We start from the raw sequence: 57671 nt of genomic DNA on the forward strand, positions 1-57671 counted from the left end.
CACAACAACTAAAAACAACGCAAAAACTGAGAACAACACAACAACTAAAAACAACGCAAAAACTGAGAACAACACAACAACTAAAAACAACGCAAAAACTGAGAACAACACAAAACCTGAAGCAGAATCTAAAAACACACAAAAAGAGCAACAACCAGCTAAGCAACCAAATAAACAAACTGATACTATTACATTTACAAGTGAAGATGCTATAAAAGTTCTAGAAAAAAGAATGGGAGCTCGCTCAAATGAAATTCGTTACGGCTCCAGCGAAGACAAACTAATTGGCACAATAAACGGCATTAAGCTATACGACGTATTATACGGACGCGAATCTGCTGAGAACTCTCGTGCGCTAAATTTTGCAGTGGGATCTGATGGAAACCTATATGATTGGTCAAAAGCTCAAGATGGTATTCTTCAACCACTTAACAGCAATTAATAAATGATTCTAAGAACATAGTAAAAGCCAATCGATACGTATCGATTGGCTTTTACTAATACTCACTCCAAATTTTCTCCCCGGTATGCGCATCAATATAACGAATTTCTCGACTAAACTCGAAAGGTTCTTTACAATTTTTATCTGTCGTTTGTTTATACAGTAGTTCGTAGTTCGTTTCCTCTACGTCATTTTCTAAAAACCATTCTAAATGAACTCGCATGGCCCCTCTGTATATTGCTAACGCTTTTTCCTTCTTTACTTTTGGTGTTGTTTCGTATGTAAGTAATTCTTTTATAAGGCTGCTTGACTCTCCGGAATAATGCACCACAGCACCATTCTCGGTATTAATGTTGATCATAATATATTTTCCCTCTACTTGAATGTCATTTACATATATTGAGAAGGAAAATCTCTCTATCCCCTCTTCCTCTTCATAATTATCCCAAAGCTGAACATATTTTGCTGCATTCGGGATAATATGCTCCAAAAATTGAAGTGCTTTGTCTAAACATTGGTCTCTTGATAAGAGTGTTTTCCTTTCTTGCTCATCCATCCACATTAAACAGGAAAGTAATTGATTTGTTTCTTTATCTAAAGTAATTACAACGAAGTTATCATGTTTCAATATCGGGGAATACTTTTTATAGAATTCCTCCATTGAATATGCATCTTTCTCTTTTCTTTCTTTTTGTAATTCTTCCTTCAGTACAAATTTCATCTGAATTTCATACTGATCCTCTTTTTCATCTACTTTTATAAATTTTTCTTTATCCCAATCTAATAAATCGAACACATCTTTTCTTTCAATGTTTTTTATCGCTTTAACAACTGGTGCTGTAGAAGCTATTCTATAATGATCGGGCCCAAATAAATCTTTACCTGTACTTGCTTTAATAAACGCATGGCTAGGTTCTGGTTCATATACAAGATGGTACCCTTTTACTTCCTCTCCATTTTCATACTCGCATGAAGAGTGTGTTAAATCCACAAATACAAGTCTCATATCTTGTCTAACTTTCAAATTTTCTAAGACGACGTTCTCCTCAACAATTTCACTTGGCCATAGCGGTTTTTCTTGTATAGCTTTTTGTCCATTATAATAAAAGTGGACAACTTCCCCTGAGGAATGAACGTGCACAATACAGCCTGTATTCGGCAATGGATGACCATTCACTTCTTGCATATAATTTACTTCTTTCCGACCACGCCTGTCGTCCTTAACCGTTACATATGTATAAAATTCATATCCTTCTTTTGTATATTTTTTTAAGAATACATTTGCAATCTCTCTTGCTTTATTCTCCTCTATCGCTTCCTTGCCGCTCGAAATAGAATTTCCCTCCTCTATCCTAAAGTCAATTAAATTACCGGTATGTCTATTCAGTGTAATCTGTATTGTTCTCTCCTCATCCGCTTTATGTTCCCACCATAATAGATGATATGGGTCATCCACACCTTCTTGATCATCTACAACAAGACTATAATCATCTGAAATGTTAATAATATGAGCCACTTGCTCTTTTCTTTCTTTATCTTTTTGATTCATCATACCGCTCCCTTTATTACAATTTAAGGTAATTATAACAAACAAAACCAAAGAAATATAAACAAAAAAAGACTAGAGATATCTCTAGTCTTCTACTTCGTTTCACGATGTAACGTTACTCGCTTTAATCGTGGACAATATTTTTTTAGTTCGATGCGCTCTGGATTGTTTCGTTTATTTTTTTTAGAAATATAATTACGATCACCACACTCGGTACAAGCTAATGTAATATTTACACGCATTTGTAATTCTCCTTTCTTTTAAAGATCGCAAACTAAAACGTAATGATTACGATTTATATATTATATAACTTCATTCTATTTGTCAATTGCAAAACAAAAGGGATCTAAATAGAACCCTTTTGTTTAAGTAATCTATACCTTGTATTAAAATGTTTCGTATGTAACAAACTCACTAATCGGTTTTCGATATCCTCGTGGGCGAGTTTTAGTAGTATCACTTTTTCCTATCGTAATCATTAAAACAGGTACTACATGCTCCGGCATATTTAATTCACTTTGTACTGCTTTTTCATCAAAACCGATCATTGGACACGTATCATAGCCATAATATTTAGCTGCGTACATAAAAGTCATCGCACTTAACGAAGCATTTCTAATCGCTTCCTCTTCCATGAAGCGTTCTCCTTTTCCTTCATATAACCCTTTCGTTTGCCTAATTGCATCTTCATACTCACATTCATCAATCATCTTTAAAACCTTCATACCGAAATAAATATTTTCGACATTTTGATATGCTCTCTTATCACCACAAACAAGCATTACTGCAGATGCACTTGATACTTTATACTGCCTAAAAGCTAACTCTTTTAATCTTTCTTTGCGCTCTTGTTACAATTACAACATAATGTGTATGTTGCAAATTGTAACAAGATGGAGAAAGCTTTGTTAGCTCAAATATTTTTTAAAATCCTCATCAAGGATTTCTTCTATTTCTTGTACAAATTTCATTGCAGAACGTCTAGCAATTGCTAATTCTTCAAAGTTCACCTTATAGCCCCTTAATAACCATAAATTCAAATATACATTAATTTATACAATCAAATGAATCAAATGAATCAAATGAAAACAATTTAAGTTATGGATAATAATGATGCTTCACAAAAAAAGACAAAAAGCTGAAACAATTAGTTCATACGAAATTCACACGAATCTATTACTATAAGAATTATACATAGTGAACTTATTAACAATCACGTTTATTTATATAGAATCTTACTCGAAAGGAGTTGAAAGTATGAAAACTAAATATCGTTTTATGATCTCATCATTTGCTGCTTGCGCTTATATGCTTTGGTATTTAGTATAATAACAACCTCGCTTGTAAATTGGAAAAGGTGTGTATATAAATGGAATATAATCAATCAACAGTTAACTATTGGAAAGCTTTTGTACTACCATATACATTTGCTTTAGAAGAGTTAAAAACTAAATTTGAAATTATGAACCGGGAAGCTCAATTTTTAGAGGATTACAACCCGTTTGAACATATAAAAACAAGACTAAAACAACCTGAAAGTATTATTAAAAAGCTTGAGCGTAAAAATTTATTACCAACAGTTGAAAATGCCCAAACTCATTTACAAGATATCATCGGCATTCGTATTACATGTTGCTTCGTAGAAGATATCTATCATTTAAAAAATGTTATTCAAAAGCGTGAAGATATGGAAATCATTGAAGTAAAAGATTATATCGCTAATCCAAAGGGAAACGGATATAAAAGTTTACACATGATTATTAAATATCCTTTATCACTGAATTCTGGTACAAAAGATGTATTTGCAGAAATTCAGTTACGTACACTTGCTATGGATTTTTGGGCAAGTTTAGAACATAAACTTTACTATAAATATGAAGGGAAAATACCTGAGTATTTAAAAGATGAACTACACGATGCAGCAATGAAAGCTGAAGATCTTGATAATAAAATGGCAACCATTCGCCAAGATATTGATGATATTGAAGCATGTTCAAATCAAATTCTGTTACCACTATAAAAAAGGTTCTCTCCAATGAGAACCTTTTTTATTTCGCTATTTACGGGTAGTAAGACTTCCTAATTAAAGTTTCACTTTATTTCTTCCCTATCATGCGAACCTCTTCAATTTTCCATCCATCCTCTTCTTTTCCAAGCGCATACTGTACGTTCTTCTGAAGAGTGACCTCCCCCTCTATTTCTTTTTCCTTCGTTTCAACAACAACATACCCTGCTTTACTAGCTTTCATATCTATATGTTCCAATTCAATTTTCTTATTTCCCTTTTGAAAAGCTGCTTCTTTTTGTGTTTTTAAGTCTTCAGCACTAGGCATCTTCTTTGAAAATAACTCCATATGTTCAGCAAGATTTTTTTCATTTGTCGTCCGTACAAACTTCTCCATAACATCTTGAATCGATTTCTCTTCTTCTTTCGTTATTTGTACCTTTTCCTCAGCTTTTGTAGTAGTAGATTTTTTTTCTATCTGATTCTCTTTGGATTGACATCCAACTAGCAATACTAGACCTATTAGAAGGGATCCTATCCCTCTGAAAAAAGCCCCCATCTTCCCATCTCCTAAAAAGAAAAGTGAGGCATTTCGCCTCACTTTCATTTATAATTAGCGTCTTCCTTTATTCGGATCGCCACCGCCAACAATATCAAAGACACGTTTAGCGATATTTGTATTCTCTTGAACGCCAGAGAACAAGTATTTACCAGGGCCAAATGCATATACGTTTACATCTTCCCCTGTATGCCCACCTGTAGTCCATCCTGTAACCGAACGCTTATTGAAAATATCCTCAATCGCATTATCAATCTTTGTTACATCTTTTGAAGGAGCAATATCATTTACCGCTTTAATTTCTTCTGGTGTTAATTGTAAATCAATATATTTTTTCAATGTCTCTTCTACATTTGCACCTTTTGCAATCTCATTTGCCATGAAGTCTGGTGTGCGTTTTGCAGCTTTAATTGGATCTACTTTAAAGTTATACTCACCATTCGCACCTAAAGATAATCCGCCAGTAGCGTGGTCTGCCGTTGCAACGACTAACGTATTTTTATCTTTTTTCGCAAACTCAATCGCTGCTTTAAATGCTTTTTCAAAGTCTTCCATTTCACTCATTGCACCTACGATATCATTATCGTGTCCAGCCCAGTCGATTTGACTTCCTTCAACCATTAAGAAGAAACCATTTTTATTTTTGTTCAAACGCTCAATTGCTGCATTTGTCATTTCTTCTAATGAAGGTGTCTTCTCATTACGGTCAATCATTTTATCTAAACCGCCTGGTGCAAATAAACCTAAAATTTGATCGTTTTTATCATTTAACAATTGATCTCGATCTGTTACGTAGCTATAACCAGATTTCTTAAACTCTTCTGTAAGATTACGATCCTCTCTAACAAAGTTTTTTACGCCGCCGCCAAGCATAACATCTACTTTATGCTTCCCTTTAATTTTTTCATCAAAATAATCATTTGCAATTGCATCCATATTTTTACGACTAATGTCATGCGCACCGAAAGCAGCTGGTGTTGCATGTGTAATTTCAGAAGTAGCAACTAATCCTGTTGATTTCCCTTTTTCTTTCGCTTGTTCAAGAACAGTTTTCACTTCTGCTTTATCATTATCAACTGCAATTGCCGCATTATATGTTTTAATTCCCGCTGACATAGCTGTTGCTGCTGATGCAGAGTCTGTGATATTTTCATGTTCATCTTCCGGATATGTTTTTTGTGTTCCTACAAGATGCTTATCAAACTCTGTAGATTCCATCTCAAAAGTTTTTGGATTATCTTTCATATAACGATGAGCCGTCATGTATGAAGGTCCCATACCATCCCCAATTAATACAATGACATTTTTAATCTTTGCATTGCTTCCGCTCTCATCTGCATTAACCTCACTAGAACGAGTAAAATTCCATGTTGCTACCGAAGTAACAGCTAACGACGCCACAACTGCAAATGGCCATGCTTTTTTTACAAACTTTTTCACTATATTGTCCCCCTAATTAGGTTATTCATTTCCCACTATCAAATTTAATAGAAGACTATTAAGAGAAAATTAGTTATATGTAAATTTTTTGTTAACTTATGTAAATATCAGTTATAATTTGTATAAGTTTGTCTGTTCGTATCAACATTCTTCACCTTTACAATCCAAATATAAACAAGTTGGATTTCATTTAACGTAAATCTCTTATTTAACATTTTCAATCTACTTTTATGAAAATTAATAGAAATGTGGGGAGTATTTATGAAAACAATAAAGCTAGATGAATCTTTTATTTTTGATTTACTCGACCTTTGCAAAGCTATTGGATGGTTACAAGATAAAGCATTTATGAAAAAGCAATTCGAAATGTATCTTTCTCTCGGCACACTTATTGGTTATATGCATGAAAATAAACTGATTGCAGCTGGAGGAGTATTTCCTTTTAAAGATAGTTTTTCTACTATTGGCATGTTAATCGTTCATCCTAATTTTCAAGGCCGAGGCATCGGGCGTATTTTGCTAAATCGTTGCTTAGAACACACTCTCCCAAAACAACCAATTGCACTTCTTGCAACAAAAGCTGGCGAGCCTCTTTATACATCATGCGGATTTAAAACAGTAACAACGATTCATCGTTTTGAGAAACAAACTACTAAAACACATATTACTCATACGCAACAAGTGAAAGAACAAGATCTTGTCTCACTTATTTCTCTCGATCAAATTACAACTGGCGCTAATCGTTCTTTACTTTATTCATTACTCTTACCAAGAACAAGCCACTCTTTTAAAATTGAGAGAAATAACTGTATAGAAGCTTTTTCCTTATGTATACAAAAAGGAAATATATTATGCGTCAATCCACTTATCGCAAAGCAAGAGCAGGACGCTATTCAATTATTCAAGAGAATCTGTGAATGTTGGAATGGCACAGTAAGGATTGATGTCCCACATTCACAATTTTCATTTCGTCAATTTCTTCAAACAGAAAGTTTCCAAGAAACGCTCCTTTCACCTCTTATGATAAAAAGTGGTAGCCAACTTCCTGGAAATCGTAATATGCTATTTGCTATGATAGATACAGCGTTATGTTAGAAAGGGGACACCTCATTGAAGCGATTTAGCTATTTTATGGTAGGTTGTCTTACTCTTACACTATTAGTAGGATGTAGTGCAGCAGAAAAGCCAGTAGAACAAGTAAAACAAGTTAAAAATACACTTACAGCGAAACTAGCTACCGAGGAAAAAATGGTAGAAATAGATGGGCAAACCATTTACTTTAAAAAGATTGGTAATGAAAAGCCACCTTTACTTATGATCCATGGATTTGGAGGATCGTCAGATGGTTTTCAAAAGATTTACTCAGATTTAGCAAAAGATCATACAATTATTTCTGTAGATGCTTTAGGCTTCGGGCGCTCATCTAAGCCGATGGATTTTTATTATTCTTTCCCAACTCATGCAAATTTGTATTATAAATTAATGAAAAAACTAGGTTATGATTCGTTTGCAATACTGGGACACTCAATGGGCGGAGAAATTTCTCTTAATTTAACATATTTATATCCTGAAGCCGTTACCCACCTTATTTTAACTGATGCTACAGGTGGTCCTCATACATTCGTTAATAAACAAGGCTCACCAAAACCACAGTTGTCGACTGATTTAAATACCGTTTCTGCTGTTGCAGATTATGATGAAAGTAAAGTGAAATTTAAACGTAATGACGAAGAGCATTACAATAAAATGAAATTATGGCCTAGACGTCTTCAAATCAATGCAAATGAACTGAAACAACCAACCTTAATTATATGGGGAAGAAATGATAGTAGCGTTTCTTGGAAAGAAGGAGAAACGTATCATCAATTCTTAAAAAATAGTACTTTCCATATTATCGAAAAAGGTTATCATGCACCATTTCGTCAAGAGCCACAAGAATTTGTAGGTTATGTAAAAGAATTCTTTAAAAACAATCCAATAAAAGTTGAAAAATAACATAAGCGGGTATCTCATTTTGAGATACCCGCTTTCATATATTAAGCAGCTTGCTTTTGGCGTTTTTGAGTTTTTGATCCTAGTACTTTCGGAATAACGAAACCATCTATTCCAAATTTACCAGCATTCATACCAGAAACTAGAACGAACATTGATAGAATAACCATTTCAGGATTGACACCAATTGACCCACTAAACATATAGGAAAAGTTCATTACAAGACCGAAAAAGACCGCTGTTTTTGTTAAACAGCCTATAATTAAACCAATTCCAACTAAAATTTCTCCCCACGTTACAAGTGTATTAAATAGATCAACGTTTGGAATTGCGAAATCTTGTAAAAATGATGCCCACCAAGATTGAACAGCCGGTTGTGCTCCTTTAGATTTTTCAATTGCACCTTGTAGATAACCTGTTGCATCGAATCCTTTTCCTTGTAGTTTACCGATTCCAGCCATTAACCATGTGTAACCAAGATATACTCGAATTACTGCTAACACAAAAGAAACTGCTTTGTTTTCTCTTAAAAATTGAATAACCATATCTTCCTCCTAAAGTTGTAATTAAGTTAGTTACAGATAATATAATAACATTAGTTACTTATTTATAAAACGTTAATTACGAATAATTTGTGACATGTGTATGAAACATTAAAAACTAACGTTTATATAGTAACTTTTTTTACCTGTAAAAACTTGAACATATCATACCATAGGTGATAATCATTTTCATTGAAGAAAATGTAAAAAAAATGTGAGTTAAATGTGAAACACCTTTATTCGAATATAGAATAAAGGCGTTTTTTACTATTTATAGAATTGAAATGTACGTGTCTCCTCATCAATTAATTTTGCCTCTTGAAAAGCATCTTCTAACGTTTTTGCATGGTTAATAAGCCCATAAAATAAGCGTATTGTAAACATAAGTGCTACATTCCCATCTACATAATCTATCGATGCAATATACGATTTCGCCCCACTACGTAAAAAAGATTCTGCTAGTTTTCTCTCCCCTAACGTACACCCGCTATTTACAATATGTGTATTATGCAATTTTGCATATTTATAAATTTCTGCTGCACCAAAGTATCCCCTCGGTTCATCTTGTTCATATATATCTTCACCTAACTCTTCCATGACAAACTTTCCTTCCTCACCATGAAAGCAAAAGACAACATAATTAATATCATTATATAAACTCTTTCCAGAAAGAATATCGATGAACTCTTTCGGTCTACCAATCCAGTATGTTATAACTTTTGCCCCAAAATATTCAAGCGATGCTCGAATTGATTGCGCCTCTAAATCGGAATTAAAGCCAACTACTAGTGCAACATTCAACATATACCCTCAACCCTATCATTAGATTTCATCAATCAGACTTTTATGGGTTACCTCCATTTCATATATACCCGTTTCTTGCAAAAAATCATATCTAGTTAACACGACTTTCTGCAAATATTGCCTATACGCAGTAATTGTCCCGTCGTGAGATACAATACAAATTCTTTCCGTACCTAGCTCATAACACCAAAGAAGAAATTCATCTACTATTTGCTGAAAGCTATTCTCTGAAATAGTATTTATACCTTCCGTCCATAACTGCTTATTTGTACTTTTCTCTATCGAAAAATGTGGAAATAAATTTGTTATTATCCCCTGATCTACTATGTCATCACATGGTAATGTTTTCGCTCCTTCTCGATAAGGAAAAATACGTGGGGATACATATGGGTGGACGATTTTTTGACAAGTTACTTTCTCACTCCATATTGCCGCTGTTTGTAAAGTTCTACGTGTAGGACTAACAATTAATATATCCGTTTCTTGTAATGGCACATTGCATTGAAGTAATTTAGCCTGATTCTTTCCCTCATCCGTTAATGGCGGATGAAGCACTTGTAAACTTGACGGCAAATCCTTTGTATGTTCACCTTCTCCGTGCCGAACAAAGACAAGCTTCATATCCAGCCTCCTCTCTCTATGAAATCCTCTTACATATTTCTTCCCTATCTCATTCTTTATTCCTGCTATATGAAAAACTGGTATGTAAAAAACATTTGACACAATTAATTGAAAAACATTACAATTATAATATGTACAATACTTTTTACAAGAGAGAGGGGAATCACAAATATGAAATGGATTATCGCCTTTATCGGAATGATCATATGGGGATACATAAATGGATTTTTTAATAGTGATAAAACCGCTAATCCTTGGATTACAGATGATGAACGTGAAACAAAAATTAAACAGAAAGCAATTATTGCAAGCTGGTCTGGTGTTTTCATGTTTTGTATCATTAACCTCTTAAACAAATGGTTAGGTTTAGGAACGAGTAATACATCACCTTACTTACCATCTTCTGTCGCAACTATTTTAAAAGAAAATGTAGAGTTACAAGTTTTACTTATACTATTTATTACGTATGGCATATTTTACGTATACTATCGAAGAAAATTAAGCGCTTAACTTTTATCTCATGATTATCCTCCTAAATGGTTATAGTAATTAGGACGAAATGAAAGGAGCGATATAAAAATGAGTAACTCGAATGACTTTTTAGATACACTACATGAAAAACAAGCAAAAGATGAACAAAATAGAAAGCGTCAGGGAAACGGAAACCCCGCGAAAAAAAAGCCAAATAAAACACATAAATAACAATAAAAAACCTGCCTAAAATTATCTTTTAGGCAGGTTTTTTATTCTTCTTTTACCGAGATGACATTTTCCCAGTTCCATTTCTCATAATACCATTCTGGTACATCTATATTTTCAATCCACTTCTTTTCCTGTTTTCCATCACTACTGGAAAGCCATACATTGGCTTTCTTACGGTCTGAACGTATCCAAATTAATTGATTGTTCTTCTTCATAAAGATGGGATGATAGTCACCTTGCTTATGGGGTGGCTTTGTGATTTGATGTTGTTCGTCGCTTGTACTATCGATCTCATATAAGGATGGCAGTGACCTTTTTTCTGGCGGAGTTTCTATCCCTGCCTCTTTTGCTCGTGAAACGATCATTACTTTATCGTTCTTCCATACAAAATCCCAATCAACATATCCTTTCGGCGTAAAGGTGTTCTGCTGAAGTGCCGGCAGCTCTTTTACTTTTAAATGTTTATTCTCTAACGCAACTCTTCCGCTTCCTTCAATATAAGCTAAAATATTCTTAGATGGCGCCCATTTGAACCATTGTGTGTTTAATAACATTTGATCTACCTTTTCAAAGCGACTGCCATCTGCTCGAACTAAGCAAAGCGTATTACTATCAGCTGACCACGAAGCTGTCGGTACCGCTAAAAATGAAATCCACCTTTGATCCGATGACCACTCAAACCCACTTGCAACTAGCGCTAGAAAATCATCATGTTCATTTGGTAATGCATACAAATGCTTCATTTTGTGAGGATTCATATGTGCATCTATTTGCACTTCATATAGCTGAGCTCCTGTCCATCCTGTTGGAAGTAAGTGTGCTTCAGAAGATACAAGAAGCTTCTTTCCATCAGGGTACCATGCATAATCACCTACACCAGCTGACACATTTTCAAAATCTGTATTCTTATTTTTGACATCAAACGTATTTAATATATTTGCAAATAGAAATGCAATTATATTCTCTTTCGGTGACCATTGATAATTCGATACCTCAGATTGCAATGGCCTAACTTTTTTTCCATCTTCCAGTCGGTACAACTCCAAGGTGTTTTGCTTCTTTCCTTTAGCATAAGAAATCCATTCTCCATCATGAGACCATTTCGGCCCTGTTATGTACTCGCCTTTTGTTATTTGTTTTTCTTTTCCATCAATTTTAACCCAAAGATCATGATGACGAATAAAAGCAACCTTCACCCCATTATGTTCCGCACGAGTACTAAACATTGAGGATAAAAAAATAAACAAAACCACACTACTACTCACGATAATTTTTTTCATACGTCCCTCCATTTTCTTATAGCATTCCTCATATTCCACTTACTATATGCGAATTTCACTCCGCATTGATTGGCAGTTACTGCACAATTGTTGTGGATTTATGCACAGTGGAGGATGGGCTTCCCCCACTGTGCATGAGCCATTCGACATAATCCCAAAAAATTTCCCGAATTTTTTTAATTCAAAGAGGATTGGTATGAATTATGTCGAAAGTATAGTTTAGCCAACATTCGATTTTATATTTCAGAACAAAAATGTAAGATAACTTTTTTTGGAATATTAGCACTTTTTATTAGGGGGAGTTTCAATGAAAAAAACTACATCTGCACTATTAAGTATGGCGCTTGTCTTTTCTAGTTTTGGAGCTTTAAGCGCGCATGCTGAATCGCTGCAAAAGGAGAAGCAATTTAGTCCACAGTTAAAAGCGAATATTGAGCAATGGGGAGAAAACAAAATCGCGCAAAATGTTGAAACAAAAACATCAAAAGAAATTTCAGTCATTGTAGAATTGCATCATGCTCCGCTCGCTTCACAAAGTAACATTCAGCATGCTCCAGATTTAAAAAATGGAAATGTGCAATCATACCATGCACAACTAAAAAAGGCGCAAGAGGATACAACAAAGAAAATTAAAGAAAAAGCACCAAAAGCAAAGATAAAAGAAACGTATAGCACGTTATTTTCTGGATTCTCTATTTCTATCCCAGGAGATCAAGTTGCTGCTTTAGCTTCTTTACCCGAAGTAAAAGCTGTTTATCCGAACTTAACATATAAATTGCATGAAACAGCAAAAAGCGCTACTAAAGAAGAAGCGCCAAATATTGGCGGACCGACAATCGGTGCACCTGAAGCATGGAATTTAAAAGATCCATCTGGCAAACCGCTTGATGGAAAAGGTATGAAAGTCGCTATTATTGATTCTGGCGTAGACTATACACACCCCGACTTACAAGCAAACTATATCGGTGGATACGATACAGTCGATGAGGATAACGATCCGATGGATGGTAACGTACACGGTACTCATGTAGCTGGTATTATTGCTGGTAACGGAAAAATTAAAGGCGTTGCTCCGAATGCTTCTATACTCGCTTACCGTGTCATGAACGATGGTGGAACTGGTACGACCGATGATATTATTCAAGGTATTGAGCGCGCTATTCAAGATGGTGCTGACGTTTTAAATTTATCTCTCGGTCAAGATTTGAATGTCCCTGATCAACCTGTAACAATGACGTTAGAACGCGCCGCAAAACTTGGTGTTACTGCAGTTGTTTCAAATGGAAATGATGGACCAAAACCTTGGTCTGTTGATGCTCCTGGTAACGCAAGTAGTGTCATCTCTGTTGGCGCATCGACTGTTTCTATTCCATTCCCAACATTCCAAGTAGCTGGTTCTAATAAACCTTACCAAGGATTACCGTTATCAAAAGCAGATTTCCAAGTAGGAAACGATGCTCAGCTTGTCTATGTTGGCTACGGTAATTCAAGTGATTACGCTAAACAAGATGTGAAAGGGAAGTTCGCCCTTGTTTTACAAGGAACTTCGAGTACGTTAGTAAAGGCAGAACAAGCGAAACAAGCTGGAGCTATCGGGGTGCTACTAATTTCTAATGAAAAAGAAATTAATATTATGCCTGAATATTTTGGCCGTGAAGAGATAGCTCTTCCAGTTATGCAACTATCAAATAAAAATGGTGAAGAGTTGAAAAATTTAATTACAAAAAGAAAGAAAAATATAAAAATTGGACAACCGAACAAAACAGAACTTATTGGTAACTTTAGTTCCAGAGGACCATCACAAGGAAGTTGGCTCATAAAACCTGATGTTGTTGCACCTGGCGTACAAATTACTAGTACGGTACCAAGGGGTGGCTATGAATCTCACAACGGAACAAGTATGGCTGCGCCACAAGTAGCAGGAGCCGTTGCCTTACTACGTCAAATGCATCCTGATTGGACGACAGAACAATTGAAATCTGCTCTTGCCAACACTGCAAAAACATTAAAGGATGTCAATGAAAATACATATCCTGTTATGGCACAAGGATCAGGTTTAATTGACATTCCGAAAGCAGCTCAAACGGATGCGTTAGTGAAACCGAACAATGTAAGTTTCGGTCTTATTAAACCGAATAGCGGCAAAGTGAAACTAACACAAAATATTACGTTACAAAATCTTTCTAACAAAAAGAAAAACTTTTCAACTCGTATTGAATTACTAGATACAAAAACAAAAATCCAAACTTCTTTCCCTTCTTCTATTAGTTTGAAACCGAATAGTAATATTGAAAAACCATTTACTATTACTGTAGATAGCTCCTTACCGCAAGGCGTATATACAGGAAATCTGTATGTAAAAGAACAAGGAAAAACTGAAGAAATGCGTATTCCATTTACATTTAGCATTGATCCGAAAGAATACAAGCGTATTGATGGCCTTGAAATCGTTAATTCTACTTTCAGTCCAAATAATGACAAAATACTAGATGACAACCTAATCAATTACTATTTAGTTACACCAGTTGAAGACATAGCCTTTCATGCTAATTTAATTACGAAAGACCGCGTGACATATCAAGGCATGGTATATCAAGGTAAAAATGAAACACCTGGTTATAAATCTTTCAAATGGAATGGTACAAAAATTAATGGATCCCCTCTACCTGATGGCTTATACCAAATCGAAGCTGTTGCTTCTAACTCTGGTGGAGAAACAAAACAAACAGGAGCTGTATTTATCGACCGAACAGCACCTAAGTTAACACACGAAATTGATCAAGAAAATCTCATAATTAGAGGAAAAGTTGATGATATTCTACTAGATTGGATGACAGAATCTGGTTGGATTGCACCTGGTATTCCAGTAAGAATGCAATATGAAATTAACGGAAATGGTGTATGGGAGAGTGCATTCCTAAACACTTGGGAGAAAAACTACGAAATTTATTTCGATCGTAATCAATTACAGGAAGGAAAAAATACTATTCATATTGTAGCAACCGATGCAGCTGGAAATACGACTAATTTAAATGTTGATTTAGAAGTGAAATAAAGTGAAACTTTAATCAGCACTCACCAATCGGACGTTTACGGGCAGTAAGGCTTCCATCTAACTTCTTTGCTCCGGCCAAATTTTGAGGTAGGAGTTTTACTGCCCACAAATAGCGGGATAAAATTATTGTTGACAACCTTTTAAAAATAGTTTTATAATACAAAACATAGTTTAGTTGAACGAATTATATATCGGCTTTGAAGGAATACTAGTAGCGACTTATATCCCTGTCTCAGAGAACTGATGGTTGGTGCGAATCAGTACATATACAAGCGTGAATTACAATTCTGGAGCTTCTTTCCCGTAGTGCACATAATGCATGAAGAGAAAGACGGATCTTTCCGTTATCTTAAAATGAGTGGTAAACAATTTTTCTGTTTACAATTAGGGTGGTACCGCGATTTTTATCGTCCCTATCGGATTTTCCGATAGGGGCTTTTTTGCGTCCTTCCCTTTTGCACAATTTCATATATACGCGTTGAAAGAATCGCAGTAATATCTTATATCCCTGTTACAGAGAGCTAATGGTCGGTGGAAATTAGCACATATATAAGTATGAATTACAATTCTGGAGCTTCTTTTTCGTAGTGCTTGTACGCATGAAGGAAAAGACGGAGTTTTTCCGTTATCATGAATTGAGATGTAAGTATGTTTTCACTTACAAATAGGGTGGTACCGCGATTCTTTCGCCCCTATCGGATTTTCCGATAGGGGCTTTTTCTATTTCTCACAGAAACAAATGTTAAATAATTCCGAATCTTATGATAAAATTTTATAAACGCTTACATTTTTGAAAGGTGGTGGTTCCAGCTATACCCAACCAATATTCAATTTTATAGAAAACAAGGAGGATGTCTAAATGACAAAGAAAACAGAAATTCCATCGCATTTAAAACCATTCGTATCCACACAGCATTATGATCAATACACGCCGGTGAATCACGCTGTGTGGCGTTACATTATGAGACAAAATCATAGTTTCTTAAAAGACGTTGCTCATCCAGCCTATGTGAACGGATTACAATCATCTGGTATTAATATAGATGCAATTCCAAAGGTAGAAGAAATGAATGACTGTTTAGCACCAAGCGGCTGGGGAGCAGTAACAATTGATGGACTTATTCCCGGTGTAGCATTCTTTGATTTCCAAGGACACGGCTTACTACCAATCGCAACAGATATTCGCAAAGTAGAAAATATCGAGTACACACCAGCTCCAGATATCGTACACGAAGCAGCAGGACACGCACCTATTTTACTGGATCCTACATATGCGAATTATGTGAAACGCTTTGGACAAATTGGTGCGAAAGCTTTCTCTACAAAAGAAGAACATGATGCTTTTGAAGCTGTTCGTACATTAACAATCGTAAAAGAAAGCCCTACTTCTACTCCTGACGAAGTTGCCGCTGCTGAAAATAATGTAATTGAAAAACAAAACTTAGTTTCTGGTTTATCAGAAGCTGAACAAATTTCACGTCTTTTCTGGTGGACAGTAGAATACGGCTTAATTGGAAATATAGACGATCCAAAAATCTACGGTGCTGGGCTCCTTTCTTCTGTTGGTGAAAGTAAACATTGCTTAACAGACGCTGTAGAAAAAGTTCCTTTTTCCATTGAAGCTTGTACAAGAACAACTTATGACGTAACAAAAATGCAACCACAACTATTTGTTTGTGAATCATTTGAAGAATTAACAGAAGCACTTGAGAAATTCGCTGAAACGATGGCCTTTAAAACAGGTGGTAAAGAAGGCTTAGAAAAAGCAATTCGCTCTGAAAATCATGCAACTGCTGAGCTAAATAGTGGATTACAAATTACAGGTACATTCACCGAGACAATTGAAAACGATGCAGGTGAATTGATTTACATGCGAACAAGTTCGCCAACAGCATTAGCAATTCACAATAAACAACTAGCGAATCATTCTACTGCTGTACACAGTGACGGCTTTGGAACACCAATTGGATTACTCACTGAAAATGTTGCATTAGAAAATTGTACAGATGAAGAATTACAATCATTAGGAATTACGATTGGAAATATTGCTGAGTTTACTTTTGCAAGTGGTATTCATGTAAAAGGAACAGTAACAGATATTATAAAAAATGATAAGAAAATTGCTCTTATTTCCTTTATCGATTGCACAGTTACTTATAACGCCCGCGTATTATTTGATGCTTCATGGGGCGCATTTGATATGGCTGTTGGTTCAGAGATCACTTCTGTATTCCCAGGAGCAGCAGATGCAGCATCGTTTTTCCCAGTTGATGAAGAAATAGAAGAAACTCCAGCACCTCTCACATTAACTGAGCTAGATCGTATGTATCAAACAGTTCGTGACATTCGAAATAAAGGTATTTTACACGACGCGCATGTCGAACAATTAGTAGCGATTCAAGAGTTATTAAATAAATTGTATCCGAAAGAATGGCTACTTCGCCTTGAAATATTAGAATTACTTCTAGAACATAACAAAGGGCACGAAACATCAGCAGCATTATTACAACAACTTTCTACTTTCACAACTGACGAAGCTGTAACACGCCTTATTAACAATGGTCTTGCACTACTGCATGTAAAGGATGTGAAAAATGATGCTGCGATTAACTGAAGAAGAAGTTCAAGGGGAATTATTCAAGGTGGATAAATGGATAGTAAAAGATGAAAAATGGATTGAACGAAAATATATGTTTTCCGACTACTTAAAAGGAGTCGAATTTGTCTCTGAAGCCGCCAAACTATCAGAAGAACGTAATCACCATCCATTTATCCTTATCCAGTATAAAGCAGTCATTATTACTTTGTCATCTTGGAATGCAAAAGGTTTAACGAAACTAGATTTTGAGCTTGCAAAGCAGTTTGATGAACTATTTTTACAAAACGAAAAAGCAATTATAAGAAAGTAAAAAAAAGAGAAGCCTTTTTTAGGCTTCTCCTTTTATTTTGAAATGAATACAATGTCCAAATGGGTCCTGGGCTTGTAATATTCCATCTTTGTACGTAGCGACTTTGCCAATATTTTTTAAGCTTTCACATACTTGCTCTTTTTGTTTTTCATCCGCTAGTACAATTGTGAAATATTTCAAGCCGACGGAATTTGGCATTTGCGGCGGTATTTCTTCACCTTGCCACGTATTTAAACCGATATGGTGATGATAGCCACCTGCCGATACGAACAACGCTCCATTACGAGCTGGGATTGTTACTTCAAAACCAAGACCATCCACATAGAAACGTTTCGCTTCTTCCAAATCAGCTACATGGAGATGAATATGTCCCATCACAGTACCCGCCGGAAATCCATTCCATGTACTTCCTTGCTGTAATAGTTCTTCGCCAGCTAACGGGTTACTAACAAATGGTAGTTCTCCATTCTCATCACGCCAAACTTCTTTTTGGCGATCATGATAAATTTCAATCCCGTTTCCATCTGGATCAGCTAAATAAAGGGCCTCACTAAAGTAATGGTCGGCTCCGCCGTGCAGTGGATATACCATTTCTACAAGATGACGAAGAATATTCGCTAAATCCTGTCTGCTTGGTAATAAGATTGCGTAATGATATAACCCCGTTCTCCCTCTTTGCTTTGGTAGAGCTTCTTTCTTTTCTTCAATGATAAGGAGTGGTTCGTTATTTTCATTCCCAAATGTAACAACCATTTCATCTTCTTTTAGTACTTTCATACTTAGTACTTCTGTATAAAACTCTAGTGATTTCTTTATATTTGATACATATAAATGAACAACATCAAGTGTTGTGTCGGGATGAAGTTGAAAACTCATCTTGTTAGCCCCCCATTTAATTTAGTTCTTCTTTAACATTCTCTCTTTTAAGAAATTATCTACAAAACCGTCTGCTTTCGCAACAAATAAGTACGCACCCATTGCTAACAATGCAAGTTCTAATTCGAAGCCAGGATTTTTTCCATCTCCTAATAAACCAGCTGACCATTTTACTTTTACAATTGCTCCAACCATTACAAGTGCAAATAATAATCCAATATATCTTACACCTAAACCTAGAATTAACAATATACCACCAACTACTTCCGCTGTTGCTACACCGTATGCAAGACCTCCTGGTAAACCAATGCTTGTAAACCACCCTGCAATATTGTCAATCCCCGATTGGAATTTTGTTAAACCGTGCATAAAGAATGTTACCCCTAACACGATACGAATAATTAAGTTACCGATATGTTGATTCATTTCATTCTCTCCTTTATAGTTTTCTCATACAAAACTTTTATTCACAATACAAAACATACACTAATTTTTTTTATTCGTCAATTCATTTTCACTGGGAAAAAATATATTTTTTTTGCTATGATACAAATAGTTGTTTACAAAAAGGAGCTTGATTTTATGAATATTGGTTCTGCAATACGTGAAATTCGTCAACGTAGAGGCATAACAATTGCACAAATTTGTGAGGGAACAGGTCTTTCTAAAGGATTTATGAGTCAGGTTGAAAATAATAAAACATCACCATCTATCTCAACTTTAGAAACAATCTCCAATTTTTTAAACGTTCCCCTTCCCTATTTATTATTAGAACAAAAAGATCGGCTGAAAGTTGTCAAAAAGGTAGAGCGTAAATACAGTGTATACGGAAAAGATGAACAAAGAATTGAACATGTTGCAGAGCAAGGTGGCCTTCGCCTAAATCTTGTGGAAATTCCTGCTGGGTTTCCGAAAGAGAATATACCAAATGCCCATGAAGGGGAAGAATGTCACCTTGTATTACGCGGAAAACTAGAAGTTCAACATGGAGAAGATATTGCAATTGTAGAAGAAGGTGATTCTTTCTCTTGGAATGCATGTGTTCCTCATATTGTTCGTAATATAGGAGAAGAAACTGCATTATTACTCATCTCTAGTCATGCAGAAAATCGAAAACGTGTTTATTAAATAAAAAAAGAAGCCTGTAAATCAGGCTTCTTTTTTATCCCCTTATAACTCCATAACTTGTCCCAACTAGTACAGTCTTTTCATGTTGATTGCGATAAACTGACTCGATTGAAACCTTTTTATATCCTTCCATCTGTTCAATATTTGTTAAAGTTAATTCACAAGTGATCGTATCTCCTGTAAAAACCGGTCTAATAAACTCACTTACTAATTCTCTTGCTATGTAATGTAATTCTTCTCCTACTTTCGTTCCAATACTAGCAGTTAATAAACCATGAACCATTAAACGTCCATTTTCATCATATTCCATATGATGCCTACCTTTATCTCCTGTAATATTTGCAAATTCAAAAACCTCTTCCTCAGTAAATCTTCTTTCGTATTTAAATACATCCCCAACTTTTACATTCATTTTTATCCCCCGTTTAATAAACAGAATTTTCTTTTATTTTATCATAAAATGAGTCTCAGTTCAGTTTATATTATTAAAATAGCGATCCTTTTTCTACACTATCTTACTTTTATCGGTGCCCATCTTTTTTTGCTACTTGATACCCGTAGTACGCACATGTTCCATTTCTCGATAACTCTCTCACCTCAAAACCACAACTTCTATAAAAATCAAAATTACTCGCAGATGTATGTGCAAACCAGTCTCCATGTGGCAACTTTTGCAAACAAAGAGCGACAAGTTTCTTACCTAATCCCTTCCCTCTATATTCACATTTCACAACTAAATTTACTATGTTCGCGATCATGATTCCATCAGAAATGACTCTAACCATCGCAATCATCTCTTCTTCATCCCAAATTGTGAATGCCCATGTTGAATTTTCAAATGCTATCGTGAATTTTTCAATTTGCCAAGAAGGGATATTATCATTACTCCAACCAGCATCTTCGAATAAAGTTTTAATTGCATATGCTGGCACACCATTCGTTCCCTCACGAATAATAAGGCCATTATGATAAATATACATGTAATCTCCCCTTTATTTTTATATACCATTCTTCAAAAGATGCAATTTACCTTTTTTCATCCAACGCGTTTAATGGAATAAACAAGAACGTCCATCCCATGAAATGAAGTTGTTTTCTCATAACTAAGCCCTGTTTTTCTAGCAACAAAGATTGAAGCGGGATGATCCGGATTAATAAGAGAAATTAATTTATTCATTCGTAACGCTTGGAAACCATAGTCTCGAAATGCCGCCGCTGCTTCTTTCGCATACCCTTTTCCCCAATACTGAGGTAATAACCAATAACCAATTTCAATTTCTTCTTTTCCATCTATCTGCTGCTTTACTAACCCTGCATGACCAATTCGTATTCCCGTTTCCTTTTCAATCAATACAAATAAACCAAGACCGTTTTTATAGCTAGGAATCACCCACTCCTCCAAACTTTTTTTACATTGCATATATGTTTTTAACGTCCCATTTCCAATATAGCGCATTACCTTCTCATTTCCCCATAGCGAAGCATAGAACTGCAAATCATCCATTGTATATTTGCGAATTTGTAAACGATCTGTATGAAACATCTCTGCACTCCTTCCCTCGAATTTGTACTTAACTACACGATCATGTTTTGTATGTATATGAATTGTTACTATCTATTATAAAGTGAAACTTTAATCAGTGGGGCGGTTTTGTTCATCCTCACTCATTATTAGCCTTCACCAATCAAATATTTACGGACAGTGGACCTCCCGCCTAACTTCTTTTCTCTAGCTGAATTTTGAGGGGGGAGTCTTACTGCCCACAAATAGTGGGATAAATGAACTAACAAACAAATGCAGAATATTCATTCTCTAAAGAATTAAAAAAGACAGTAGACAAATATTGTCTACTGCATCCATATCATAACTAGCATAAAGAAAACTACAATTGAGGGGGGTGTAGGATTTTCAAATATACTAGATACTTATCCCGTTCTAACGGGCGGTAAACTTTTCAATTATATGAAAGTGAAAAGTTTACCGCACATAAGAACCTTTGCGGTCATTAAGAGAGCACCGTTAAGTACTCAAATACACGCTGTGCTTTTTCTCCACCCATTCGTGCATGTTGAAGAAGGGAAATACCATGTGGACCCGATGCACGCAATGCTTCTGGTTGTGCTACTAAAATAGCTTGTACAACTTCTAATTCTCCAAGCATCGCGGCCGCGAAAATGTCCATTCGAGCACCCTTTTCTAGTAAATAGAGAGCAATATCTTTACGACCTACATGTGCCGCTGCTCCTAACGCACTTTCCCAATCTGATCCGCCCCAATTGTAAGAGGCATGAAGTAAGCTTGGCGATTCAGCCAACAGTTCTTGTACTTTTTCTAAATCTCCGTGAGCTGCCATAACAAATTCTCTTACTAACTCAGTGGTAATACATTCTTCTGTTCGCATCTTGCTCCTCCTTTTTTAGAAATTCGTTTTGGTGTGAAAAATGGCTTGTCACTTCCTTGAAAAATATCTACCTCTATGCCGAACACACGTTGAAACATTTCATGACATAACACTTCTTCTGGTATACCGTCATACTGAAGCTGCCCTCGCTTTAATACGAGTAAACGATCACTGTATTGAGCCGCTTGGTTAATATCATGTAAAACCATTACAATTGTCATGCCAAACTCCTCGTTTAACCGTTTCACAAGTTCCATTACTTCCAACTGATGAACGATATCTAAAAAGGTTGTTGGCTCATCTAATAATAAGACATTTGTACGTTGTGCTAGCGTCATTGCAATCCAGGCACGTTGTCTTTCTCCTCCTGATAAAGATTGTAAAAGACGATATTCATACCCTTCAAGATTTGTAACAGACAATGCCCAATCAACAATTTCTTCATCGTCTTTATTTAAGCCACCTCTCCATGATTTATGAGGTCCCCTTCCAAATTCGATTAATTCTTTCACTGTTAAATCTAATTGATGATCATGCATTTGTGGTAACATCGCTAATTGCTTCGCTACATCGGCACTTTTCATCGTATGAATACTTTTTCCATCTAAAATGATATCCCCTTCGCTTTGTTTAAGTAGTCTTGCCATTAAACGAAGCAAAGTAGATTTCCCTGATCCATTCGGTCCAATTAAACTAACGACCTCTCCAGCTTTAATATGTACATTCATATTTTGCATTTGAAATCTTTCAGAATGTGCGTAAAACACTTTATTAACGGAAATCACGTTGTCTTCCTCCTCTATGAATTAAATATAAGAAGAACGGACCGCCTAAGAAGGATAATAAAATACCAACAGGCAATTCAATTGGATCGAACCAACTTCGAGCTATCGCATCCGCGAAAACAAGTAATATCCCTCCGCCAAGGCATGATAATGGCAGTAAATATTTATAGTCATTTCCAACTAATAAACGTAACATATGTGGTACAACAAGACCGACAAATCCAATAAGACCAGAAACACTAACTGCAATTCCAGCTAATAGTGTACTTACTACTATTAAATAAAACCGGCTTCTCTCCACGTTATGACCTAATAATTTCGCCATTTCATCTCCAAGCATTAATACTCGAATATGCTTTATACCAAAGAAGGCTAATATAATAGCGAATATTGCATAATAAATAATCATGTTTAAATGTGCCCAACTTACACCACCAATGCCACCTGCTAACCAAGGTAACACCGATTGTACTTTGTCACTATGTAATAACATTAACGCTGACGTCGCTGCACCAATTAATGCATTGATTGATACACCTACTAAGACAATCCTTGAAGGCGGCGCCCCTTTTTGCCATGATAAAGCATAAATGACCATCGCCGTTATGAAAGCTCCTATAAACGCTCCGAGCGGTAAAAATGCCATATGCTGAGGGAATAAAATCATAATTACAATTGCTACAAGGCCTGCTCCAGATGAAACCCCGATAATACCAGGGTCTGCAAGAGGATTTCTCATAACCCCTTGCAGCAGTGCACCAGATGCTGCTAAACATGTTCCTACTATAAATCCAACGAGCACTCTCGGTATACGAAGGTCCCATACAATTCGATGAACCGTCGAACCTTCATCTTGTATCCCTGTTAGAATTTCTCGTAAAGAAAAGGATAGGCTTCCTGCGAAAAGACCGTAAAAAAGACCTAGAATCGTTAATACAACTAAAGTAACTGCTATTATCCATCTTTTTTTCGCAAAAGGATGTTCCTTTTCCCTTACTACTTCACTACTTTCCATACGTATCATTTCCTTACATCTTGTATACTTTTATACATAAAGTCCATTGCTTCTGTAACTTTTGTTCCAGGATTTGATCCAAATAAGTCTGGTGGCAAAATAACTACACGATTTTGTTTTACTGCATCTAAATTTTTCCACGCTTCATTTTTCATCATTTCGCCTTCAAATGCTTTTTTAACGCTATTTGGATCTCCATGTGTAATTAAATAAATCACATCTGGATTTGCCTCAATAATACGTTCTACACTTAGCTGCGCATATTGCGGATATTCCTTCATTTCCGGAAAATCAGCTGCAATATTTTTCCCGCCTGTTTTTTCTAAAATATCACCTGATAAAGATGTTGGTAATGCTGCTAAATAAGTACCTGGTGCTCCATACACTAACAATGCTTTCATATCGCTTTTTTTCTCATATGTCTTCATTTGATCATTGATTTTTTGGTTAAGTTCTTTTGCTTTATCTTCTTTCTTCATAATCGTTCCATATAGTTCAATATTCTTTTGAATATCTTGTACAGAATTCGCAGAAGAAATCATTACTTTCGTTCCTTGTCCTTCAACCGTTGGAACATTCTTTTGAAACCCATTGTTAGCAATAAGTACATCCGGTTTTAAACTAGCGATTTGCTCAAAATTCGGTTGATGTGCATTCCCGATTACTTGTACTTTCTTTAAATCCTCTGGAAGAGTTATTTTTGCATCCGGACGACCTACTATTTTTCCGCCTAAAGCATGAATAATATTCATGTCCCCCATACTTAATGTTGCAAAACTCTCTGGCACTTTATCGAATGTTACCTTTCTTCCTGACAGGTCGGTAACTTCGATTTTCTCTTTTCCTTTTTCTGTTTTTGTTGCAGATGCTTTTTCGTCTCCCTTTGCATTGCAACCTATTAACAAGAAAAAAATAGATAAAATTGCTGTGAATAGCGTAATAGATTTTTTCATTCTTCCACCTCTAACTGATAATGATAATCATTAACTATTATTCTACTTTAATTGATAAGGATTATCATTGTCAATATAAACCGCATACATTTTTTACAAAAACAAAAAGCACTACAAAAAGATTCGTTCTTTTCGTAGTGCTCTATTTCATAATATTACTCACATTCATTTCCCTCTAACTGATCTCGCATCACTTTCACACGCTGAAAGAAAAAGAATGATAAACTTAAAAATATAATGGTGCTCCCCATCATAACAAAAGATTGTATTGTTTCTTTTGCTCCATTCGGAATCAATAAGCCAACCATTAACAATGTACTTACAGCGAGAAGGATTTGTCCGAACCGAGTATAATCTTCTATTTTCCCTTGTAATTCTTTCATTATATTCTCACTCCTCCATTTCACTGTATCATATTCTATTAAACTTAAAGACAAGTAAATACAGCCATTCTGGGAGATGTTTTCCAAAAGAAAAAGAGCCGCTTTATTGCGACCCTTTCACATAACCATTACTCACCTTTATATGCTTCCATATAAATTTCTTTCAGCTCTGAAATGAGAGGTAATTTTGGATTAGCTGTTGTACATTGATCTTCAAAAGCTCTTTCTGCTAATAATCCAACAACCTCTTCAAATTGGTCTTTAGCAACTCCTTGTCCTGCAATACTCATGTTTATATTTAAGCTTTTTCCAAGCTCAATAATTGCTTGGACGAGTGATTCCACACCTTCTGCTGTTGAGCCCGCTGGAAGCCCGAGCATTCTCGCGATATGTGCATAGCGTTCATCAGCTACAAAGTGCTCATATTTTGGGAACAATGCGTGTTTTCTTGGCTTAATAGCATTATAGCGAACTACGTGCGGCATAAGAATTGCATTCGCACGCCCATGCGGAATGTGAAATTCCGGTCCAATTTTATGTGCTAAGCTGTGATTAATGCCTAGGAAAGCATTTGCAAATGCCATCCCTGCGATTGCAGAAGCATTATGCATTTTTTCTCGTGCTTCTTCGTCATTTCCATCTTTAAATGCTCTTGGTAAATATTTAAATACGAGATCAATGGCCTTTAATGCTAATCCATCTGTATAGTCATTTGCTAGAACAGACACATACGCCTCGATTGCATGCGTTAATACGTCCATACCAGTGTCTGCTGTTACATGTGGTGGTACTGTCATTACAAACTGTGGATCAACAATTGCTACATCTGGTGTTAATTCATAATCCGCGAGCGGATACTTTATATTATTTTTCTTATCTGTAATAACCGCGAATGGTGTCACTTCTGATCCTGTTCCTGATGTTGTTGGAATGGCAACAAACTGCGCCTTACTTCCTAATTCCGGATATTTACATGTACGTTTTCTTATATCTAAAAACTTCTGTTTAATTCCATAGAATGTTGTTTCTGGGTGCTCATAGAAAAGCCACATTCCTTTCGCTGCATCCATAGCTGAACCACCACCAAGTGCGATAATTACATCTGGCTTAAAACTTCTCATCATTTCCGCACCTTTAAACACAGTTTCATCTGATGGATCTGGCTCGACCTCAAAGAAAACTTCGACTTTTACATCATTTGCATGTTTACGTAAATAATGCGTAACCGTATCTACATATCCGTGCTCAACCATTCCTGGATCCGTTACAATAAATGCACGTGAAATGTTAGGCATATTTGCTAAATATGCGGTCGCATGTTTTTCAAAATAAATTTTTGGTGGTAATTTGAACCACTGCATATTCTTTTTTCTATTTGCCAACCTTTTTATATTTAATAAATGCGTCGCTGTTACGTTTTGAGAAACTGAGTTTTTCCCATACGAGCCGCAACCAAGCGTAAGTGATGGAATAAATCCATTATATATGTCACCGATTCCACCTTGTGAGGAAGGGGCGTTTACAATAAGACGGCAAGCTTTCATACGTAATCCAAATTGTTTTTGTACTTCTTTATTTGTAGAATGAATGACTGCTGAATGTCCTAAACCACCGAGGTCTAACATGTCTTCGCAATATGTAAGTCCCTCTTCTAGTGAATTTGCTTTTACACAAGCTAATACTGGACTCAGTTTCTCACGAGATAGTGGATATGCTGCTCCGATACCTTGTATTTCAGCTACAAGCATTTTTGTATTTTCAGGCACAGTAATTCCAACTAATGCGGCAATGTACTGTGCTGATTTCCCTACAATATCACTATTTACTGCACATGTATTTTCATTAATAACAAGCTTTTCTAATTTTCTTCTCTCTTCTTCTGTTACAAAGTAACAATTGTTTGCAATCATTTCTTTTTTCACATCATCATAAATTTCCTTATCTACAATGATTGCTTGTTCTGATGCGCAAATCATACCGTTATCAAATGTTTTTGATAAAATTAAATCATTAACAGCTCGTTTTATATGCGCTGATTTCTCTATATAGCATGGTACATTACCAGGACCTACACCTAGCGCTGGTTTTCCAGTAGAATAAGCTGATTTCACCATACCTGCTCCTCCAGTTGCCAAAACAAGTGCAACACCTTCATGGTTCATTAATTGTTTCGTTGCTTCGACAGAAGGTCTTTCAATCCACTGAATACAATGTTTTGGTGCCCCTGCCTTCACCGCTGCATCATATACTGTTTTCGCCGCTGCAATGGAACAGTTTTGTGCTGAAGGATGAAATGCGAAAATAATTGGATTTCTCGTTTTTATCGCAATCAATGCTTTAAACATCGTTGTCGACGTTGGGTTCGTTACTGGCGTTACCCCAGCTACTACACCGACAGGTTCCGCAATTTCTATTATTTCTTCATGAGGATCTTCGTGAATAATCCCCACTGTTTTATCTTTCTTTATGCTATGCCAAATATATTCAGTAGCAAAAATATTTTTAATACATTTATCTTCATATACACCACGACCTGTTTCTTCAACAGCCAACTTTGCAAGTGGCATATGTTGATCAACACCTGCTAATGCCATTTCATGAACAATGTTGTCAATTTGCTCTTGTGTAAAACTTTCTAATGCTTGTAAAGCCTTTCGACCGTTATTCACTAACGTATCAATCATCTCTTTTACTTCCTGCATTTCATTTACAACTTTCTCTTTGACTACCATGTAAATTCCTCCTATTCTGCTATCGTGGACTAAATAAGACCCTATAGGTCATAACAAGTCCCGATTAGCGCAAAAAAAATAGAGTTGCTTTCCTACATGAACCTCATCGTTTGTGAAACATTTCACAAGTTTGTTCGTGATTAACATTTCATGAATTTAATATACATGAAATAATTTCATTTGTGTATGTCTATTTTGTGAAAAATTTCACAAAATGATGTAATAAAAATGCACTGCCTATATGAGCAGTGCATTTTTACTATGCTAACGCTTGTGCTAGATCTTCAATTAAATCTTCACCATCTTCAATACCGACAGAAATTCGAATTAATGTATCTGTAATTCCTAGCTCTTTACGACGATCTGCTGGGATTGATGCATGTGTCATTTGAGATGGAATAGAAATTAAACTTTCTACTGCTCCTAAACTTTCAGCAAGTGTAAAGTATTGTAATTTCTCAAGTACTTTATTTAATGTTTCTTCGCTATCTACATCAAATGAGATAATAGCACCAAATCCATTTGCTTGTTCTGTTGCAAGTTCATGGTTTTGATGTGACTCAAGACCTGGGTAATATACTTTATTTACTTTTGGATGGTTATTTAAAAACTCGGCAATTGCGCGTGAATTCGTTTCATGCTCTTCCATTCGAATTCCTAATGTTTTTAAACCACGAAGTAGTAAGAAGCTATCTTGTGGGCCAAGAATGCCTCCTGTTGAGTTTTGTACAAAGTGAAGGTCTTCTGCTAATTGCGGGCTATTTACAACTACTAGGCCTGCAACTACGTCACTATGACCTCCTAAATATTTCGTTGCACTATGAAGTACAATGTCTGCTCCTAAAGTAATCGGCGACTGCCAATATGGCGTCATGAATGTGTTATCGATAATTGTTAATAAATCTTTCTCTTTAGCAAGAGTAGATATTTTCTTAATATCAGTAATTTTCAGTAATGGGTTCGTTGGTGTTTCCACATAAATCGCTTTCGTATTCGGACGAATTGCTTCTACAACTTCCTCTAAGTTGGTTGTATCTACAAATGTATGCTCAATACCGAAGCGATTTAATACTTTCGTGATAACGCGGTACGTTCCACCATACACATCATCTGTTAAAATAACGTGGTCACCTTTTGAGAACAACATAATTGTAGCTGTAATAGCAGCCATTCCTGAACCAAATGCAAAACCAGCATGACCGTTTTCTAATACTGCAATCATTTCTTCTAAAGCTGCACGTGTTGGGTTGCCTGTACGTGAATATTCATATCCTTGATGCTTACCAACTGCTTCTTGTTTGTACGTACTTGTTTGATAAATCGGTACATTTACAGATCCAGTTGAAGGTTCTCCTATGCGAATACCATGAATTAACTTTGTCTTTGCTCTCATTTTTTATTCCCATCCTTTGTATATGTCTTTACTTAAATAACGCTCACTACTATCAGGAAAAATCGTTACAATATTTGTACCTGGTGCCGCTTGCTCTGCTTCAAGTAAACTTGCATGAAATGCTGCTCCTGAAGAGCTCCCAACAAGCAGTCCTTCTTTTTGCGCTAATTCCTTTACTCGTAAAAATGCATTTCGATCAGAAATTGTATGAATTTCATCAAAATAAGATGTTTTCAAAAATGGCGGGATGAATTCAAGGCCGATCCCTTCTGTTTCATGCGAACCAGCTTTACCACCATTTAAAATGGATCCTTCTGGTTCCACAATAACCGTTTTTATATCTACATTTTTTTCTTTCAAATAAGATGCAGTCCCCATGAATGTACCACCAGTTCCTGCTCCTGCAACAAATATGTTAATCTCTCCGTTAAGTGCCGACCAAAGTTCAGGACCTAGTGTTTTGAAATAAGCACGCGGGTTTGCTTCATTCGCAAACTGACTTGGAGAGTATGAATTCGGTATTTCATTTACTAATTCTTTTGCTTTTGCAATTGCGCCGGTCATTCCTTGCTCAGTCGGTGTATGCACGACCGTTGCGCCTAGTGCTTTCATTAATTCTTGTTTTTCAATACTAAATTTCTCTGGTACACAAACAATAACGCGTAAATCATGTTGTAACGCTGCAAGTGCCAGTCCAATACCAGTATTTCCAGCAGTCGGTTCAATAATTGTTCCACCCTGGGTAACAAGCCCTTTTTCTAGCGCATCTTCGATTAATTCTCTTCCTAAGCGATCCTTAACGCTTCCACCTGGGTTATAAAATTCAAGCTTCGCAAATAAACGGACCCCTTCTGGAAGTGAAAAACGAGTAATTTCTACAATTGGTGTATGACCAATTAACTCATGAACTCCACGATATACATTCATCGTGTTCTCCCCCTTATTTGCCAATAAAGAAAAGGCAACTGTATGTATTTTCTTTATATGAGACAGTTGCCTTTTTGTTACATTACTTTAACTCTTCTAGTACTTTTACGATAAAGTTTGTAGAATGAAGAGCTGCTTGATCTAAAAATTGATCAAATGAAACATTAGACTCTTTACCAGCAATATCAGAAAGTGCACGAATAATAACAAACGGAACTTCATATTGGTGGCATACTTGTGCAACAGCTGCTGCTTCCATTTCTACTGCATAAAGGTCTTCAAATTTATCACGAATTGCTGCAACGCGGTTTGGATCACTCATAAATGAATCACCTGTTGCAATCATACCTTTTACAACTTGAATATTTTCTTCTGCCTGCATACATTTCTCAGCTAATGCAACTAATGCTTCATCAGCCTTGAATCCAGGCGGCATTCCTGGTACTTGACCATACTCATAGTTAAATGCTGTAACATCTACGTCATGATGACGAACTTCTGTTGAAATAACTACATCTCCAACATTTAAAGAATGATGGAATCCACCAGCTGAACCAGTATTAATTACTTTTTCAGGCTTATATCTTTCTAATAAAATTGTCGTTGACATCGCTGCATTTACTTTACCAATACCAGACTTTAACAAGATTACTTCATGTCCTGCTAATTGCCCTTTTGTAAATTCACAACCCGCAACCGTTTCTGTTTCTGCTTGTTCTAATTTGTCACGTAAAATACGTACTTCTTCTTCCATTGCTCCAATTACAGCAATTCTCAATCTAATCCCTCTTTCTATTGCTTAGTTGCCTCCATTACCCAAACGAAATGATTTAATCTCGTAAAGGTTACATGGAAACCATTGTTTTCAAAAATAGACTGCATGACCGGAATACGTGTATAGTATTCCGTTTGCAAATCGTTTGCTAACTGATGAAAACCTCTTTGTTTTGCTGTTTCAACAGTTTTATCATATGCATCTTGATCTGCAAATATCGTATCAGCAAACACTATTTTACCACCTTTGTTTAGCAATTGACTATACTTCGCAATCGCTACATTTTTTTCATCATCTGTTAAATGATGAAATGCATAGGTGCTTACTATGGTATCAATTGAATTTGGGACTTCAAACGAAAGAAAATCACCTTCTGTAATGGAAAACTCTTTTGGCAATTTCTCTTTTGCAATCATGCGCATTTCACGTGACGGCTCTATACCGTAAACTGTGCGGCCAGCAAATAATAATTTATTTGTTAAATTACCAGTACCAACACCAAATTCTAAAACATTACCAAATGACTTGTTAACTACATCCTCTAGAATGTCCTCATAACGGGCGAAAACTTCTTTATATTGTATATCTTCGCCTTGTACAAATGAGTCGTACGTATGAGCCCACTCATCAAATAAACCATTAAATTCTGTACCCATAAAAATTCCCCTTTTTCTTATCGGTTTTATCAGTATGATATTCCCTCTTTCGAAAAATGTCAATTGAAATGTACGTGGTATTTCCTTCTTTTCTTTGTTACACTATAGTTGATTACATAGGAGAGGGGCCGTCTTCATGTCATTTACCTTTGAAATGTTAGAAGATAAAGTAGAATTTTTTGAAGCGGGAGACTTAGCTTCTTTAGAACGAAAAATTAGTGAACAAATCGATAATAATAAAGCACTTATGCTTGAAGTTCATCACATCTCGCATCAAATGGTTATGGATCCCGAAAGCAAAAGACCATATTATAGCGCGGTTGTTCATTTTAAATTAAAGAAATTATACTAACTAAAAAAGAGAAGCTCCTAAGGAGCCTCTCTTTTTTAGTTTAGAGTTTGAACAAGTACTGGTTTCCAGCCCTCATTTTCTACCCAATCAATATTCACATAATATTTTTTACCTGATTGTTTATCTTGTACGTTACCGTAAGCTTTATTCTTACCGTTATTTCCAATTCTATGGATAACTAATTGATTTACTGGAACGTCAATTGCAGCTGAAATCGCTTGATTCATCTCATTCCAATCTGCTGTACCTTTTTTAAACGTCATCGCAGGTGTTGCACCTTGCTCTGTACCTACTGGCTTCCAAGAAGATTTCGTATAAGCATCTGTTGCCTGTGACTGTGTTTTTTCAGCCGGTGCTTTCTCGTTAGCTTTCGCTTCTTCTTCAGCTTTTTTCTGTTCTTCCTCAGCCTTTTGCTTCTCTTCTTCTTCCTGCTTCTTAGCCTCTGTCTTATCTTGCTCGTTCTTCTTCGTCTCTTCTTTGCCTTTAGCTTTCTCAGCTTTATTCTCTTTCGTTGTTTGCTGAGCTACTTTTTTATCACTAGAAGACGCTTGCTCTTTTCTTTCAGGAACAAACAATTGATATGATACAATAGCTACTAATATTAATACAATTGCAATTGCAATATTTAAAACACCGTTTTGACGACGTTTTTGTTGTTTCTGTTGGAATCTAGATCCTCCTGCCATTCTTCAAACCTCCATGCAGTTTTTCATACTTGCTATTGTAACATTAAATCTAGAAAGGTTGAACATTTACAATAATATTTTCACGAAATGAAAACATTTCACTATGAATTGCAAGATTACTTTTCATTCTCTAATCGATAGATTGATTCTACGATAGCTTTGAAAATAGGTGTAACTTTATTTACATTGCTATTCGTTTCTATATCCACGACAACTAAAGCATATCTTGGATTTTCATATGGAAAATAACCTGCAAACCAACGATTCACTTTCGTCCCTTTTCCTGTTTGCGCTGTCCCAGATTTTCCAGCGACACTTAGTGGTAACGACCTGAATGCGGCTCCTGTTCCTTTCTCCGTTGTTACAACGCCCCTTAATAACTCTTGTAATGTTTTCACCGTTTCATACGAAAGCTGTTTTCCACCTAATGTATGGTCTTCAAACGTATAAAAGTCCGTTCCATTTTTATACATTATCTTTTCAACAGCTTTCACTTCCATCTTTTCTCCATCTCTAGCAATCGTCGCCATCATATTTGCAATCGCTAGAGGTGACATGCGTACATCTTTCTGTCCAATTGCTGTTTGCGCTACCGCCTTTTTACTACTCTTATTTCCTTCACTTTCCCAAATGGTAACACTCTTCTCCTCTGGCATCTGCTCAAAATGAGTTGTATGAAATACAGAACCTTTCCATCCAACCTTACCAGCGCCTCCTAAAGCTGCTACGTAAGTTTCTAACACCATCTTATCCTTTTGCATTAGCTCGTTACCTAACTCTGAAAATGTCCTGTTACAGCTTCTAGCAAAGCTCTCTTTAAAACTAAGTGTACCCATCATAACTTGTGGGTGTTCTTCACCATATAAATCTTTATTACAATTAAATGTACGATTAAACATATTTTCATTTTGATCAATCACTGCCGCTGCAACTATTGTTTTAAAAACAGAACCGGGAAAATGTGGTGTTAACATTTGATTTTCAAGTGTAGTTTTATATAAACGCTCATCTTTCACCTGTACAGATGGTTTACTGACCATCGCTAAAATTTCATTTTTCTTTACATCAAGTAACACTAATCCCCCCTTCTTTATTTCGCTTGCTTCAACCACTTCTTCTGCTTTTTGCTGTAACCCTTTATGTAAAGTAGTTTGAATCGTCACTGGATAAAATGGATTTCCAGGCGACGTATATTTCGCTTGTTTTCCAAAAATCGGTTCTCCTTGTCGGTCAACCTGATACAATACTTTTGCCTCTCCATCGGTCAAAAGAAATTCATCAAACGATTGCTGCAATCCTGAAATGCCAATTGGCGTTTGCTTTGAAATTTTTCTTACTTCTCCGTATCGTTTTTGAAATTCTCGTTCATTCTCACCCACATCGCCAATTAAATGATTCATCACGCCTGTTTGCCGTAAACGAACTTCAGCTGCTACAATACCTAATACATTTAATTGATTGACCTTCTCCATCTGCTCTCGTGCCAAGCGAAATGGTCCATTTCCTCTTCGCATGATAAATGCACTTTTCTTATCTTTCATTTGACTTTCAATCTCTTGTCTCGACACACCAATGATATGCGCAATTTTCTCTAACATGTCATTTTTTATTTGTAGAAATGGAAAAACAATTAAAACAGGATACTTTTTCTCACCTATTTCCTTACCGTTCCGATCTATAAAATGGCCTCGTCCATCATCTACCGTAATGGATTGCGTCCGTTGTGTAACACTTTTTTCGATTAAATTTATCTTGCGACTAGTAAATGATTCCGTACCTATAATTTGTATTTGAATTAAACGACAAAGTAATATAAACATGACACATATAAAACAAATTAAAACAATTGTAATTCTCCGCTTTATTTTCATAAAAAAACACCTCGTCTATTGTAGTTTAGACGAGGTACTATTTTATTTATACAAGCCCTAAATTAAAATAGGTATTATATATGCTATTATTGCTTCTTTGGCTTCTCTAGAAATTTCAGAAGAAGCGATCTAAATTCTGTTTCATTCACTCCATTATTTTTGGCAACTTCGATTACAGTAGTTGTTACGTTAGCCGCTACTTTTAAATATTCCTTACTTAAATTATTCATTTCATTTCTTTTTTCTTTTGCATTCTCGACTGTTACAGACTCAATACAAACAATCATCTTATCTACAATTTGTAAGTAATTATTTTGTGCATCTATTATTTTTTGAATATCATCTTTATTACTTACTTTCGATTGTTTTAAATATGTATATGCTTGATTCACTTCATCCTTTAAAATTTTATCATTATTCTTCGCCTGTTCTTGCAACATATTCTTCATGTCATCTATTGTTTTTTGATCCATCGAATCTCGCAATAAATAATCTGGATTCCCAATCGCATAATCGTACTTAATTGTTACATCTTGAAATATTTTCATGACAATAGCTAATTGATATGCTAAATCAAATTCATCAAATTCCTTTTTTTCTCGTGGATTTTCTACGCTTTTTGAACTCTCAGTTGCTCTAGTATCCTTTTTTTCTTCTTGCTTTACTTTTTCGCCCTTTGATGATGTAGTTTCCTCATTCGTTCCGCACGCAGCAAGCGCTAATATAGATATACTACAAACCAGTCCTGTAAAAATTTTATGTTTCATAATTAGCCCCTTTTCCCCTTTAAAACCTATAGTTCCTAATTATGATATCAAAGCTTCAGGTGATTTTTTGACATTTTTTGTCGAACCATTCGAATGTTTATACAATTTTTTCGTTCTACAAATAAAATAAAAAAGATTCTCCCATCGGGAGAATCTTTTTATTTTACAGAGATAATCTCTACTTGCATTTCTCCACCTGGAGTTTGGATTGCTACCTTCTCACCAATTTGCTTACCTAATAAGCTTTTTGCAATTGGAGAATCGTTAGAAATTCTTCCTTCAAATGGATCTGCTTCTGCGCTACCTACGATTGTGTAAGATTCTTCATCTCCACCTGGTAACTCTTTAAATGTTACTGTTTTACCTAATGTAACAACTGTAGATTCTTCACCGTTATCTGTGATGATAACTGCGTTACGAATCATGTTTTCTAATTGTGTAATACGTCCTTCTACGAACGCTTGCTCATCTTTTGCTGCATCGTACTCAGAGTTCTCAGAAAGATCTCCGAAGCTACGTGCAATCTTAATTCGCTCTACAACCTCTTTACGTTTTACCGTTTTTAAATCTTCAAGTTCGTTCTCTAGCTTTTGCTTACCCTCTTGCGTCATAGGGTATGTTTTTTCTGTTGCCATATTTTCCACTCCTTTTATATACCAATCCCCCGAAAAAAAGAGGAGTTCCATATGAAAACTCCCCCACTTATATGCATAGCGGAGGTTTCTAGCACGCCTGTACTAGCGGAGTTGTCACATACAACCCCGTATTCCCAATTCTTCTTTATATAAAGAAGATATGTATGGAAAGTTGATATAAATATGCCCTCACCTATATATAGATGAGGTTGCATGTTTCATTGTATTCGATAGGACGGGAAAAAATCCCTTCCTATCGTATATCTTTTACTATGCTATTACAAATTTACTTTTTGTTCAAGAATTGTTGCAATTTTTGTCACCATAATATCAATTGCAACATGGTTTTGTCCACCTTCAGGGATAATAATATCCGCAAATTTCTTAGAAGGCTCAATAAATTGATTGTGCATTGGACGTACAACACTTACGTATTGATCAATAACTGAATCCATCGTACGACCGCGCTCTTTAATATCACGCTGCATGCGGCGTAAAATACGAAGATCTGCATCTGTATCAACGAATAGCTTAATGTCCATTAACTCACAAAGACGTGGGTCTTCTAAAATAAGAATTCCTTCTAAAATGATTACATCTTTCGGCTCAACTGGAATAACTTCTTCTGAACGCGTATGCAATGTATAGTCATATACAGGCTTATCAATTTGCTCATATGCAAGTAACTGCTGCAAATGTTCAATTAACAGATCATTATCAAACGCAAGCGGATGATCATAATTTGTTTTTAAACGCTCTTCCATTGGTAAATGGCTTTGATCTTTGTAATAATAATCTTGCTCTAAGATTAAAATAGAATGACCTTTAAAATGGTCAAAAATCGCTTTCGTTACACTCGTTTTACCTGATCCCGAACCACCAGCAATTCCAATTACAACAGGCTTATTCGTCCCCATTCGACTATCAACTCTTTCTTATTGAAGTATGCTTTTGCGCATCATATTATTCACATACACTGGTTGATCCACTTTGAATTTCACGATTTGCAACGGATGTCTCGCTGCATCTAATTCGTTTCCATCCTCATCCCAAATTTTCTCCACCGTCTGCGTAAAGTTTTCTATTTCTGGCCCAAAGAACTCCACTTCATGTCCTGGTTTGAAATGATTACGTTGCTCAATCGTTACGATGCCCGTTTCTTCATTATAATCTAACACTAAACCAGCGAAATCATACGTTGTTTTCTTACTATGATTTCCAAACATTTGCTCTTGATGTCCTGGAACCCCTTCAAAGAATGCAGGAGCTGTATCACGATTTGCACATTTATCCAGCTCATCTAACCATTCTTGTTTAAACTCAAAGTTATCCGGATCCGCACAATATGCATCAATTACTTTACGGTATACAGTCGCTACAGTCGCTACGTAATGGATTGATTTCATACGTCCTTCAACCTTTAAACTATCAATTCCAATTTCAATCATTTTCGGAATTGATAAAATTAAATTTAAGTCTTTTGGACTCATTGCAAAGTGAGCATCTTCTTCTTGGAATAGAGGCAGCTCTTTTGCATCTTTATGTTGTGATACTGTTTGAACTAAATCATAGTCCCAGCGGCAAGATTGACAACAACCACCACGGTTAGAGTCACGTGCCGTCATATGGTTACTTAACGTACATCTGCCTGAATATGCGATACACATTGCACCATGGACGAATGCTTCAATTTCAATATCCACTTTTTCTTTAATTTCTTTCATTTCTTCATAGCTTGCTTCACGAGCTAATACAAGACGATGTAAACCTTCTTCTTTCCAATACTGTGCTGCTTTCCAGTTGGATAGTGATTGTTGTGTACTTAAATGTACTTCAACAGAAGGCGCTACACGTTTACAAGTCTCAATAATAAGCGGATCAGCAACGATAATTCCCGTTACGCCAGCTTTTTCAATCCCTTTTAAATATTCCTCTAGCCCGTCCATATTTTCATTATGTGCAAAGATATTTGTTGTTACATATATTTTTGCTCCATATTTCTTCGCAAATTTCACACCTTCTGCCATTTCTTCCAGTGTAAAGTTACCTGCATTCGAACGAAGACCAAATTCTTGTCCACCTAAATATACAGCATCTGCCCCATAATGGATAGCTACTTTTAATTTTTCTAAGTTACCCGCAGGGATTAACAGTTCAGGTTTCTTCACAATAACGCGTTTGCCATCGATTACTCGTGAAATTTCTTGTACAGTCATTTCCTACACCCTCCTCGTTTAGTAAACCGTCTCTTTAAAGAAGAATCCTGTATCTAACGGACGATTTACCGGTTGCATTTCTTCTATCTCTTTATATAAATCGTCTTTCACGTCATAATACGCATCACGATCTTCTACACATAAATCAATTGCTTTACGATATTTCTTCGTTACCTCAATAATGTATGCAGAGCTTTTTAGTACACCATCAATTTTTAAGCTATCTACTTCACCATCAATTAGTTCCTCTAATTCATCGATGAAACAAATATCGTTTGGACTCATAATATGAGTACCATTTTCATCTTCATAAATTGGATATTTATTGTTACGCTCTGGGTCATATAAGAACATATTCTCTTCATATTTTTTCTTTTCAATGTCAAGATTACGCCCTTGATACTCAAAGTAGTTTCCTACTAGCGAACGCTTTGATTGGAACATGCAAGTCATACCGTGAATTTGTACTTCAAGCTCCACTTCAGCATTTTCTTTTAATTCAACAATTTCATCTAAGCTAAGCTCACGAGCTAATACAGCGCGCTTTGCTCCTCTTTGTCCCCAGTAGTTACAAGTGAACCAGTTTGTTGCTGTTGTTTCTGTATTCCAGTGCAACTGCATATTTGGCGCTACTTCGCGAACGGCCATTAATACTGCTGGATCCCCGAAGACAATTGCATCTACACTTACTTCGTTTAAAAATGCAACATAATCTGTTAATTCTTCTACTTTATCGTTGTGGAACATAGCGTTCATTGCTACGTATACTTTTACACCATTTTCATGTGCAATCTTCACAGCTTGTTTCACATCTTCACGTGAAAATTCCCCTGCTAAACGTAAACCAAACTTTTGCTCACCAATCATTACCGCATCTGCTCCTGCTTTCGCAAGAGGTTCGATATCCGCCACTGCTTTTGGCGTTACTAACAATTCAGGTTTCTTCATACCTTGGTCACCCTCTCTTTTTACTAACAGCTACTCCATCACCAATTGGGAAAATCGTTGTATCATATCCTTCATGGTTCATAAGCCATTCATTGTACGTCTTAATACGACGGATTAAACCACGTGTACGTCTGTTTTCGATTTTCTCTTTTGTCGTCACAAGGCCATGGTACATAACATTATCTGAAATAATTACGCCACCAGGATTTAATAACGGTTCATATAAGTCAAAAAAGCGACGATATTGTCCTTTTGCTGCATCAATAAAAATAACATCAAATGTTCCATGTTCTTCTACTTGTTCGCCTGTTTCTAACGCATCACCGTAAATAACGGAAATACGCTCTTTAACTGGTGAACGTTCTATATATTCAAGTGCTTTTTCATATCGCTCGCGATTGCGCTCAACTGTCACAATGCGAGAATTTGGAATAGCTTGCATCATACGAATACTAGAATAGCCAATTGCTGTACCAAGCTCTAAAATGCTTTTTGGTCCAATTAAACGTAAAAATTGCAACATAAATTCCATTCCAAGTCGATCCATAATCGGCACATGATTTTCTTTCGCATAGTCTTCCATTTCAAGAATTAATTTATCTTTTGGATCAATAAATGATAATAGGTACTCGTTAACTGCATCCTCCATAATGGTCCTCCTTATTTACATGGAGAAGTGCCTCTATGACGTCTTTTCACACATAGAATGCAATAAAAATACAAGCCAGCTTCACCCTTAGCTTGTACGTCCCGTTTTGATATTAAAAACGATTCTTCTGCCAGTTTTTAACCCGATATATTTTACCACAAAAAAGAGGGATGTGCGACTTTTTTCGCTATCCCTCCCCATTTCACTGTTTTTTCGTAATATATTTTTGCTTTAATGCATTATGCTCTTCCAATGTTTTCGCATAGTACACTTCACCAGTTGGTGCAGCTAAGAAATAATAATAATCCGTTTGCGCAGGTTCTAATGCAGCCTCCACTGAATGCTTACCAGAGTTCGCAATCGGACCAACCGGCAATCCTTTCACAACATACGTATTGTACGGTGAGTTTATCTTTAAATCTTCATATAATACACGTTGTTTATGCTTTCCAAGTGCGTATAATACCGTTGGATCAGTTTGCAGTGGCATACCTTTCGCTAAACGATTATAAAAGACGCTAGAAATCTTTTGACGATCTGTAAAGCCTGTTGCCTCTTCTTCAATAAGTGAAGACAATGTTAAAAGCTGGTGAACATCCCAGTTCTTCGCTTTCATTTTCGCCTCATTTTGAACAATGATTGCATTCGTTTTCTCAAGCATTGGGATTACGATTTCTTCTAACGTCGTATCTTTTTTATAGAAAGAGTACGTCGCAGGATATAAATAACCTTCTAATGGATATTTAATATTGCTATCAAAGATTTTATCCGTTAACAACTTCGGATACTTTTGCTGCATTTTTTGAATAAATGCTTTATCGTTTAATTGACGTACGACATCATCTTTATTCCACTTTAATTCGTTTGCAACCGTTTCTGCAATTTCAGTTACTTGTGCCCCTTCTTTTATCGTCACTTTATAAAGAGCTGGACGATGTACATTACCAGATGACATTTGTTCAATAACATCTGAGGCATTCATTGAAGGATTTAATAAATATGTACCCGCTTGTAAATTTTTAGATTTAGCCTTTGTATAAAAACTAAAAACTGTACCGTTTTTCACAGCACCTTTTTCTTCTAAAATCTCACCAATTTTACTAGTAGATGATCCTTTTGGAATTTCTACTTCCATCTCTTTTTTATTCCCGCTATCAACTGGTCCTAATGCGGATGAAATATACGCATAGACTGAACCACAAACTAAAAGCAGTGCAATAATCGAAAATAAAAAAATGCGTCTACGCTTCTTTTTCACTTGATTCTCTATCAACACTCTTCCTCCTTAATTAAATTGTAGACCGTATGTATATCTTTCTATACAACACGATATAAAAACACAATAAATTTATTTATCTTTTTTAGATAGACATTTTATTTTTCTACAATCCGTCTCATTATACTACAAAGGATTACAAGGTTTCGACAAAAAATCTTTCATTTTACATATAAAAAAAGATGGACTATATGTCGTCCACCTTTTAGTACTTATTATTCAGCTTCTTGCTCATCAGCTAGAGTGTTGAACATTTCTTGTACCATTTCCCACTCTTCTTCAGATTCGATTGGAAGTAAACTTCCGCCCTCTTCTTCATTTTGCTCATAAGCCATTGCATCATAAATTGGGTCTCCATCTTCGTCTACTTCTCCGATTGGAGAGAAGACTACGTATGATTTTTTGCCAAATTTTTCAGCATCAAAAGTGAAAATAATTTCACATAAATGTTCGTTACCTTTTTCGTCTACAATTGTAATTTGATTTTCTTCCATTTTGGTCACCTCTTATTTACTATCTAAAAATCCTTGTAAGATTACGACTGCAGCCATCTTATCGATTACTTGCTTTCGCTTCTTACGGCTTACATCAGCTGAAATGAGCAAACGTTCCGCTGCCATCGTTGACAAACGCTCGTCCCACATTACAACGTCTAATTGTAACAGCTCTCGTAGGTTTTCTGCAAATTGTTGGCACGCTTCACCACGTGGGCCAATTGTACCATTCATATTTTTAGGTAAACCTACTACTATTTTGTCCACATTGTACTGCTTTACTAACTCAGAAATACGATCAAAACCAAAGTGACCTCGTTCTTCGTTAATTTTAATTGTTTCTAATCCTTGCGCTGTCCAGCCCATTTCGTCGCTCATTGCAACTCCGACTGTTTTTGTACCTACATCTAAACCTAATATCCGCATAAACTACTCCTCACGATGATGTTTCAAGTAAGACTTCACAAGCTCTTCAATTAACTCATCACGTTCAAGCTTGCGAATGATGCTTCGTGCATCTTTATGGCGAGGTATGTATGCTGGGTCTCCACTTAATAAATAACCGACGATTTGGTTAATCGGATTATAGCCTTTTTCTTGAAGTGCATCATACACAGTTAAAAGTACATCATTTACATGGACACTCTGTTTTTCATCTTGAATGCTAAACTTCATTGTTTTATCAAAACCGTCCATTTCAAGCACCTCACTTATATAGTAAGTATAGGGAGAAGAACTTCTCCTCTCCCTACCATTGTACACTACTATCTCTTTATTTTGAAACAGATTTAACGTACTCTTGTACAAATGCTAAAGCTTCCTCAACTTGCGCTGGGTTTTTACCGCCTGCTTGAGCCATATCAGGACGGCCACCACCGCCGCCGCCGCAACGAGAAGCTACTTCTTTCACAAGTTTACCCGCATGGTATCCTTGGCTAATTAAATCTTTCGTTACGCCAGCTAAGATGTTTACTTTATCATCATTTACAGACGCTAATACGACAACTGCAGACTCTAATTTATTTTTAAGGTCATCCATCATCGTACGTAAGTTGTTCATATCTGCAACATTTACTTTTGCCGCTAATACGTTCACGCCATCAACTGTCATTACTGAATCAGTTAAGTTTCCAGCTTCGATATTGCTTAATTTTGCTGCAAGAGATTCGTTTTCTTTTTGAAGTTGTTTTACTTCAGCAAATAAACCATCTACTCTTGTTAAAATATCTTTCGGATTTGTTTTCATTTTTCCTGCTGCTTCTTTTAATAAACCTACTTGATCGTTCATTAATTCGTATGCAGACTTACCAGTTACCGCCTCAATACGACGAGTTCCTGCACCGATACCAGACTCAGCAACGATTTTGAAAATACCGATAGAAGCTGTATTATCAACGTGACAACCACCGCAAAGCTCTAAGCTATAATCGCCTACTTGTACAACGCGTACAACATCACCGTATTTTTCACCGAATAATGCCATTGCGCCCATTTCTTTCGCTTCTTCGATTGCTTTTTGAGAAATCTCAACATCAATACTTTCCCAAATTTTCTCGTTTACCATACGCTCAATTTTTTCTAATTCGTCAGCTTGTACTTGACCGAAGTGAGAGAAGTCAAAGCGTAAACGTTCAGAAGTTACAAGAGAACCTGCTTGGTTAACATGCGTTCCAAGTACGTCTTTTAATGCTTGGTGTAGTAAGTGAGTTGCTGTATGGTTTTTCACAACGCTGCTACGGTTTTTCGTATCGATAATAGCTTTCACAGCCGCATCTTTCGTTAATGTACCTTCTTCAACAACAACTTTGTGCAAGTTTTGACCGTTTGGTGCTTTTTGTACGTCTTTTACAAGAACTTTCACGCCGTCAGCAAGAAGGTAACCACGGTCTGCAATTTGTCCGCCGCTCTCAGCATAGAATGGTGTTACATCAAGCATTAACTGTCCTTCTTCGCCAGCTTGTAAGCTGTCTGTGTATTCGCCGTTTTTCACAAGTGCAACAACGTTACTTTCTGTCGCAACTGTACCGTAACCAACGAACTCGCTCACTACTTTCACTTCTCCAAGGACACCGCCTTGAACTTGCATAGAATCAACGTCTTGACGAGCAGCACGTGCGCGCTCACGTTGTTTTTCCATTTCATTTTCAAAGCCTTCATGATCAACTGTCATACCAGCTTCTTCTGCATATTCTTCTGTTAATTCAATCGGGAAACCGTATGTGTCATATAGACGGAACGCATCTACTCCAGAAATAACAGTTGTTTTTTCTTCTTTTGCTTTTGTGATAACTTCAGCTAAAATTGCTTCACCATCATGAAGTGTTTCGTGGAAACGCTCTTCTTCGTTTTTCACAACTTTTGCAATGAAATCTTTCTTTTCAAGTACTTCTGGGTAGAAGTCTTTCATTACTTCTCCAACAACCGGCACTAATTCAAACATGAATGGACGATTGATGTTTAATTTCTTCGAATAACGAACCGCGCGGCGTAATAAACGACGTAATACATAACCACGACCTTCGTTAGATGGAAGAGCACCGTCACCAACAGCGAATGTTACTGTACGGATATGGTCAGCAATTACTTTAAACGCCATATCTTTTTCTAAGTCACCATTACGATATTTCTCACCAGAAATTGATTCTGTTGCACCAATCATCGGCATGAATAAGTCTGTGTCAAAGTTTGTAGGCACATCTTGAACGATAGATGTCATACGCTCTAGACCCATCCCTGTATCGATGTTTTTCTTAGGAAGTGGTGTATATGAACCGTCTGGATTATGGTTAAATTGAGAGAATACAAGGTTCCATACTTCTAAGTAACGCTCGTTTTCTCCGCCTGGATATAATTCTGGGTCACTAAAGTCATTACCGTAAGCTTCTCCGCGGTCATAGAAAATCTCTGTATTCGGTCCACTTGGTCCTTCACCGATATCCCAGAAGTTTTCTTCTAAGCGGATGATACGCTCTTTCGGAACACCCATTTTCTCATTCCAAATTGTAAATGCTTCTTCATCTTCTGGATGGATTGTAACTGATAGTAATTCTTTATCGAATCCGATCCATTTGTCGCTCGTTAAGAACTCCCAAGCCCAAGTAATTGCTTCTTCTTTAAAGTAATCACCGATTGAGAAGTTACCTAACATTTCAAAGAATGTATGGTGACGAGCTGTTTTCCCTACGTTTTCAATATCGTTTGTACGAATTGATTTTTGAGCATTTGTAATACGTGGATTTTGCGGGATTACACGTCCATCAAAATATTTTTTTAATGTTGCTACACCACTGTTAATCCATAAAAGAGATGGATCCTCATGTGGAACTAGTGATGCACTAGGTTCTACTGCATGTCCTTTTTCTTGGAAAAAGTCTAAAAACATTTGACGAATTTGTGCGCCTGTTAGTTGTTTCATTGTATTTTCCTCCTTAAATATAAAAAACTCCCGCCCCTATAAAAGGGACGAGAGTTAACTCGCGATACCACCCTAATTATGAATTGATTATTATAACCATCAATTCATCACCTCATGGTGCCGTAACGTGGCAAGACGGCAGTGATTAGCTGCTCTCAGGATTAGCTTTCTGTTACCCTTCATTTAAAGCTTCTTTCAGCCATATGGAAGCTTCTCTCTATAAATGGACTGTAACGTACTTTTTCCGTCATTGATTTAATGTATTATATGACTAAATATAATAGAATTCTCTTAAGTTTGTCAATGTAGATAATCATTTATATTGCATTAACCATAGTTATTCTACTATTCATTCTTAACAGCCTTTCAATATATTATGCATTTATTAATAAATTGTACTACCTCTATATTTTTTTCAGAATATTATTTTTTTGTTATAATTAAATTATCAATAATAAAGGAGTGAGCAAAATGACAACTTTATTGAACAAGGCTAAAAACATATTAACGACTGACGAAACGATATTATTTTACACTGCATGTTCATTAGATATATTTATTTATCGTTCTGTTGCAAGACCAGGACTGTTAATTTTAACGAACAAACGGCTCTTCTTTTATGGACCAGATGTAAGTAAGAACCCAATATTTGAAGAGTACTCTTTTGCAAACATTTCTAATCTAAAAGAGCAAAAGCGGCTTTTCAGCAATCAAATTATATTTATGTACGATAATGAATGGAAAAAAATAAAGCATATTCAAACAAATGATGTAAACTCTCTCGTTCAACAAATACACGAGCAACTCTCTAAATAATGAAAGCCCTCTACTTTTATAAGTAGAGGGCTTTCATATTACACATCTTCTTTTTTCCAAAGAGGTCTTACATGAACAATCACTGTACGAATAACCGCTAAAATTGGAACTGATATTAGTAATCCTACAATCCCAGCTATCTCTCCTCCAACTAGTAATGCAAGCATAATAATAACAGGATGCATACGAAGTGACTTACCAACAATGTAAGGTGATAAAATGTTACTTTCCAAAAATTGCAAAATAACAATCGTAATTCCCGCCTTAATGAGTAAACTCGTTGATACCGTTGCCGCAATCATCAATGTCGGAATCGCCCCTAAAATAGGACCGAAGTACGGGATTATATCCGTTACCCCAATAATAATGCCGAGTAATAATGGATATTTCATACCGATAAACCAAAAGGAAAGAACAGATACTCCCCCTAATACTAAGCAAACAAATAACTGTCCTCGAATATAACTTCCGAGTGACTTATCAATTTCTTTCGCCAGCATTTGCCCTGTACTACGCCACTTACTTGGGACTAGTTTCCAAAAGATGTGATAAAATTCACCGTAATCTTTTAATATGTAAAATACAATGAACGGTATTAAGAAAATAATAAGCAACGAATCCAGTACGCCACGAGCCGTACTCATCACTTTATTTAAAAGTGATTGTATCTTCGTTTCTACACCATCAAAAATTTGTTTCACCTTTTCATGAATAAATGATGGGAAATTTGCTGTTTGTTCTGTGACGCCATCCATCCAAGAATCATACATTTTTGTAAACTGCGGAAATTGTTCATTAATCTCTTGTAACTGTTTAATAACAACTGGCGTTCCTTTATAAATCCCATAACCAATTCCGCCAAAGAAAAGGATGTAAATAAGGAAAATAGCAAGTGTACGTGGCATCCCTTCTTTATGAATTTTTTCAATTAAAGGATGCAATAAATACGCAATAAAGCATGCAATAAGAAACGGTGTAATTGCCACTTTAAATACAAAAATAATCGGTGCCCATAGCGGCTTAATTTTTAAAAAGACAAGTAAACAAAGAAATACAAGTAACAATAACCCTAAACGATATATCCAAATGATTTTAAGATTCTTCACACGAAAAACCTCCTCCACCTTTATTTTGAAAATAAACAGGGTAGGTTATGTGCAAAAGTTTTAAAATCTTTTCGTGCAGACCATACTGTTTTGTAAAGACATACATATACATAACATAACAAGGACAACCACCCCTGAGAATGCAGCATGAAACAATATAATCAGGAGGGCTAATAATGGTTTTATTTATGCTCGTATTATCAGCACTTTTTATGATTCTTGAATGGGTTTGTATCGGGTTTGGGATTTGGAAAGGTTTTTTTATTCGTTCCTCGCGAAAAGAAAGGGCGAAGCAGTTATTTCATTACGGAATGCTTGGCGTTGGATGTTACGGCCTATCGTATCTCTTCTCTGAAATCGGACTTTTATATTTACATACAAGTGCATAAAAAAACTCCCTTATCATGAAGGGAGTTTTTTGCGCTTATAAATAAGATTTAATCATCTTACGTGCTTTTTTCATATTGCGTTTTGAAAATACATCTTGCTTGCGAGCATATTGATATGCTGCCGCTCCAACACCTAATGCGATTAATGAATTGCGTAGATTCAAAGTAAATCCCCCTTTTCGTTATCCGATCGTTCTTTCGTTCTCATCAAATAAATCATCAAGAGAGCTTAATGAACCATCTTCCTCCACTTGATGCGTATGGATTTTCCCTTTTGAAACCGATAATTCGATATAACAATTCCAGCAATAAAATTGGTTGACACCTATTTTTCCAATGTCTTTCCCTTTGCAATTTGGACAAATGAACATATGGCTTTCATCTCCTTACATTCTCCCAGATTCTATTCGCCATTATGTCCAAACCGCATTCATTTATACATTACTGGAGCCTTTCAACGTTATACGTTTGAAAGTTTCACTATATAATTTCACCTTGTTACATGAAATCATACGGTGAAATGTTTTCCACGTCCATTTCTTCGCCATTAACTGTTACCATCTGTACTTCTCCTTGTGATTCTTGCAAGCGACCCGCTAAAGTCGTTTGACGCATTGCATCATCAAGGCGATTTACACCAGACTGGAAAGCTGCTTCCTCCCCGCAAATAATAAGGAACTTCTTACTTCTTGTAATGCCAGTGTAAATTAAATTACGACGTAACATACGATTGTAACTTTTTACTATCGGCATAATCACAATCGGAAACTCACTACCTTGCGATTTATGAATCGAACAGCAATAGGCATGTGTAATTTGATTTAAGTCTGGCTTTGTATATGTTACTTCAATGCCATCAAATGAAACGATAATCATATCTTGTTGTTCAACGTTCTCTTTCGCATAAAACACCGAAACAATTTCTCCGATATCACCATTAAACACTTGGCTCTCTGGCTGATTAACGAGTTGCAGTACTTTATCGCCTCTTCGATATACAACATCACCGTAAGCAATTTCTTTACTCTTTTCCCTTTTCGGGTTAAACACTTCTTGCAACGCTTCGTTTAGTACATTAATACCGGCAGGGCCACGATACATCGGGGCCAATACTTGTACATCTCTTGCGCTAAACCCTTTTGTCTTAGCATTTTCACAAACCTTCTTAACAACTTCAACAATTTGAGCTCCTGTACAGCCGATAAACGAACGATCTTTTTGATTTTGCGCTAAATCTGGTGGGAGCGTTCCATTTTTTATCGCATGGGCGAGTTGAATAACAGATGAGCCTTCCGCTTGACGATAAATTTCAGTAAGCTTTACTGTCGGAACTGCACCTGCATTCAATAAATCTTTCAACACTTGTCCAGGCCCTACAGATGGTAACTGATCTTCATCACCTACAACGATAACTTGGATGTTCGTCGGCAATGACTTAAACAGCTGATTTGCAAGCCAAATATCAACCATTGAAAATTCATCAATAATGAGTAACTTCCCTTGAACCGGATCCGTTTCATTGCGCTGGAAAGACCCTTCTGGCGTCCAACCAAGTAAGCGGTGAATTGTGCAAGCTGGAAGTCCTGTCGATTCACTCATTCGCTTTGCTGCTCTTCCTGTTGGAGCCGTTAATAATATCGGAAATGGATTATCATCGCTATATTCATTCGGATTTAACGATAATCCGTGGAGTGATGCATACATTTCAACAATTCCTTTAATAACTGTTGTTTTCCCTGTTCCTGGTCCACCTGTCAATAACATCATCGGTTTATGAAGTGCCGTTTGAATCGCTTCTTGCTGAAACGGTGCATACTGTACATTCAGTTGTTCTTCAATTTGACCTAACGTCTTTAACACTTCTGCTTCAGGAAATGAAGGTGTTTCTTCTTGATTCATAAGTCGGCGAATAGACTTTACAACACCTTTTTCTGAGTAAAATAACGATGCTAAATACACTCGTTCTTCTTCTATGATAACTTTCCCTTCACTTTGCATCATTTCAACGCAAGCTACAATGTCTTCCTCGGCCACTCTTCCTTCTTGATTATTTAAAAGTGACATCGTTTCTCTTACAAGTTGATTTTTCCCCATATAAACATGACCAAGTTGCAATGAAACATTCTCTAACGTATAAAAACACCCCGCACGTACACGGTCATCATGATTACCCGATATACCTAACGCACGTCCTATATCATCCGCTCTTCCAAATCCAATCCCGTCCACTTCTTCAATAAGCTTATACGGATTATTACGAATCACTTCTAACGTCATCTCTTTATATTGCTGATAAATCTTAATAGAAAGCTTCGTTCCAAAACCGTAACCATTTAAAAAACTCATTACTTTCTCTAGCCCTTGATGTTCAACAATTGTCTCATATATTTCTTGCGCTTTTTGCTTATTGACAACACCATTTAACGCATCCGGATCATCCATAATTTTAGAGATGGCATGTTCCCCAAGATGATCCACAATTTTTTCAGCTGTACGCTTTCCTATCCCTTTAAATAAATCACTCGCTAAATATTGCACCATACCAGCTTTTGTTTGCGGCAATTCTTTCTTAAATGTTTCAACTAAATATTGTTTCCCATACTTCGGATGGTCTTTAAAATGACCTGTCAATGTAAACACTTCATCTTCATGCATGCGGGGAAAATGACCGTTTATCATCACTTTTTTTTCGTCGTACGTTTCATTCGTCTCAATGACTTTCATACTGACAACGGAATAGAGGTTTTCTTCATTGTGGAAAATGGTGTGAAGAACTTGCGCTTTTATAAACTTTTTATCTTCCTCAAACAAATCCATTGCATGTTGATTTCCCATCTTTCCTCTCCTTTCCGGTTCGTTTCACTTTAATGAGCAGTACATCCCCCACCTATTTAGATGAGGGATAACTACCCATTAAACTATATTTTCATCTTATTCAGCTTCTTGCTCCAATAAACGAACACCATTACCAGCTAAAAAGTGATCTGGCTGAATTTCAGTTGCTTTCTTAAATAAAGTAAGAGCCTTCTCGTTATTTTCTTCAAATACGTACGCAACACCTAAATTATAATACGCATCTGCATGCTCTTCATCCATTTCTAATACCTTTTCAAAATAAGGTTTCGCCTCTTGAATATGTTCTAAACGTGCAAAGCAAAGTCCGCACTGGAACACAGCTTCTACATCGTTTTCATCTAATTCTGTTGCTCTTTGTAAAAATGGAAGTGCAAGACGATCATTTCCAAGCTGCACATGTGTAATACCTAACATAAATGTTACATCAGCTGATTGTAATCCCGCTTGCATCGCTTGTTCAAATACAGCCTTTGCCTCTGCAAATTGCTCTTGACCGTAATATACATTTCCTAATCCATAATAAGCAGCCGCAGATTTATCATCTAATTCTAATGCACGTTTATAAAATAAAATTGCTCTTTCACTATCACCTAGTACATCTAATAAGTTTGCAAAATTAATGTATCCAAGCGCATCTTTCGGATTTTCTTCGATTGCTTCTGTGAAATTTTTAGCAGCTTCTTCCCAGTTTCCTTCTTGCATATATTGAATACCTGTTTCAAGTTTGTTTGACATGTCCTTCACCTCTACAACAAATTATAACAAAGAATGTATTTTCCAAGCGAACGAAAATTCGCTTTATGTAAAAGAAACCTCTAACCGCTAATCGGCAGAGGCTTCTCATTTTATCCTAAATAATCCAATTTCTTACCACTACGATATACTTCATCAATTGTAGCACCGCCTAAGCACTCATCTCCATCATAGAAAACAACTGCTTGTCCTGGTGTAATTGCACGAATTGGCTCATCACAAAGAATACGAACTGTATTTTCATCAACGATTTGAACCGTTACTTTATTGTCTTCTTGACGATAACGGAATTTCGCTGTGCACTTAAATTCTTTTTCTTTCGCTTCATTACTTACCCAGCCGATATTCGTAGCAATAACTTCATCACCATATAGAAGCTCGTTATGGAATCCTTGATCAACATATAAAATGTTTTCTTTCAAGTTTTTCCCAACAGCAAACCACGGATCACCGTTACCACCAATACCAAGGCCATGACGTTGTCCAATTGTATAGTACATTAAACCGTCATGCTTCCCTTTCACTTCACCAGATAATGTTTGCATCACACCTGGTTGCGCTGGTAAATAGTTGCTTAAGAAATCTTTAAAGTTACGCTCACCGATAAAGCAAATACCAGTACTATCTTTCTTCGCCGCTGTCGCTAAACCAGCTTCTGTCGCCATTTCACGAATTTGCGGTTTCTTTAATTCACCTAATGGGAACATTGTTTTTGATAATTGCTCTTGGCTTAATTGATTCAAGAAATACGTTTGGTCTTTATTATCATCAACGCCGCGAAGCATTTTATATTCGCCGTCCATATAAGCAACGCGTGCATAATGACCTGTCGCTACATAATCAGCACCAAGCGCAATCGCATGCTCTAAAAATGCTTTAAATTTAATTTCTTTATTACACATTACATCTGGGTTTGGTGTACGACCAGCTCGGTACTCATCTAAGAAGTACGTAAATACTTTATCCCAGTATTGTTTTTCAAAGTTTACTGCATAATACGGAATGCCAATTTGGTTACACACTTCAATTACATCATTGTAATCTTCTGTTGCTGTGCAGACACCATTCTCATCTGTATCATCCCAGTTTTTCATAAAAATTCCGATTACATCGTAACCTTGCTCTTTTAATAAAAGAGCTGCTACAGATGAATCGACGCCACCGGACATCCCGATGACAACACGTGTTTCTTGAGGTAGTTTGTTCATCATGTCACCTCCCATGCTAATTTTGTGTTAATCGCTTCACGATTTTCACTGTTTCGTACGCCGCTTTCTCAATTTGCTCTTTCGTATTTCCAAGTCCGAAACTAAAGCGTACGGATGAACGTATTTGATCGGAGTCTTTTCCGAACATCGCTACTAATACATGTGATGGATCAATCGAACCAGCTGTACACGCCGAGCCACTTGACACTGCAATGCCAGCTATATCTAAGTTCACAAGGAACGGTTCAATGTTCATTCCTGTAAAACTGATATTAAGCACATGTGGTAATCGATATTCTAAGTTTCCGTTTACCTCGAAAGTAATGTCTTCATTTTTGAAGACAGATACCATTATATCTTTAAACTCTTCATATTGGGCATTTTTTTGCTCACGAGTTTTTTCAGCTAACAAAATTGCATGTTGCAAACCAACGATACTCGGTACATTTTCAGTACCAGCACGGCGTTTTCTTTCTTGCTCCCCGCCTATTAATAACGGTTCAAATTTCACATTTGCACCAGCGTATAGGAACCCTACACCTTTCGGTCCGTTAATTTTATGAGCTGAAATCGATAATAAATCAATACCGAACTCTTTCACATCTATTTCTACTAATCCGTAAGCTTGTACCGCATCTGTATGGAAATATGCTTGATGCTCTTTTAGCAACTTCCCTATTTCCGCGATTGGTTGCATCGTCCCGACTTCATTATTCCCAAACATAACGGATACGAGAATCGTCTCTTCTGTTAATGCATTTTGTATGTCAGAAACTTGAACGCGTCCTGTTTCATCAACAGGTAAATATGTCACTTCAAACCCTTCGCGCTCTAACAATTCACACGTATGCAAAATTGCATGATGTTCAATTCGCGTCGTTATAATATGGTTACCTTTATGACGATTCGCACGTGCTACACCTATAAGCGCTAAATTATCAGCTTCTGTACCACCGCTCGTAAATATAATTTCATTCGGATTCGCATGAATGCTACGCGCTCCCGCGCGTCTCGCCTCATCTACTGCATGGCGCGTTTGACGTCCATAAAAGTGAATACTAGACGGGTTCCCGAATGTTTCTGTCATATATGGAATCATCTTTTCGACCACTTCTGGGTGAGTCGGAGATGTCGCAGCATGATCTAAGTAAATGCGTTCCATTAAATCTCCTTCTTTCCAAATCGTTTCACAAGGAATTAAATGTAAAACATATAGCCCCCGTGATTTTCTTCCTCATAACGTACTAAATCTTCTAACGTTGTACTATCTAACACTTCTTGCACCGCATCACGAACACGCATCCATAATTGGCGTTGTGCCGGTTCCTCTTCTTCTATCATTTCTACAACACTAATCGGACCCTCTAATACACGGATTACATCCCCAGCTGTAATGTTAGCTGGCTGATCAGACAATACATATCCGCCATATGCCCCGCGCGTACTCTTTACTAGACGAGCGTTACGAAGTGGTGAAATTAATTGCTCTAAGTAATGTTCCGATAAATCATGTGCCTGCGCAATTGATTTTAAGGAAATTGGACCTTCACCAAACTTTTTTGCAAGATCGATCATAATTGTTAAGCCGTAGCGGCCTTTCGTTGAAATCTTCATCTATTTTGCACCTCTTTTCAAATTTTCACTTCTATTGGTTATATCTTATTTATAAAAGAACACAATTTAAAATCCTATGAAATTATAGCATAATATAGTATTATAAGAAATTTCAACTTGTGTATCAAAATGATAACATAAAATCACATTGAAAAACTCGGAAATTATTACAATTGAAAGAAAAATGAAAATATTTATATTCATTTTTCCCACAAAACAGCATCCTATTTCAAATTCCACTAAAAAAAATGATACGATAGAAAGAGATTATACATTAAGGGAGACGGTAAAAATGAAACAGCCACTCGCACATCGAATGCGCCCTACAAATATTCAAGAAATTATCGGACAACAACATTTAGTTGGTGAAGGAAAAATTTTATGGCGAATGGTCCAAGCAAATCATTTTCAATCTATGATTTTATACGGCCCTCCAGGCACAGGAAAAACATCCATTGCGAGCGCAATTGCAGGAAGTACTGGAACCCCTTTTCGCCTATTAAACGCTGTTACTCATAATAAAAAAGATATGGAAGTTGTCGTACAAGAAGCAAAGATGCATCGACACCTCGTTTTAATTTTAGATGAAGTACACCGTCTAGATAAAGCAAAACAGGATTTTCTATTACCTCATTTAGAAAGCGGACTCCTTACCTTAATCGGTGCAACAACGAGTAATCCGTTCCATGCTATTAATTCTGCTATTCGAAGTCGTTGTCAAATCTTCGAATTACACGCATTAACAGAAGATGATCTTTTAATTGGCTTAAAACGAGCACTTGAAGATAAAGAAAAAGGTCTTGGGGAATATGATGTGACGGTTACGCCGGAAGCATTACATCACTTTGCAAATGCATCTGGTGGAGATATGCGTTCTGCTTATAATGCACTTGAACTAGCTGTTTTATCTAGCTTTACAACGGACGAAAAAGCTGCGGTAATTACGCTAGAAATTGCAGAAGAATGCTTGCAAAAAAAGAGCTTCGTTCACGACAAAGGCGGTGATGCTCATTATGACGTATTATCCGCATTTCAAAAATCGGTGCGCGGAAGTGATGTAAATGCAGCACTTCATTATTTAGCACGTCTTATTGAAGCTGGTGATTTACAAAGCATTGGTAGACGTCTTCTTATTATGGCATATGAAGATATCGGACTTGCTAGCCCACAAGCCGGACCGCGTACACTAGCAGCTATAGAATCAGCGGAACGAGTTGGATTCCCAGAGGCACGCATACCACTTGCAAATGCTGTTATCGAGCTTTGCTTATCACCAAAATCAAACTCAGCTTACAAAGCACTTGATACTGCATTACACGATTTACGTAACGGTCAAACAGGCGACATTCCAAGTCATTTAAAAGATAGTCATTACAAAGGCGCAGAATCACTTGGAAGAGGCATTGGATACTTGTATCCACACGACCATCCAAATGGATGGGTACAACAACAATACTTACCTGATAAAATAAAAAACAAACAATATTATAAACCGAAAACGACAGGGAAATTTGAGCAAGCACTTTCTACTGTATATGAAAGATTACAAAGTTTGAATAAAACGAAAAATAAAGGGTAACCTAAGCGAAAACGTCACCATTATGGAGGCTTCGCTTATGAAAACACGTCAAGATGCATGGACAAAAGAAGACGATCTCCTTTTAGCAGAAACTGTTTTACGACATATTCGCAGCGGTAGCACACAAATAAAAGCATTCGATGAAGTCGGCGATACATTGAACCGCACTTCCGCAGCTTGCGGATTTAGATGGAATGCTGAAGTAAGACCGAATTACGAAGATGCGGTGCAACTTGCAAAAAAACAACGTAAAGAATTAAAACGCTCTGAAGCTAAAATAGAAAAAGAGCATTTCACGCAAACGAAACAACTCGTAATTGATGCCGAGTTTTCAGAAGATATTATACCAAACAAACAGGACCTTACAATGCAACATGTCATCTCGTTTTTGCAAAGCTTAGAGCATACCAACCCTTCACTCGCAAAGTTACAAACTGAAAATGAAGTATTACAAGCTCAGCTCACGACTTTGAAAAAAACGAATCATGAACTGGAAGCAAAATTAGCGGTACTCTCAAAAAAACAACAAGCAATCGAAGAAGATTATGCAATGCTTGTTAGAATTATGGACCGTGCTCGAAAACTCGTTTCAGTTGAAGAACAAGAAGAACAGATTGCTCCAATTTTCAAGACAGATCAAAATGGAAATTTAGATATTATTTATTCTGCAGAAAATTAAAACGGATGTCACCTAATAGAAAAAGCATATACCCTAGACGGATATATGCTTTCTTTTTATTCTTGCCCTACACGCTTCACTTCAACGTTTTTAATACGTTCACGTACAACGTGACTTGCCATAATTAGGCCTGCCACAGATGGTACGAATGCATTTGATGAAGGTGGTAATTTCGCTTTACGAATTTTTGCATTTTCGTCTGGTACGATTTCTTTACGTACTTCTTCACGAATTACGATTGGGTTTTCGTCAGAGAAGACAACTTTTACACCTTTTTTAATACCATCTTTACGAAGCTTCGTACGAATTACTTTCGCAATTGGATCTGTATGTGTTTTAGAGATGTCCGCAATACGGAAACGAGTTGGGTCCATTTTATTTGCTGCACCCATGCATGAGATAATTTTAATTTTTCGACGTAAGCACTGTTTAATTAAATGAATTTTGAACGTAATCGTATCAGATGCATCTACTACAAAATCCAATCCATGTTTGAAGAACTCTTCATATGTTTCATCAGTATAAAACATTTCTAGTCCAATTACTTCACACTCTGGATTAATGTCTGCGATACGCTCTTTCATTAATTCTACTTTTGAACGCCCTACAGTAGATACTAACGCGTGAATTTGACGGTTTACGTTTGTAATATCTACAACGTCTTTATCGACTAATACGAGACGTCCTACACCAGAACGTGCTAACGCCTCTGCCGAAAATGACCCTACGCCGCCAATTCCTAAAATACCGACTGTACTATTTTTTAATATTTCAAGTCCTTCTTTACCGAAGGCTAATTCATTACGTGAAAATTGATGTAACATTCAGCTCTACACTCCTATTACAAAAATGGTCTATCATGTATTCTAGCGTTTTTCCGACTATTTGTATAGAAAAAGTTATAGAATTCCTAAAAATACATATTTCGAGAATAAAAACATAGTGTAAACCGGACTTTTATTTCCCCCTAAATATACGGTTTAAAAAGGAGGATTTAGAGAACCGAGCATATCGAGGCACGCACGCTAGGAGGAGCGCAGTGTAGGAGTACTACTCGAGCACCGGACTAGCATACGTAACGATGAGATGCGACAGTTATCTGAACCGGACTTTTTAAACAACCCTTTCAATATACGCTTAAAAAGGAGGATTTAGAGAACCGAGCATATCGAGGTACGTATGCTAGGAGGAGCGCAGTGTAGGAGTACTACTCGAGCACCGGACTAGCATACGTAACGATGAGATGCGACAGTTATCTAAACCGGACTTTTTAAACAACCTCTCAAAAAAAGTCTAGACGGCTATAGTATAACCATCTAGACTTTATTCTTACTTCTGTTCTTTTAAGCTTAATTTTAAGTTTAACTCTTCAAGCTGTGCTTCTGCTACTGGGCTTGGAGCTTCTGTTAATAAGCAGCTTGCGCTTGCTGTTTTCGG

At 36.4% G+C, this 57671-nt stretch carries 60 protein-coding genes, 2 pseudogenes and 3 other annotated features (1 of these 65 running past the window's edge); of the genes and pseudogenes, 15 read left to right on the plus strand and 47 right to left on the minus strand.

Going from position 1 to position 57671, the window contains the following annotated elements; genetic code table 11:
• Positions 1-442, plus strand: a pseudogene (locus JDS82_RS12220) (hypothetical protein); the annotation flags it as partial.
• Positions 443-497: 55 nt separating this feature from the next.
• Here the strand turns inward: JDS82_RS12220 and JDS82_RS12225 are convergent.
• From JDS82_RS12225 to JDS82_RS12235, 3 genes and pseudogenes are all read right to left on the minus strand, one after another.
• The gene (locus JDS82_RS12225; protein WP_199713394.1) at positions 498-1994 is read right to left on the minus strand and encodes a YcdB/YcdC domain-containing protein; all 1497 of its coding nucleotides are present in this window, start codon (positions 1992-1994) and stop codon (positions 498-500) included.
• Between the two features lie 89 nt (positions 1995-2083).
• Positions 2084-2233 (minus strand): 50S ribosomal protein L33, encoded by a 150-nt coding sequence (gene rpmG, locus JDS82_RS12230; protein WP_001265617.1) that lies wholly within the window; start codon positions 2231-2233, stop codon positions 2084-2086.
• Between the two features lie 144 nt (positions 2234-2377).
• Positions 2378-3001: pseudogene (locus tag JDS82_RS12235) on the minus strand (nitroreductase family protein).
• 359 nt (positions 3002-3360) lie between these two features.
• Between JDS82_RS12235 and JDS82_RS12240 the strand changes: the two are divergent.
• Positions 3361-4011, plus strand: a complete 651-nt coding sequence (locus JDS82_RS12240) for a GTP pyrophosphokinase (RefSeq protein WP_000456222.1) — start codon at positions 3361-3363, stop codon at positions 4009-4011.
• A 76-nt stretch (positions 4012-4087) separates the two neighbouring features.
• Here the strand turns inward: JDS82_RS12240 and JDS82_RS12245 are convergent, their stop codons facing one another.
• Both JDS82_RS12245 and JDS82_RS12250 read right to left on the minus strand, forming a co-directional pair.
• Entirely contained in the window at positions 4088-4555 is a 468-nt protein-coding gene (locus JDS82_RS12245) for a hypothetical protein (RefSeq protein ID WP_199713395.1), read from the minus strand.
• Positions 4556-4609: 54 nt separating this feature from the next.
• Positions 4610-5995, minus strand: coding sequence for an alkaline phosphatase (locus JDS82_RS12250; protein ID WP_199713396.1), 1386 nt, complete (start codon positions 5993-5995; stop codon positions 4610-4612).
• Positions 5996-6256: 261 nt separating this feature from the next.
• Between JDS82_RS12250 and JDS82_RS12255 the strand changes: the two genes are divergently transcribed.
• Both JDS82_RS12255 and JDS82_RS12260 read left to right on the plus strand, forming a co-directional pair.
• Positions 6257-7090 carry a GNAT family N-acetyltransferase gene (locus tag JDS82_RS12255; RefSeq protein WP_000848976.1) on the plus strand — a complete coding sequence of 278 codons (834 nt, stop codon included), beginning with the start codon at positions 6257-6259 and terminating at the stop codon, positions 7088-7090.
• 15 nt (positions 7091-7105) lie between these two features.
• On the plus strand, positions 7106-7990 hold the full coding sequence (locus JDS82_RS12260; protein WP_061672373.1) for an alpha/beta fold hydrolase: 885 nt from the start codon (positions 7106-7108) through the stop codon (positions 7988-7990).
• Positions 7991-8031: 41 nt separating this feature from the next.
• On the opposite strand, the gene JDS82_RS12265 is transcribed toward JDS82_RS12260, so the two are convergent.
• The 3 genes from JDS82_RS12265 to JDS82_RS12275 all read right to left on the minus strand — a co-directional run bounded on the left by JDS82_RS12265 (position 8032) and on the right by JDS82_RS12275 (position 9954).
• The gene (locus JDS82_RS12265; RefSeq protein WP_000236597.1) at positions 8032-8532 is read right to left on the minus strand and encodes a DoxX family protein; all 501 of its coding nucleotides are present in this window, start codon (positions 8530-8532) and stop codon (positions 8032-8034) included.
• A gap of 264 nt (positions 8533-8796) precedes the next feature.
• Positions 8797-9333 (minus strand): delta-aminolevulinic acid dehydratase, encoded by a 537-nt coding sequence (locus JDS82_RS12270; RefSeq protein WP_199713397.1) that lies wholly within the window; start codon positions 9331-9333, stop codon positions 8797-8799.
• Between the two features lie 18 nt (positions 9334-9351).
• Positions 9352-9954, minus strand: coding sequence for a histidine phosphatase family protein (locus JDS82_RS12275; protein ID WP_000779733.1), 603 nt, complete (start codon positions 9952-9954; stop codon positions 9352-9354).
• A 171-nt stretch (positions 9955-10125) separates the two neighbouring features.
• On the opposite strand from JDS82_RS12275, the gene JDS82_RS12280 reads away from it, so the two are divergent.
• Both JDS82_RS12280 and JDS82_RS12285 read left to right on the plus strand, forming a co-directional pair.
• On the plus strand, positions 10126-10464 hold the full coding sequence (locus JDS82_RS12280) for a phosphoglycerate mutase (RefSeq protein ID WP_199713398.1): 339 nt from the start codon (positions 10126-10128) through the stop codon (positions 10462-10464).
• A gap of 69 nt (positions 10465-10533) precedes the next feature.
• Positions 10534-10656 (plus strand): DUF4023 domain-containing protein, encoded by a 123-nt coding sequence (locus tag JDS82_RS12285; protein WP_000071861.1) that lies wholly within the window; start codon positions 10534-10536, stop codon positions 10654-10656.
• Positions 10657-10697: 41 nt separating this feature from the next.
• Here the strand turns inward: JDS82_RS12285 and JDS82_RS12290 are convergent, their stop codons facing one another.
• Positions 10698-11936 carry a TolB family protein gene (locus JDS82_RS12290; protein ID WP_199713399.1) on the minus strand — a complete coding sequence of 413 codons (1239 nt, stop codon included), beginning with the start codon at positions 11934-11936 and terminating at the stop codon, positions 10698-10700.
• 307 nt (positions 11937-12243) lie between these two features.
• Here JDS82_RS12290 and JDS82_RS12295 point away from each other — a divergent pair, with 307 nt between their 5' ends.
• From JDS82_RS12295 to JDS82_RS12305, 3 genes are all read left to right on the plus strand, one after another.
• Positions 12244-14991 carry a S8 family serine peptidase gene (locus JDS82_RS12295; protein WP_199713400.1) on the plus strand — a complete coding sequence of 916 codons (2748 nt, stop codon included), beginning with the start codon at positions 12244-12246 and terminating at the stop codon, positions 14989-14991.
• A 188-nt stretch (positions 14992-15179) separates the two neighbouring features.
• Positions 15180-15409: a binding site (T-box leader), on the plus strand.
• A gap of 51 nt (positions 15410-15460) precedes the next feature.
• Positions 15461-15688: a binding site (T-box leader), on the plus strand.
• A 162-nt stretch (positions 15689-15850) separates the two neighbouring features.
• Positions 15851-17605: an aromatic amino acid hydroxylase gene (locus tag JDS82_RS12300; RefSeq protein WP_199713401.1), complete on the plus strand. Its 1755-nt coding sequence runs from the start codon at positions 15851-15853 to the stop codon at positions 17603-17605.
• Positions 17586-17900, plus strand: a complete 315-nt coding sequence (locus tag JDS82_RS12305) for a 4a-hydroxytetrahydrobiopterin dehydratase (protein ID WP_000979547.1) — start codon at positions 17586-17588, stop codon at positions 17898-17900. Before JDS82_RS12300 ends, JDS82_RS12305 begins: the two co-directional genes overlap by 20 nt.
• An 18-nt stretch (positions 17901-17918) precedes the next feature.
• On the opposite strand, the gene JDS82_RS12310 is transcribed toward JDS82_RS12305, so the two are convergent.
• Together JDS82_RS12310 and JDS82_RS12315 are read right to left on the minus strand one after the other, a co-directional pair.
• Positions 17919-18776 carry a VOC family protein gene (locus JDS82_RS12310; protein ID WP_000009827.1) on the minus strand — a complete coding sequence of 286 codons (858 nt, stop codon included), beginning with the start codon at positions 18774-18776 and terminating at the stop codon, positions 17919-17921.
• Between the two features lie 21 nt (positions 18777-18797).
• Positions 18798-19202: a DoxX family protein gene (locus JDS82_RS12315; RefSeq protein ID WP_001071551.1), complete on the minus strand. Its 405-nt coding sequence runs from the start codon at positions 19200-19202 to the stop codon at positions 18798-18800.
• A gap of 156 nt (positions 19203-19358) precedes the next feature.
• On the opposite strand from JDS82_RS12315, the gene JDS82_RS12320 reads away from it, so the two are divergent.
• On the plus strand, positions 19359-19904 hold the full coding sequence (locus tag JDS82_RS12320; RefSeq protein WP_001020697.1) for a helix-turn-helix domain-containing protein: 546 nt from the start codon (positions 19359-19361) through the stop codon (positions 19902-19904).
• A 34-nt stretch (positions 19905-19938) separates the two neighbouring features.
• Here JDS82_RS12320 and JDS82_RS12325 read toward each other — a convergent pair whose 3' ends face one another.
• From JDS82_RS12325 to JDS82_RS12385, 13 genes are all read right to left on the minus strand, one after another.
• Positions 19939-20316, minus strand: a complete 378-nt coding sequence (locus JDS82_RS12325) for a hotdog family protein (protein WP_001101452.1) — start codon at positions 20314-20316, stop codon at positions 19939-19941.
• Positions 20317-20425: 109 nt separating this feature from the next.
• Positions 20426-20884 carry a GNAT family N-acetyltransferase gene (locus JDS82_RS12330; RefSeq protein WP_000276112.1) on the minus strand — a complete coding sequence of 153 codons (459 nt, stop codon included), beginning with the start codon at positions 20882-20884 and terminating at the stop codon, positions 20426-20428.
• Positions 20885-20940: 56 nt separating this feature from the next.
• On the minus strand, positions 20941-21519 hold the full coding sequence (locus JDS82_RS12335) for a GNAT family N-acetyltransferase (protein ID WP_239661468.1): 579 nt from the start codon (positions 21517-21519) through the stop codon (positions 20941-20943).
• A 391-nt stretch (positions 21520-21910) separates the two neighbouring features.
• Positions 21911-22306, minus strand: coding sequence for an ankyrin repeat domain-containing protein (locus tag JDS82_RS12340; protein WP_001258431.1), 396 nt, complete (start codon positions 22304-22306; stop codon positions 21911-21913).
• Complete coding sequence (locus JDS82_RS12345; RefSeq protein WP_048562253.1) at positions 22273-23091, minus strand: ABC transporter ATP-binding protein; 819 nt, start codon at positions 23089-23091, stop codon at positions 22273-22275. Before JDS82_RS12345 ends, JDS82_RS12340 begins: the two co-directional genes overlap by 34 nt.
• On the minus strand, positions 23078-24106 hold the full coding sequence (locus tag JDS82_RS12350; protein ID WP_048562428.1) for a FecCD family ABC transporter permease: 1029 nt from the start codon (positions 24104-24106) through the stop codon (positions 23078-23080). Before JDS82_RS12350 ends, JDS82_RS12345 begins: the two co-directional genes overlap by 14 nt.
• A 5-nt stretch (positions 24107-24111) precedes the next feature.
• On the minus strand, positions 24112-25059 hold the full coding sequence (locus JDS82_RS12355; protein WP_088059722.1) for an ABC transporter substrate-binding protein: 948 nt from the start codon (positions 25057-25059) through the stop codon (positions 24112-24114).
• 155 nt (positions 25060-25214) lie between these two features.
• The gene (locus tag JDS82_RS12360) at positions 25215-25442 is read right to left on the minus strand and encodes a YrhC family protein (RefSeq protein ID WP_000661459.1); all 228 of its coding nucleotides are present in this window, start codon (positions 25440-25442) and stop codon (positions 25215-25217) included.
• 128 nt (positions 25443-25570) lie between these two features.
• Positions 25571-28174: a bifunctional acetaldehyde-CoA/alcohol dehydrogenase gene (adhE, locus tag JDS82_RS12365; protein ID WP_097814980.1), complete on the minus strand. Its 2604-nt coding sequence runs from the start codon at positions 28172-28174 to the stop codon at positions 25571-25573.
• 259 nt (positions 28175-28433) lie between these two features.
• Positions 28434-29567, minus strand: coding sequence for a bifunctional cystathionine gamma-lyase/homocysteine desulfhydrase (locus tag JDS82_RS12370; RefSeq protein WP_001201925.1), 1134 nt, complete (start codon positions 29565-29567; stop codon positions 28434-28436).
• Positions 29568-29570: 3 nt separating this feature from the next.
• Positions 29571-30494, minus strand: coding sequence for an O-acetylserine dependent cystathionine beta-synthase (locus tag JDS82_RS12375; protein ID WP_048562250.1), 924 nt, complete (start codon positions 30492-30494; stop codon positions 29571-29573).
• Positions 30495-30576: 82 nt separating this feature from the next.
• Positions 30577-31272: a 5'-methylthioadenosine/S-adenosylhomocysteine nucleosidase gene (gene mtnN, locus JDS82_RS12380; protein ID WP_001217038.1), complete on the minus strand. Its 696-nt coding sequence runs from the start codon at positions 31270-31272 to the stop codon at positions 30577-30579.
• Positions 31273-31286: 14 nt separating this feature from the next.
• The gene (locus JDS82_RS12385) at positions 31287-31925 is read right to left on the minus strand and encodes a class I SAM-dependent DNA methyltransferase (protein WP_016086190.1); all 639 of its coding nucleotides are present in this window, start codon (positions 31923-31925) and stop codon (positions 31287-31289) included.
• Positions 31926-32061: 136 nt separating this feature from the next.
• On the opposite strand from JDS82_RS12385, the gene JDS82_RS12390 reads away from it, so the two are divergent.
• A complete protein-coding gene (locus JDS82_RS12390; RefSeq protein ID WP_000010985.1) occupies positions 32062-32277 on the plus strand; it encodes a YrzA family protein in 216 nt (71 codons plus the stop codon).
• 35 nt (positions 32278-32312) lie between these two features.
• Here JDS82_RS12390 and JDS82_RS12395 read toward each other — a convergent pair whose 3' ends face one another.
• From JDS82_RS12395 to alaS, 13 genes are all read right to left on the minus strand, one after another.
• Positions 32313-32963 carry a YrrS family protein gene (locus JDS82_RS12395; RefSeq protein WP_000897090.1) on the minus strand — a complete coding sequence of 217 codons (651 nt, stop codon included), beginning with the start codon at positions 32961-32963 and terminating at the stop codon, positions 32313-32315.
• A gap of 116 nt (positions 32964-33079) precedes the next feature.
• Entirely contained in the window at positions 33080-34834 is a 1755-nt protein-coding gene (locus tag JDS82_RS12400) for a peptidoglycan D,D-transpeptidase FtsI family protein (RefSeq protein ID WP_199713402.1), read from the minus strand.
• A gap of 86 nt (positions 34835-34920) precedes the next feature.
• Entirely contained in the window at positions 34921-35601 is a 681-nt protein-coding gene (locus JDS82_RS12405; protein WP_048565734.1) for a hypothetical protein, read from the minus strand.
• A 158-nt stretch (positions 35602-35759) separates the two neighbouring features.
• Entirely contained in the window at positions 35760-36236 is a 477-nt protein-coding gene (gene greA / locus JDS82_RS12410; protein ID WP_000179964.1) for a transcription elongation factor GreA, read from the minus strand.
• 278 nt (positions 36237-36514) lie between these two features.
• Positions 36515-37153, minus strand: a complete 639-nt coding sequence (gene udk, locus JDS82_RS12415; protein WP_000537082.1) for a uridine kinase — start codon at positions 37151-37153, stop codon at positions 36515-36517.
• Positions 37154-37171: 18 nt separating this feature from the next.
• A complete protein-coding gene (locus JDS82_RS12420; RefSeq protein ID WP_000217975.1) occupies positions 37172-38452 on the minus strand; it encodes a peptidase U32 family protein in 1281 nt (426 codons plus the stop codon).
• A gap of 18 nt (positions 38453-38470) precedes the next feature.
• The gene (locus JDS82_RS12425) at positions 38471-39400 is read right to left on the minus strand and encodes a peptidase U32 family protein (RefSeq protein ID WP_000742784.1); all 930 of its coding nucleotides are present in this window, start codon (positions 39398-39400) and stop codon (positions 38471-38473) included.
• Positions 39401-39407: 7 nt separating this feature from the next.
• Positions 39408-40049, minus strand: a complete 642-nt coding sequence (locus tag JDS82_RS12430) for an O-methyltransferase (protein WP_000389094.1) — start codon at positions 40047-40049, stop codon at positions 39408-39410.
• A gap of 202 nt (positions 40050-40251) precedes the next feature.
• Positions 40252-41322 carry an endolytic transglycosylase MltG gene (gene mltG, locus JDS82_RS12435; protein WP_000572145.1) on the minus strand — a complete coding sequence of 357 codons (1071 nt, stop codon included), beginning with the start codon at positions 41320-41322 and terminating at the stop codon, positions 40252-40254.
• 218 nt (positions 41323-41540) lie between these two features.
• Positions 41541-41819 (minus strand): DUF1292 domain-containing protein, encoded by a 279-nt coding sequence (locus JDS82_RS12440; RefSeq protein WP_000392245.1) that lies wholly within the window; start codon positions 41817-41819, stop codon positions 41541-41543.
• A gap of 12 nt (positions 41820-41831) precedes the next feature.
• A complete protein-coding gene (gene ruvX, locus JDS82_RS12445; RefSeq protein ID WP_001221202.1) occupies positions 41832-42245 on the minus strand; it encodes a Holliday junction resolvase RuvX in 414 nt (137 codons plus the stop codon).
• A 3-nt stretch (positions 42246-42248) separates the two neighbouring features.
• Positions 42249-42515, minus strand: coding sequence for an IreB family regulatory phosphoprotein (locus JDS82_RS12450; RefSeq protein WP_000348590.1), 267 nt, complete (start codon positions 42513-42515; stop codon positions 42249-42251).
• Positions 42516-42591: 76 nt separating this feature from the next.
• Entirely contained in the window at positions 42592-45234 is a 2643-nt protein-coding gene (gene alaS, locus JDS82_RS12455; protein WP_199713403.1) for an alanine--tRNA ligase, read from the minus strand.
• Positions 45235-45274: 40 nt separating this feature from the next.
• Positions 45275-45494: a binding site (T-box leader), on the minus strand.
• Between the two features lie 211 nt (positions 45495-45705).
• Between alaS and JDS82_RS12460 the strand changes: the two genes are divergently transcribed.
• Entirely contained in the window at positions 45706-46050 is a 345-nt protein-coding gene (locus JDS82_RS12460; RefSeq protein ID WP_000209469.1) for a PH domain-containing protein, read from the plus strand.
• Between the two features lie 38 nt (positions 46051-46088).
• Here JDS82_RS12460 and JDS82_RS12465 read toward each other — a convergent pair whose 3' ends face one another.
• Positions 46089-47156 (minus strand): AI-2E family transporter, encoded by a 1068-nt coding sequence (locus JDS82_RS12465; RefSeq protein WP_199713404.1) that lies wholly within the window; start codon positions 47154-47156, stop codon positions 46089-46091.
• Between the two features lie 176 nt (positions 47157-47332).
• On the opposite strand from JDS82_RS12465, the gene JDS82_RS12470 reads away from it, so the two are divergent.
• Positions 47333-47545, plus strand: coding sequence for a hypothetical protein (locus JDS82_RS12470; RefSeq protein ID WP_000242555.1), 213 nt, complete (start codon positions 47333-47335; stop codon positions 47543-47545).
• A gap of 35 nt (positions 47546-47580) precedes the next feature.
• Here JDS82_RS12470 and JDS82_RS12475 read toward each other — a convergent pair whose 3' ends face one another.
• The 7 genes from JDS82_RS12475 to cymR form a co-directional block, all read right to left on the minus strand.
• Complete coding sequence (locus JDS82_RS12475; RefSeq protein ID WP_001053553.1) at positions 47581-47709, minus strand: YrzQ family protein; 129 nt, start codon at positions 47707-47709, stop codon at positions 47581-47583.
• Positions 47710-47727: 18 nt separating this feature from the next.
• Positions 47728-47916, minus strand: coding sequence for a hypothetical protein (locus JDS82_RS12480; protein WP_000469281.1), 189 nt, complete (start codon positions 47914-47916; stop codon positions 47728-47730).
• Positions 47917-48043: 127 nt separating this feature from the next.
• On the minus strand, positions 48044-50380 hold the full coding sequence (gene recD2 / locus JDS82_RS12485; protein ID WP_199713405.1) for an SF1B family DNA helicase RecD2: 2337 nt from the start codon (positions 50378-50380) through the stop codon (positions 48044-48046).
• A 96-nt stretch (positions 50381-50476) separates the two neighbouring features.
• A complete protein-coding gene (locus JDS82_RS12490) occupies positions 50477-51136 on the minus strand; it encodes a tetratricopeptide repeat protein (RefSeq protein ID WP_000066396.1) in 660 nt (219 codons plus the stop codon).
• A gap of 110 nt (positions 51137-51246) precedes the next feature.
• Positions 51247-52362, minus strand: a complete 1116-nt coding sequence (gene mnmA / locus JDS82_RS12495; protein ID WP_001038022.1) for a tRNA 2-thiouridine(34) synthase MnmA — start codon at positions 52360-52362, stop codon at positions 51247-51249.
• 16 nt (positions 52363-52378) lie between these two features.
• Entirely contained in the window at positions 52379-53524 is a 1146-nt protein-coding gene (locus tag JDS82_RS12500; protein WP_000439914.1) for a cysteine desulfurase family protein, read from the minus strand.
• A gap of 35 nt (positions 53525-53559) precedes the next feature.
• Entirely contained in the window at positions 53560-53976 is a 417-nt protein-coding gene (gene cymR, locus JDS82_RS12505) for a cysteine metabolism transcriptional regulator CymR (RefSeq protein ID WP_000704116.1), read from the minus strand.
• Positions 53977-54268: 292 nt separating this feature from the next.
• On the opposite strand from cymR, the gene JDS82_RS12510 reads away from it, so the two are divergent.
• Together JDS82_RS12510 and JDS82_RS12515 are read left to right on the plus strand one after the other, a co-directional pair.
• Positions 54269-55555 carry a replication-associated recombination protein A gene (locus JDS82_RS12510; RefSeq protein WP_199713406.1) on the plus strand — a complete coding sequence of 429 codons (1287 nt, stop codon included), beginning with the start codon at positions 54269-54271 and terminating at the stop codon, positions 55553-55555.
• A gap of 37 nt (positions 55556-55592) precedes the next feature.
• Positions 55593-56234 carry an RsfA family transcriptional regulator gene (locus JDS82_RS12515; protein WP_199713407.1) on the plus strand — a complete coding sequence of 214 codons (642 nt, stop codon included), beginning with the start codon at positions 55593-55595 and terminating at the stop codon, positions 56232-56234.
• Positions 56235-56290: 56 nt separating this feature from the next.
• Here JDS82_RS12515 and JDS82_RS12520 read toward each other — a convergent pair whose 3' ends face one another.
• The gene (locus JDS82_RS12520) at positions 56291-57058 is read right to left on the minus strand and encodes a tRNA threonylcarbamoyladenosine dehydratase (RefSeq protein ID WP_000903181.1); all 768 of its coding nucleotides are present in this window, start codon (positions 57056-57058) and stop codon (positions 56291-56293) included.
• Positions 57059-57563: 505 nt separating this feature from the next.
• On the minus strand, positions 57564-57671 hold the 3' end of the coding sequence (gene aspS, locus JDS82_RS12525) for an aspartate--tRNA ligase (RefSeq protein WP_000840881.1). Its footprint extends 1668 nt past the window's final position; only the last 108 of its 1776 coding nucleotides appear in the window; the start codon falls outside the window, past its right edge — the gene reads right to left on this strand; the stop codon is at positions 57564-57566.

Source organism: Bacillus cereus group sp. N14, assembly GCF_016483555.1.
In the GTDB taxonomy this organism is placed as follows: domain Bacteria; phylum Bacillota; class Bacilli; order Bacillales; family Bacillaceae_G; genus Bacillus_A; species Bacillus_A wiedmannii.

Bases quoted from the DNA above. Each gene is read 5' to 3' on its own strand.
- JDS82_RS12225 (WP_199713394.1), bottom strand. From the start codon at position 1,994: ATGATGAATCAAAAAGATAAAGAAAGAAAAGAGCAAGTGGCTCATATT.
- rpmG (WP_001265617.1), bottom strand. From the start codon at position 2,233: ATGCGTGTAAATATTACATTAGCTTGTACCGAGTGTGGTGATCGTAAT.
- JDS82_RS12240 (WP_000456222.1), top strand. From the start codon at position 3,361: ATGGAATATAATCAATCAACAGTTAACTATTGGAAAGCTTTTGTACTA.
- JDS82_RS12245 (WP_199713395.1), bottom strand. From the start codon at position 4,555: ATGGGGGCTTTTTTCAGAGGGATAGGATCCCTTCTAATAGGTCTAGTA.
- JDS82_RS12255 (WP_000848976.1), top strand. From the start codon at position 6,257: ATGAAAACAATAAAGCTAGATGAATCTTTTATTTTTGATTTACTCGAC.
- JDS82_RS12265 (WP_000236597.1), bottom strand. From the start codon at position 8,532: ATGGTTATTCAATTTTTAAGAGAAAACAAAGCAGTTTCTTTTGTGTTA.
- JDS82_RS12270 (WP_199713397.1), bottom strand. From the start codon at position 9,333: ATGTTGAATGTTGCACTAGTAGTTGGCTTTAATTCCGATTTAGAGGCG.
- JDS82_RS12275 (WP_000779733.1), bottom strand. From the start codon at position 9,954: ATGAAGCTTGTCTTTGTTCGGCACGGAGAAGGTGAACATACAAAGGAT.
- JDS82_RS12280 (WP_199713398.1), top strand. From the start codon at position 10,126: ATGAAATGGATTATCGCCTTTATCGGAATGATCATATGGGGATACATA.
- JDS82_RS12285 (WP_000071861.1), top strand. From the start codon at position 10,534: ATGAGTAACTCGAATGACTTTTTAGATACACTACATGAAAAACAAGCA.
- JDS82_RS12290 (WP_199713399.1), bottom strand. From the start codon at position 11,936: ATGAAAAAAATTATCGTGAGTAGTAGTGTGGTTTTGTTTATTTTTTTA.
- JDS82_RS12295 (WP_199713400.1), top strand. From the start codon at position 12,244: ATGAAAAAAACTACATCTGCACTATTAAGTATGGCGCTTGTCTTTTCT.
- JDS82_RS12300 (WP_199713401.1), top strand. From the start codon at position 15,851: ATGACAAAGAAAACAGAAATTCCATCGCATTTAAAACCATTCGTATCC.
- JDS82_RS12305 (WP_000979547.1), top strand. From the start codon at position 17,586: ATGATGCTGCGATTAACTGAAGAAGAAGTTCAAGGGGAATTATTCAAG.
- JDS82_RS12310 (WP_000009827.1), bottom strand. From the start codon at position 18,776: ATGAGTTTTCAACTTCATCCCGACACAACACTTGATGTTGTTCATTTA.
- JDS82_RS12315 (WP_001071551.1), bottom strand. From the start codon at position 19,202: ATGAATCAACATATCGGTAACTTAATTATTCGTATCGTGTTAGGGGTA.
- JDS82_RS12320 (WP_001020697.1), top strand. From the start codon at position 19,359: ATGAATATTGGTTCTGCAATACGTGAAATTCGTCAACGTAGAGGCATA.
- JDS82_RS12325 (WP_001101452.1), bottom strand. From the start codon at position 20,316: ATGAATGTAAAAGTTGGGGATGTATTTAAATACGAAAGAAGATTTACT.
- JDS82_RS12330 (WP_000276112.1), bottom strand. From the start codon at position 20,884: ATGTATATTTATCATAATGGCCTTATTATTCGTGAGGGAACGAATGGT.
- JDS82_RS12340 (WP_001258431.1), bottom strand. From the start codon at position 22,306: ATGCGAACAGAAGAATGTATTACCACTGAGTTAGTAAGAGAATTTGTT.
- JDS82_RS12350 (WP_048562428.1), bottom strand. From the start codon at position 24,106: ATGGAAAGTAGTGAAGTAGTAAGGGAAAAGGAACATCCTTTTGCGAAA.
- JDS82_RS12355 (WP_088059722.1), bottom strand. From the start codon at position 25,059: ATGAAAAAATCTATTACGCTATTCACAGCAATTTTATCTATTTTTTTC.
- JDS82_RS12360 (WP_000661459.1), bottom strand. From the start codon at position 25,442: ATGAAAGAATTACAAGGGAAAATAGAAGATTATACTCGGTTCGGACAA.
- adhE (WP_097814980.1), bottom strand. From the start codon at position 28,174: ATGGTAGTCAAAGAGAAAGTTGTAAATGAAATGCAGGAAGTAAAAGAG.
- JDS82_RS12370 (WP_001201925.1), bottom strand. From the start codon at position 29,567: ATGAGAGCAAAGACAAAGTTAATTCATGGTATTCGCATAGGAGAACCT.
- JDS82_RS12375 (WP_048562250.1), bottom strand. From the start codon at position 30,494: ATGAATGTATATCGTGGAGTTCATGAGTTAATTGGTCATACACCAATT.
- JDS82_RS12385 (WP_016086190.1), bottom strand. From the start codon at position 31,925: ATGGGTACAGAATTTAATGGTTTATTTGATGAGTGGGCTCATACGTAC.
- JDS82_RS12390 (WP_000010985.1), top strand. From the start codon at position 32,062: ATGTCATTTACCTTTGAAATGTTAGAAGATAAAGTAGAATTTTTTGAA.
- JDS82_RS12395 (WP_000897090.1), bottom strand. From the start codon at position 32,963: ATGGCAGGAGGATCTAGATTCCAACAGAAACAACAAAAACGTCGTCAA.
- JDS82_RS12400 (WP_199713402.1), bottom strand. From the start codon at position 34,834: ATGAAAATAAAGCGGAGAATTACAATTGTTTTAATTTGTTTTATATGT.
- JDS82_RS12405 (WP_048565734.1), bottom strand. From the start codon at position 35,601: ATGAAACATAAAATTTTTACAGGACTGGTTTGTAGTATATCTATATTA.
- greA (WP_000179964.1), bottom strand. From the start codon at position 36,236: ATGGCAACAGAAAAAACATACCCTATGACGCAAGAGGGTAAGCAAAAG.
- udk (WP_000537082.1), bottom strand. From the start codon at position 37,153: ATGGGGACGAATAAGCCTGTTGTAATTGGAATTGCTGGTGGTTCGGGA.
- JDS82_RS12420 (WP_000217975.1), bottom strand. From the start codon at position 38,452: ATGACTGTACAAGAAATTTCACGAGTAATCGATGGCAAACGCGTTATT.
- JDS82_RS12425 (WP_000742784.1), bottom strand. From the start codon at position 39,400: ATGAAGAAACCTGAATTGTTAGTAACGCCAAAAGCAGTGGCGGATATC.
- JDS82_RS12430 (WP_000389094.1), bottom strand. From the start codon at position 40,049: ATGGAGGATGCAGTTAACGAGTACCTATTATCATTTATTGATCCAAAA.
- JDS82_RS12440 (WP_000392245.1), bottom strand. From the start codon at position 41,819: ATGGAAGAAAATCAAATTACAATTGTAGACGAAAAAGGTAACGAACAT.
- ruvX (WP_001221202.1), bottom strand. From the start codon at position 42,245: ATGCGGATATTAGGTTTAGATGTAGGTACAAAAACAGTCGGAGTTGCA.
- JDS82_RS12450 (WP_000348590.1), bottom strand. From the start codon at position 42,515: ATGGACGGTTTTGATAAAACAATGAAGTTTAGCATTCAAGATGAAAAA.
- alaS (WP_199713403.1), bottom strand. From the start codon at position 45,234: ATGAAACAACTAACAGGCGCACAAATTCGTCAAATGTTTTTAGACTTT.
- JDS82_RS12460 (WP_000209469.1), top strand. From the start codon at position 45,706: ATGACAACTTTATTGAACAAGGCTAAAAACATATTAACGACTGACGAA.
- JDS82_RS12470 (WP_000242555.1), top strand. From the start codon at position 47,333: ATGGTTTTATTTATGCTCGTATTATCAGCACTTTTTATGATTCTTGAA.
- JDS82_RS12480 (WP_000469281.1), bottom strand. From the start codon at position 47,916: ATGTTCATTTGTCCAAATTGCAAAGGGAAAGACATTGGAAAAATAGGT.
- recD2 (WP_199713405.1), bottom strand. From the start codon at position 50,380: ATGGGAAATCAACATGCAATGGATTTGTTTGAGGAAGATAAAAAGTTT.
- JDS82_RS12490 (WP_000066396.1), bottom strand. From the start codon at position 51,136: ATGTCAAACAAACTTGAAACAGGTATTCAATATATGCAAGAAGGAAAC.
- mnmA (WP_001038022.1), bottom strand. From the start codon at position 52,362: ATGAACAAACTACCTCAAGAAACACGTGTTGTCATCGGGATGTCCGGT.
- JDS82_RS12500 (WP_000439914.1), bottom strand. From the start codon at position 53,524: ATGGAACGCATTTACTTAGATCATGCTGCGACATCTCCGACTCACCCA.
- cymR (WP_000704116.1), bottom strand. From the start codon at position 53,976: ATGAAGATTTCAACGAAAGGCCGCTACGGCTTAACAATTATGATCGAT.
- JDS82_RS12510 (WP_199713406.1), top strand. From the start codon at position 54,269: ATGAAACAGCCACTCGCACATCGAATGCGCCCTACAAATATTCAAGAA.
- JDS82_RS12515 (WP_199713407.1), top strand. From the start codon at position 55,593: ATGAAAACACGTCAAGATGCATGGACAAAAGAAGACGATCTCCTTTTA.
- JDS82_RS12520 (WP_000903181.1), bottom strand. From the start codon at position 57,058: ATGTTACATCAATTTTCACGTAATGAATTAGCCTTCGGTAAAGAAGGA.